General features: G+C 73.8%; 56 protein-coding genes and 1 riboswitch (1 of these 57 running past the window's edge). Of the genes, 54 read left to right on the forward strand and 2 right to left on the reverse strand.

Annotated elements, in window-relative coordinates:
- The 5 genes from KVT14_RS08595 to KVT14_RS08615 form a co-directional block, all read left to right on the forward strand.
- The coding region (locus KVT14_RS08595) for a hypothetical protein (protein ID WP_217615279.1) at positions 1-386 on the forward strand (386 nt) is incomplete at its 5' end.
- A 128-nt stretch (positions 387-514) separates the two neighbouring features.
- Positions 515-3,217: an alanine--tRNA ligase gene (gene alaS, locus KVT14_RS08600; protein ID WP_217615280.1), complete on the forward strand. Its 2,703-nt coding sequence runs from the start codon at positions 515-517 to the stop codon at positions 3,215-3,217.
- Positions 3,218-3,222: 5 nt separating this feature from the next.
- Positions 3,223-3,840 carry a Holliday junction resolvase RuvX gene (gene ruvX / locus KVT14_RS08605; protein ID WP_217615281.1) on the forward strand — a complete coding sequence of 206 codons (618 nt, stop codon included), beginning with the start codon at positions 3,223-3,225 and terminating at the stop codon, positions 3,838-3,840.
- The gene (gene mltG / locus KVT14_RS08610) at positions 3,837-5,003 is read left to right on the forward strand and encodes an endolytic transglycosylase MltG (RefSeq protein WP_308160975.1); all 1,167 of its coding nucleotides are present in this window, start codon (positions 3,837-3,839) and stop codon (positions 5,001-5,003) included. The genes ruvX and mltG overlap by 4 nt, the downstream gene beginning before the upstream one ends.
- Complete coding sequence (locus tag KVT14_RS08615) at positions 5,000-5,965, forward strand: shikimate dehydrogenase (protein ID WP_217615282.1); 966 nt, start codon at positions 5,000-5,002, stop codon at positions 5,963-5,965. Before mltG ends, KVT14_RS08615 begins: the two co-directional genes overlap by 4 nt.
- Here KVT14_RS08615 and KVT14_RS08620 read toward each other — a convergent pair.
- Together KVT14_RS08620 and KVT14_RS08625 are read right to left on the reverse strand one after the other, a co-directional pair.
- Positions 5,962-6,801: a hypothetical protein gene (locus KVT14_RS08620; protein ID WP_217615283.1), complete on the reverse strand. Its 840-nt coding sequence runs from the start codon at positions 6,799-6,801 to the stop codon at positions 5,962-5,964. The genes KVT14_RS08615 and KVT14_RS08620 overlap by 4 nt on opposite strands.
- A gap of 102 nt (positions 6,802-6,903) precedes the next feature.
- Entirely contained in the window at positions 6,904-7,221 is a 318-nt protein-coding gene (locus KVT14_RS08625; protein ID WP_217615284.1) for a hypothetical protein, read from the reverse strand.
- Positions 7,222-7,577: 356 nt separating this feature from the next.
- On the opposite strand from KVT14_RS08625, the gene KVT14_RS08630 reads away from it, so the two are divergent.
- From KVT14_RS08630 to hisG, 49 genes are all read left to right on the forward strand, one after another.
- Positions 7,578-9,257, forward strand: a complete 1,680-nt coding sequence (locus KVT14_RS08630; RefSeq protein ID WP_217615285.1) for a GspE/PulE family protein — start codon at positions 7,578-7,580, stop codon at positions 9,255-9,257.
- 323 nt (positions 9,258-9,580) lie between these two features.
- Entirely contained in the window at positions 9,581-11,254 is a 1,674-nt protein-coding gene (locus KVT14_RS08635) for a type IV pilus twitching motility protein PilT (RefSeq protein WP_308160976.1), read from the forward strand.
- On the forward strand, positions 11,254-12,483 hold the full coding sequence (locus KVT14_RS08640; protein WP_217615286.1) for a type II secretion system F family protein: 1,230 nt from the start codon (positions 11,254-11,256) through the stop codon (positions 12,481-12,483). The genes KVT14_RS08635 and KVT14_RS08640 overlap by 1 nt, the downstream gene beginning before the upstream one ends.
- Before the next feature lie 303 nt (positions 12,484-12,786).
- Positions 12,787-13,206: a type II secretion system protein gene (locus KVT14_RS08645; protein WP_254630626.1), complete on the forward strand. Its 420-nt coding sequence runs from the start codon at positions 12,787-12,789 to the stop codon at positions 13,204-13,206.
- 94 nt (positions 13,207-13,300) lie between these two features.
- A complete protein-coding gene (locus KVT14_RS08650; protein WP_217615288.1) occupies positions 13,301-15,163 on the forward strand; it encodes a hypothetical protein in 1,863 nt (620 codons plus the stop codon).
- A gap of 11 nt (positions 15,164-15,174) precedes the next feature.
- Positions 15,175-15,912, forward strand: a complete 738-nt coding sequence (locus KVT14_RS08655) for a prepilin-type N-terminal cleavage/methylation domain-containing protein (RefSeq protein WP_308160977.1) — start codon at positions 15,175-15,177, stop codon at positions 15,910-15,912.
- Between the two features lie 17 nt (positions 15,913-15,929).
- Positions 15,930-17,840 carry a hypothetical protein gene (locus KVT14_RS08660; protein WP_217615289.1) on the forward strand — a complete coding sequence of 637 codons (1,911 nt, stop codon included), beginning with the start codon at positions 15,930-15,932 and terminating at the stop codon, positions 17,838-17,840.
- 2 nt (positions 17,841-17,842) lie between these two features.
- Positions 17,843-18,640: an A24 family peptidase gene (locus KVT14_RS08665; RefSeq protein WP_217615290.1), complete on the forward strand. Its 798-nt coding sequence runs from the start codon at positions 17,843-17,845 to the stop codon at positions 18,638-18,640.
- Positions 18,641-18,737: 97 nt separating this feature from the next.
- Positions 18,738-19,802 carry a type IV pilus assembly protein PilM gene (pilM, locus tag KVT14_RS08670; protein ID WP_308160978.1) on the forward strand — a complete coding sequence of 355 codons (1,065 nt, stop codon included), beginning with the start codon at positions 18,738-18,740 and terminating at the stop codon, positions 19,800-19,802.
- Positions 19,799-20,485 (forward strand): PilN domain-containing protein, encoded by a 687-nt coding sequence (locus KVT14_RS08675; protein ID WP_217615291.1) that lies wholly within the window; start codon positions 19,799-19,801, stop codon positions 20,483-20,485. Before pilM ends, KVT14_RS08675 begins: the two co-directional genes overlap by 4 nt.
- A complete protein-coding gene (locus KVT14_RS08680) occupies positions 20,485-21,279 on the forward strand; it encodes a type 4a pilus biogenesis protein PilO (RefSeq protein ID WP_217615292.1) in 795 nt (264 codons plus the stop codon). The genes KVT14_RS08675 and KVT14_RS08680 overlap by 1 nt, the downstream gene beginning before the upstream one ends.
- An 89-nt stretch (positions 21,280-21,368) precedes the next feature.
- Entirely contained in the window at positions 21,369-22,559 is a 1,191-nt protein-coding gene (gene aroC / locus KVT14_RS08685; RefSeq protein ID WP_217615293.1) for a chorismate synthase, read from the forward strand.
- Entirely contained in the window at positions 22,556-23,137 is a 582-nt protein-coding gene (locus tag KVT14_RS08690) for a shikimate kinase (protein WP_217615294.1), read from the forward strand. Before aroC ends, KVT14_RS08690 begins: the two co-directional genes overlap by 4 nt.
- Entirely contained in the window at positions 23,134-24,255 is a 1,122-nt protein-coding gene (gene aroB, locus KVT14_RS08695; RefSeq protein WP_217615295.1) for a 3-dehydroquinate synthase, read from the forward strand. The genes KVT14_RS08690 and aroB overlap by 4 nt, the downstream gene beginning before the upstream one ends.
- 82 nt (positions 24,256-24,337) lie before the next feature.
- Positions 24,338-25,033: a SatD family protein gene (locus tag KVT14_RS08700; protein WP_217615296.1), complete on the forward strand. Its 696-nt coding sequence runs from the start codon at positions 24,338-24,340 to the stop codon at positions 25,031-25,033.
- On the forward strand, positions 25,030-25,554 hold the full coding sequence (locus tag KVT14_RS08705; RefSeq protein WP_308160979.1) for a hypothetical protein: 525 nt from the start codon (positions 25,030-25,032) through the stop codon (positions 25,552-25,554). Before KVT14_RS08700 ends, KVT14_RS08705 begins: the two co-directional genes overlap by 4 nt.
- A gap of 153 nt (positions 25,555-25,707) precedes the next feature.
- Positions 25,708-26,667, forward strand: coding sequence for a GGDEF domain-containing protein (locus KVT14_RS08710; protein ID WP_217615297.1), 960 nt, complete (start codon positions 25,708-25,710; stop codon positions 26,665-26,667).
- Between the two features lie 180 nt (positions 26,668-26,847).
- Positions 26,848-27,411: an elongation factor P gene (efp, locus tag KVT14_RS08715; RefSeq protein ID WP_147793617.1), complete on the forward strand. Its 564-nt coding sequence runs from the start codon at positions 26,848-26,850 to the stop codon at positions 27,409-27,411.
- Between the two features lies 1 nt (position 27,412).
- Positions 27,413-27,829 carry a transcription antitermination factor NusB gene (gene nusB, locus KVT14_RS08720; RefSeq protein WP_217615298.1) on the forward strand — a complete coding sequence of 139 codons (417 nt, stop codon included), beginning with the start codon at positions 27,413-27,415 and terminating at the stop codon, positions 27,827-27,829.
- Between the two features lie 184 nt (positions 27,830-28,013).
- Entirely contained in the window at positions 28,014-28,376 is a 363-nt protein-coding gene (locus tag KVT14_RS08725; RefSeq protein ID WP_217615299.1) for a hypothetical protein, read from the forward strand.
- Between the two features lie 40 nt (positions 28,377-28,416).
- Entirely contained in the window at positions 28,417-28,893 is a 477-nt protein-coding gene (locus tag KVT14_RS08730; RefSeq protein WP_217615300.1) for a hypothetical protein, read from the forward strand.
- 214 nt (positions 28,894-29,107) lie between these two features.
- Positions 29,108-30,028, forward strand: coding sequence for a peptidoglycan-binding protein (locus KVT14_RS22955; RefSeq protein WP_217615301.1), 921 nt, complete (start codon positions 29,108-29,110; stop codon positions 30,026-30,028).
- Complete coding sequence (locus tag KVT14_RS08740; protein WP_217615302.1) at positions 30,019-30,651, forward strand: ABC transporter ATP-binding protein; 633 nt, start codon at positions 30,019-30,021, stop codon at positions 30,649-30,651. Before KVT14_RS22955 ends, KVT14_RS08740 begins: the two co-directional genes overlap by 10 nt.
- A 73-nt stretch (positions 30,652-30,724) precedes the next feature.
- Positions 30,725-31,666: a hypothetical protein gene (locus KVT14_RS08745; RefSeq protein WP_217615303.1), complete on the forward strand. Its 942-nt coding sequence runs from the start codon at positions 30,725-30,727 to the stop codon at positions 31,664-31,666.
- 195 nt (positions 31,667-31,861) lie between these two features.
- A complete protein-coding gene (pyrR, locus tag KVT14_RS08750; protein WP_217615304.1) occupies positions 31,862-32,467 on the forward strand; it encodes a bifunctional pyr operon transcriptional regulator/uracil phosphoribosyltransferase PyrR in 606 nt (201 codons plus the stop codon).
- Complete coding sequence (locus KVT14_RS08755) at positions 32,464-33,525, forward strand: aspartate carbamoyltransferase catalytic subunit (protein WP_217615305.1); 1,062 nt, start codon at positions 32,464-32,466, stop codon at positions 33,523-33,525. The genes pyrR and KVT14_RS08755 overlap by 4 nt, the downstream gene beginning before the upstream one ends.
- On the forward strand, positions 33,522-34,874 hold the full coding sequence (locus tag KVT14_RS08760) for a dihydroorotase (protein ID WP_217615306.1): 1,353 nt from the start codon (positions 33,522-33,524) through the stop codon (positions 34,872-34,874). The genes KVT14_RS08755 and KVT14_RS08760 overlap by 4 nt, the downstream gene beginning before the upstream one ends.
- Before the next feature lie 17 nt (positions 34,875-34,891).
- Positions 34,892-35,416, forward strand: a complete 525-nt coding sequence (locus tag KVT14_RS08765) for a hypothetical protein (protein WP_308160980.1) — start codon at positions 34,892-34,894, stop codon at positions 35,414-35,416.
- Positions 35,413-36,639 carry a glutamine-hydrolyzing carbamoyl-phosphate synthase small subunit gene (gene carA, locus KVT14_RS08770; RefSeq protein ID WP_217615307.1) on the forward strand — a complete coding sequence of 409 codons (1,227 nt, stop codon included), beginning with the start codon at positions 35,413-35,415 and terminating at the stop codon, positions 36,637-36,639. Before KVT14_RS08765 ends, carA begins: the two co-directional genes overlap by 4 nt.
- Entirely contained in the window at positions 36,639-39,995 is a 3,357-nt protein-coding gene (gene carB, locus KVT14_RS08775) for a carbamoyl-phosphate synthase large subunit (protein WP_217615308.1), read from the forward strand. The genes carA and carB overlap by 1 nt, the downstream gene beginning before the upstream one ends.
- Positions 39,996-40,024: 29 nt before the next feature.
- The gene (gene pyrF, locus KVT14_RS08780; protein WP_217615332.1) at positions 40,025-40,861 is read left to right on the forward strand and encodes an orotidine-5'-phosphate decarboxylase; all 837 of its coding nucleotides are present in this window, start codon (positions 40,025-40,027) and stop codon (positions 40,859-40,861) included.
- Positions 40,862-41,070: 209 nt separating this feature from the next.
- Positions 41,071-41,382, forward strand: coding sequence for an integration host factor, actinobacterial type (mihF, locus tag KVT14_RS08785; RefSeq protein ID WP_166937670.1), 312 nt, complete (start codon positions 41,071-41,073; stop codon positions 41,380-41,382).
- A 58-nt stretch (positions 41,383-41,440) separates the two neighbouring features.
- Positions 41,441-42,016: a guanylate kinase gene (gene gmk / locus KVT14_RS08790; protein ID WP_166937672.1), complete on the forward strand. Its 576-nt coding sequence runs from the start codon at positions 41,441-41,443 to the stop codon at positions 42,014-42,016.
- Between the two features lie 37 nt (positions 42,017-42,053).
- Positions 42,054-42,317 carry a DNA-directed RNA polymerase subunit omega gene (rpoZ, locus tag KVT14_RS08795; protein WP_147793607.1) on the forward strand — a complete coding sequence of 88 codons (264 nt, stop codon included), beginning with the start codon at positions 42,054-42,056 and terminating at the stop codon, positions 42,315-42,317.
- A 15-nt stretch (positions 42,318-42,332) separates the two neighbouring features.
- A complete protein-coding gene (coaBC, locus tag KVT14_RS08800; protein WP_217615309.1) occupies positions 42,333-43,556 on the forward strand; it encodes a bifunctional phosphopantothenoylcysteine decarboxylase/phosphopantothenate--cysteine ligase CoaBC in 1,224 nt (407 codons plus the stop codon).
- Positions 43,557-43,591: 35 nt separating this feature from the next.
- Entirely contained in the window at positions 43,592-44,800 is a 1,209-nt protein-coding gene (metK, locus tag KVT14_RS08805; protein ID WP_217615310.1) for a methionine adenosyltransferase, read from the forward strand.
- A 41-nt stretch (positions 44,801-44,841) separates the two neighbouring features.
- On the forward strand, positions 44,842-47,136 hold the full coding sequence (locus KVT14_RS08810; protein WP_308160981.1) for a primosomal protein N': 2,295 nt from the start codon (positions 44,842-44,844) through the stop codon (positions 47,134-47,136).
- Positions 47,133-47,744, forward strand: a complete 612-nt coding sequence (locus KVT14_RS08815) for an HAD family phosphatase (RefSeq protein ID WP_217615311.1) — start codon at positions 47,133-47,135, stop codon at positions 47,742-47,744. The genes KVT14_RS08810 and KVT14_RS08815 overlap by 4 nt, the downstream gene beginning before the upstream one ends.
- A gap of 57 nt (positions 47,745-47,801) precedes the next feature.
- Positions 47,802-48,503, forward strand: a complete 702-nt coding sequence (locus KVT14_RS08820; protein ID WP_217615312.1) for a DUF1345 domain-containing protein — start codon at positions 47,802-47,804, stop codon at positions 48,501-48,503.
- Positions 48,504-48,529: 26 nt separating this feature from the next.
- Entirely contained in the window at positions 48,530-49,492 is a 963-nt protein-coding gene (gene fmt / locus KVT14_RS08825) for a methionyl-tRNA formyltransferase (protein WP_217615313.1), read from the forward strand.
- Positions 49,489-51,111, forward strand: a complete 1,623-nt coding sequence (locus KVT14_RS08830) for an RsmB/NOP family class I SAM-dependent RNA methyltransferase (RefSeq protein WP_217615314.1) — start codon at positions 49,489-49,491, stop codon at positions 51,109-51,111. Before fmt ends, KVT14_RS08830 begins: the two co-directional genes overlap by 4 nt.
- A 55-nt stretch (positions 51,112-51,166) precedes the next feature.
- The gene (gene rpe, locus KVT14_RS08835; RefSeq protein WP_217615315.1) at positions 51,167-51,835 is read left to right on the forward strand and encodes a ribulose-phosphate 3-epimerase; all 669 of its coding nucleotides are present in this window, start codon (positions 51,167-51,169) and stop codon (positions 51,833-51,835) included.
- Between the two features lie 131 nt (positions 51,836-51,966).
- A riboswitch (FMN riboswitch) is annotated at positions 51,967-52,100 on the forward strand.
- 140 nt (positions 52,101-52,240) lie between these two features.
- Entirely contained in the window at positions 52,241-53,245 is a 1,005-nt protein-coding gene (ribD, locus tag KVT14_RS08840; RefSeq protein ID WP_217615334.1) for a bifunctional diaminohydroxyphosphoribosylaminopyrimidine deaminase/5-amino-6-(5-phosphoribosylamino)uracil reductase RibD, read from the forward strand.
- Positions 53,245-53,922, forward strand: coding sequence for a riboflavin synthase (locus tag KVT14_RS08845; protein WP_217615316.1), 678 nt, complete (start codon positions 53,245-53,247; stop codon positions 53,920-53,922). The genes ribD and KVT14_RS08845 overlap by 1 nt, the downstream gene beginning before the upstream one ends.
- A complete protein-coding gene (ribB, locus tag KVT14_RS08850) occupies positions 53,919-55,340 on the forward strand; it encodes a 3,4-dihydroxy-2-butanone-4-phosphate synthase (RefSeq protein WP_308160982.1) in 1,422 nt (473 codons plus the stop codon). Before KVT14_RS08845 ends, ribB begins: the two co-directional genes overlap by 4 nt.
- A complete protein-coding gene (ribH, locus tag KVT14_RS08855; protein WP_217615317.1) occupies positions 55,337-55,807 on the forward strand; it encodes a 6,7-dimethyl-8-ribityllumazine synthase in 471 nt (156 codons plus the stop codon). The genes ribB and ribH overlap by 4 nt, the downstream gene beginning before the upstream one ends.
- Positions 55,804-56,502, forward strand: a complete 699-nt coding sequence (pnuC, locus tag KVT14_RS08860; RefSeq protein WP_217615318.1) for a nicotinamide riboside transporter PnuC — start codon at positions 55,804-55,806, stop codon at positions 56,500-56,502. Before ribH ends, pnuC begins: the two co-directional genes overlap by 4 nt.
- Before the next feature lie 59 nt (positions 56,503-56,561).
- Positions 56,562-56,825 carry a phosphoribosyl-ATP diphosphatase gene (locus KVT14_RS08865; RefSeq protein ID WP_166943152.1) on the forward strand — a complete coding sequence of 88 codons (264 nt, stop codon included), beginning with the start codon at positions 56,562-56,564 and terminating at the stop codon, positions 56,823-56,825.
- 63 nt (positions 56,826-56,888) lie between these two features.
- Positions 56,889-57,671, forward strand: partial view of an ATP phosphoribosyltransferase gene (gene hisG, locus KVT14_RS08870; RefSeq protein ID WP_217615319.1) — the 5' portion only. The gene runs 66 nt beyond the window's last position; the window shows 783 of its 849 coding nt (coding positions 1-783); it begins with the start codon at positions 56,889-56,891; the stop codon falls past the right edge of the window.

Genomic DNA, 57,671 nt, shown 5'->3' on the forward strand with positions numbered 1-57,671 from the left:
TCGGTGCCCGCCCGGGGGCCACTGCCACGGCCGCGCGCGCCGCGCGCACCGCGTTCCGCGCGGGCGCCACCACGGCCGGCGCCGTCCGGTCGCTGTCCGACGCCCGCCGCGAGTTCCGCACCGGCATGGCCGAGCGGGAGGCGCAGCTGCGGCACGACCTCGTCGGCGACGTCGACGTGGACGCGATCCGCGCCGAGCGCGCCGGTCGCCGTGCCGCGGCCCGCGAGGCCGAGCACGACGCGCACGGCGCCGTCCCGCCCGCCTGGCACCGGGACCCCGAGGCCCGGGACGCGGCCCGCGCCGCGCGCGCCCGCAAGGGCTGGGCCGACGAGCCGACGGACGACCCTGCGGACGACGACGGCGACCTGCCGTACTCGTTCTACTGACCTGCACCTCGCGGCCCCTAGGCTGCACCCGGTCGCCCGCGCGGGAACACACCCGACGCCGGCGGCGCTGAACCACGAGAACGGGCGAGGGCCCGCGACCCCCGCCACCCGACCCAGACGAGGACACCATGCGCACCGCCGAGATCCGCCAGCGTTGGCTCGACTTCTTCGAGGCCCGCGGCCACGCCGTGGTGCCCTCCGCCCCGCTGATCTCGCCCGACCCGTCGACGCTGTTCGTCATCGCGGGCATGGTGCCGTTCATCCCGTACATGCTCGGCGAGCAGACGGCCCCGTGGCCGCGCGCGACGAGCGTGCAGAAGTGCGTGCGCACCCTCGACATCGAGGAGGTCGGCAAGACCACGCGGCACGGCACGTTCTTCCAGATGAACGGCAACTTCTCCTTCGGCGACTACTTCAAGGAGGGGGCGATCACCCACGCGTGGGAGCTGATCACCACTCCGCAGGACCAGGGCGGCTACGGCTTCCCCGAGGACAAGATCTGGGTCACGGTCTACGAGACCGACGACGAGGCGGCCGAACTCTGGAAGAAGATCGCCGGCCTGCCGGACGAGCGCATCCAGCGCCGCGGCATGAAGGACAACTACTGGTCGACCGGCGCGCGCGGCCCCGCGGGCCCGTGCTCGGAGATCTACGTCGACCGCGGACCGGAGTACGGCGCCGAGGGCGGCCCGGTCGTCGACGAGGACCGGTACATCGAGATCTGGAACCTCGTCTTCATGCAGTACGAGCGCGGCGACGGGGGCGGCAAGGAGAACTTCCCGATCCTCGGCGAGCTCAAGCAGAAGAACATCGACACCGGCATGGGCCTGGAGCGCGTCGCGTTCCTGCTGCAGGGCGTCGACAACATGTACGAGATCGACGAGGTCTTCCCGGTCATCGAGGCCGCGCAGCAGCTGTCCGGCCGCCGCTACGGCGCGGACCACGAGGACGACGTCCGGATGCGCGTCGTCGCCGACCACGTGCGCTCGGGCCTCATGCTCATGGGCGACGGCGTCGTGCCGTCGAACGAGGGCCGCGGCTACGTGCTGCGCCGCCTGCTGCGTCGCGCGGTCCGCGCGATGCGCCTCCTCGGCGTCGAGACGCCCGCGCTGCCGACGCTGCTGCCGGTGTCCCGCGACGCGATGTCGCCGTCGTACCCCGAGCTGGCGCGCGACTTCGACCGGATCGCCAAGGTCGCGTACGCGGAGGAGGAGGCGTTCCTGCGCACCCTCACCGCGGGCACCTCGATCCTCGACCTCGCCGTCTCCGAGGCGAAGTCCACCGGCACCGGGACGCCGAGCGCGGCCCCGCTGCTGTCGGGCGAGAAGGCGTTCCAGCTGCACGACACCTACGGCTTCCCGATCGACCTCACGCTCGAGATGGCGGCCGAGCAGGGCGTCTCCGTCGACGAGAAGGCGTTCCGGACGCTCATGCAGGCGCAGCGCGACCGCGCCCGGGCGGACGCCCTGGCCAAGCGCGCGGGCCGCACGGACACCGCGGCGTACCAGGACCTGCACGCGACGCTGAGCGGGTCCGGGGCGAAGCCGGTCGAGTTCGTCGGCTACGACCGCAGCACCTCCCGCTCGCGCGTCGTCGGCCTGCTGGTCGACGGGCAGCCGTCGCCCGCGGCCACCGCGCCGGCCGAGGTCGAGGTCGTCCTCGACGTGACGCCGTTCTACGCCGAGATGGGCGGCCAGCTGGCCGACCACGGCACGATCGTGCTCGACGGCGGCGCGACCATCGAGGTCGACGACGTCCAGGCCCCGGTCAAGGGCCTGCCGGTCCACCGCGGCCGCCTGGTCGAGGGCACCGTCACGCTGGACGAGCCGGGCGTCGCCTCGATCGACACCGCCCGCCGCATCGCCATCAGCCGCGCGCACACCGCGACGCACATGGTGCACAAGGCCATCCAGGAGTCCCTCGGCCCGTCGGCCACGCAGGCGGGCTCCGAGAACGCGCCCAGCCGCGTGCGGTTCGACTTCCGCGCCGGCCAGGCCGTGCCGCAGGGCGTGCTGTCCGAGGTCGAGGAGCGGGTCAACACCCGGCTCCAGGAGAACCTCGAGGTCACCGACGCGGTCATGCCGATCGCCGAGGCGCGCGCGCTCGGCGCGATGGCGCTGTTCGGCGAGAAGTACGGCGACCAGGTGCGCGTCGTGTCGATCGGCGGCGACTGGTCCCGCGAGCTCTGCGGCGGCACGCACGTGCGGCAGTCGGGCGAGCTCGGCCTGGTCACCCTGCTCGGCGAGGCCTCGATCGGCTCCGGCGTCCGCCGGGTCGACGCGCTCGTCGGCGACGGGGCGTACGGCTTCCACGCCAAGGAGCGCGCGCTCGTCGGCCAGATCTCCGGGCTGCTCGGGGCGCGCCCCGACGAGCTCGCCGACCGGGTGTCCTCGCTGATGACCCGGCTCAAGGAGTCCGAGAAGGAGCTTGCGGGGCTGCGCGCGGCGCAGGTGCTCGCGGTCGCCGGCTCGCTGGCGTCCTCGGCAGCGGAGATCGCCGGCACCCGCGTGGTCACCCACGACGCGGGCGAGGTCGCCGCGGACGACCTGCGCACGCTGGTGCTCGACGTCCGCTCCCGCCTCGGCGAGTCCGCGCCGGCCGTCGTCGCGGTCGGCGGCGTGGCCAAGGGCCGACCGGTGGTCGTCGTCGCGACGAACGCCGCGGCGCGGGAGAAGGGCATCCGCGCGGGCGCCCTGGTCAAGACCGCGTCCGGGCTGCTCGGCGGCGGTGGCGGCGGCAAGGACGACCTGGCGCAGGGCGGTGGAGCCGACGCCGCCCGGCTGCCCGAGGCGCTGGCAGGCATCCGCGAGGCGATCGGGGCGGGGGCCTGAGCCCGGTGGCCGGCACCCCGGACGCGGCCGACGCGCCCGGCGCGGCGGACCCCGACGCCGTCGTGCGCGGGGCCCGGCTCGCCGTGGACGTCGGCTCCGTCCGGGTCGGCCTCGCGGCCAGCGACCCGGACGGCCTCGTGGCCACGCCGGTCGACACGCTGCCCCGCGACACCCGCACTCCGGCCCCGGGCGCGCTGCCGTCGGACGTCGCCACGATCGTCGCCGAGGTGGCCGAGCGGTTCGCCGCGGCGGTGTACGTGGGCCTCCCGAAGCACCTCTCCGGGACCGAGGGCTCGGCAGCACAGGCCGCACGCGCGTACGCTGGTGCGCTGGCGCAGGCCGTCGCACCGGTTCCGGTGCGGTTGGTCGACGAGCGGATGAGCACGGTGTCCGCCCATCAGGCGCTGCACGCGTCCGGCCGGTCCGGGCGTCGTCACCGGGCGGTCGTCGACCAGGCGGCCGCGGTGGTGATCCTGCAGACCGCGCTCGACGCGGAGCGCTCCTCGGGCCGCCGGCCCGGTGAGCGGGTCACGGCGACCCGCCCGGAGCCTCCCGCCGAGGAGCGCCCGGGGGGTCGGCAGGACGCTGGACGAGCAGGACACACCGAAGGGACGACCGAGTGAGCGACCTGTTCCTCGGTGCTCCGCAGCAGGAGCACCACGAGGCACCCCCGCCCTCGCGCCGCTCGCGCCGCGACTCGCAGGAGCAGCGCGCGAAGCAGAAGAAGCACCGGCGGCGCCGCAGCGTCGTCGTGCTCCTGCTCGCGCTGGTCCTCGTCGGCGGCGCCGGCTTCGTCGTGTGGAGCGTGTTCGGCGACCTGTTCTCCGGCGGCGGCAGCGCCGACGAGACCGTCCAGGACTACCCGGGCCCGGGAAGCGGCGAGGTCCAGGTGACCGTCGCGTCCGGCGACAGCGGCGGCGCCATCGGGCAGACGCTGGTCGACGCCGGCGTCGTCGCGACCGTGAACGCGTTCACCAGCGCGTACGCCGCGAACCCCGCCGCCACCGGCATCCAGCCCGGCACCTACGGCCTGCAGCTCGAGATGAAGGCCAGCGACGCCGTCGCCGCCCTCCTCGACCCCGCCAACCGCGTGTCGAACCGGGTGACGATCCCCGAGGGCTACACGGCGAAGCAGATCTACCAGCGCGTCTACGAGGTCACCGGTATCACCGTCGAGGACCTCGAGGCCGCCGCGGCCGACCCCGCCGAGATCGGGCTGCCCGCCGAGGCCGGCGGCAACGTCGAGGGCTGGCTGTTCCCCGCCACGTATGAGGTCGAGCCGGGCTCGTCCGCGGCCAGCGTGCTGACACAGATGGTCGGGCGCACCACCGCGCTGCTGACGTCCAAGGGCGTCGCCCAGGACCAGTGGGAGACCGTCCTCAACAAGGCGTCGATCGTCGAGCGCGAGGGCAAGCTCGACGAGGACCGGGCGAAGATGGCGCGCGCCATCCAGAACCGGCTCGACATCGAGATGCCGCTGCAGATCGACGCGATCAACGCGTACGGCCTGGGGATCTCGGGCACCGAGCTGACCTACGCGGACACCAGCCAGGCCCAGCCGCCGTACAACCCGTACAACTCGTACAAGGTCCCCGGCCTGCCGCCGACCCCGATCGCCAACCCGGGCGAGGTGTCGATCGACGCCGTGCTCAACCCCGCGGACGGGCCGTGGCTGTTCTGGGTGACGGTCAACCTCGACACCGGTGAGACCAAGTTCGCCGAGACCTACGACGAGCACAAGGTGAACGAGGCCGAGCTGCGGGAGTGGCAGGCGGCGAACCAGTGACCGGTGCCGCGCGCCGCGCCGCGGTGCTCGGCCACCCGATCGCGCACTCGCTGTCCCCGGTCCTGCACCGGGCCGCGTACCGGGCCCTCGGGCTCGACGGCTGGGCGTACGACCCGGTCGACGTCACCGAGGAGCAGCTGTCGGCGTTCGTCGGCGATCTCGACGCCGGCTGGGCCGGGCTCAGCCTGACCATGCCGCTCAAGCAGACCGTGCTGCCGCTGCTCGACCACGTCGAGCCGCTGGCAGCCGTCGTCGGGGCGGTGAACACCGTGCTGGTGCAGGCGGGCGGGTCGGGGCGGCCGGTGCTCACCGGGGCGAACACGGACGTGCACGGGATCGTCGCGGCGCTGTCCGAGGGGTTGGCGGCGGCCGCGGAGCGCGGTGCCGGTGCCCCCGGCGCTGCGCCGCAGGGCGCGAGCGCGTCGACCGCGGCCGTGGACCCCGCGTCGGGGCACGAGCGCCCGGTCCGCACCGCTGTCGTCCTCGGCGCGGGCGCGACCGCCGCGTCCGCCCTCGCCGCGCTCGCCGAGCTCGGCTGCACGACGCCGGTCGTGCTCGCGCGGTCGCTGGGCCGCACGGGCGCGCTCGCCCGCGCCGCGCACCGCATGGGCGTCGAGCCGGCGTTCCGGACGCTCGACGGCGCGCCCGCCGCGCTGGCCGGCGCCGACCTCGTCGTCTCGACCCTGCCGCCGCACGCCGCCGACGACCTGGCGGCCGAGCTCGCCGCTGCGGGCCCCGCGCCCGGGCTCCGACCGAGGGCGGTGCTGCTCGACGTCGCCTACGACCCGCGCCCTACCGCCCTGCACTCCGCCTGGCTCGGCGCCGGCGGGGTCGCAGTGCCCGGAGAGCGGATGCTGCTGCACCAGGCGGTCGAGCAGGTACGCCTCATGACCGGCCGGCCCGGCCCGCTCGCCGCGATGGACGCAGCGCTCAATCGTGCGCTGGGCCTCGTCGAGAGCTAGGACCCAGCGAGCTGCTGGGAAGCGAGTTCGAGCCGCTGGGCGTTGACCTCGCGGTAAGCCTCCAGCTCGCTCGCGTGCTCGGCGACCAGGCGAGACTCCTGCCGATACAGCGCGGTGATGTAGATGGACACCAGTTGTGCATCTGCTTTGCAGTTCACGTCGGAGATGGCCTGTCGTCGGCTCTCCGGGGTGGGTGCGGTTATCAGCTCGGGCAGCGTCGGCGTCTCCAGGTCGTACCCGTACTCGAGCATGCACGTCCGCCACCCCTGGAGCGCGCGCTCGACCGCAGGGTCGGCGCGCGCCGATGTGGTCGCCTCCAAGTACAGCCGCGCATTCACTTCGAGGTCGGCCGTCGGGTCATCCGCGGCGATCGCGTCGAGCGCGGTATCGGTGCACCCGCCCGGTGCCGACAGCGCCTGGGTCAGCTCGTCCGACGACGCGTCCGCTATAGCGGGCTCGGCGGCCGCGCGGCGGAGTGCGTCGAGTTCGTCCACGTCGGGAGACTGGTAGCCAACGGCCTGGGCGCGCTCGATGTCGACGAGGCCCAGGAAGTCGTACCAGTGATAGGCGTTGGACCACACGTCGGGCGGCTGCGCCTCGTACGTGATTCCTCGGTCCTGGAGGCAGCGCGTGAGAACCTCGTTGTAGGCGTCTCGCACGATGCGCTTGTCTTCCGGTGACCATTCGTAGGCGTCGAGCGGCGCGGGCCCGTACCTCTCGAGAAGCGCGGAGTCGGTCGTCGCCAGCGCACGGGGTTCGACGACGTGCGGCCGCCGCTGGCTGCGCACGACGATGACGACCGTGACGATCAGCGCGCAGGCCAGGAATGCGGCCACGAGGCGTCGCGTTCGGGTTCTGGTCGTGGTCAACGGTGCTGTCCTCTGCTGCGTTGCGCGGCGGCCTCGCCGTGCGAGGCCGCCGCGCCGCCGATGGGTCGGTCAGTGGAAGAGCATGAAGGCGCTGAAGCCGGTCACGCCCGTCGAGACGTTGGTGTGGTAGAGCCACTGATTGGATGTCCCGGACTGCCCGTCGAGAGACCAGCTGTAGGTCCCCCCGGCCGAGACCGGCTGCGGGGCGGTGATCTGGATGACCTGCCCGGGGTAGCCGCGACCCAGGATCGTCGCGGAAGTGCTCTTCGCATTGCGGATGGCGACGCCGCCGACCCCGTACGAGAGCGCGGACGCCGGGATCGCCAGTCCGATCGCGGCGGCCAGGGTCACGGCGACGGTCGCCAGGGCTCGCTTGTGCAGCTTCATCAGTTCCCCTTCGTTGTGGTGCTTGCGCGGACATCTGCGACGCTAGCGGCAGTCAGAGGTGCCATTTCGCCGAGTCAGATGTGACATAACACCAGGTGTGATTCATCCTTCCGGCGGTGTGAAACTTTCCGCAGGGACTTCCGTCACCCCGAAGCGCTCCGCACTGGGCCAGCGACCTGGCCGCGTCCTTCTTGCGAGTCGCTTCGATCGCGGCCACCTGACGCGCTGATTGACCCACCCCGCGACCGCCACCGCGGTGGCTCGGACGCTTCCGGGTCCTCATCTCCCCGCACCCGCGTGCCGATGGGTCCTACGGGGCCGGTGCACCTGCCTGCCCCGGACGAAAGGGCAACGGGGTGAAGCAGCTCGGCGAGATCCTGCTGGACGAGGGCCTGGTCAGCGAGGCGCAGCTTATGGCCGCGCTGGACGAGCAGATGGCCCGGGGGCAGTCCCTCGGCCGCACGCTGGTGGAGATCGGGGTCCTCACCGAGGGGCAGCTCGTGGCCGCGCTGGCGCGGCAGGTCGGGATGGCGTTCGTCGACCTCGACGAGTACCAGGTGGACCGGTCCGCGGTCTCGATGGTGCCCGCCGCGCTGTGCCGCCGGTACACCGTGCTGCCCGTGGGGTTCCAGGACGGCGCGCTCGTCCTCGCCACGGCCGACCCCGGCAACGTGGTCGCCGTCGACGACGTGCGCACCGTGTCCGGCATGGCGGTCCTGCCGATCGTCGCGACCTACGAGAACCTCAGCCGCGCGATCGAGCGGTTCTGCCGCGCCGACGGCGAGATGGAGGACCTGTCCTCCGCGTTCGAGGAGGAGCAGCAGTCCCAGCAGGCGCAGGTCGACCTGTCGAGCATCGGGAACGCCGTCGAGGACGACGCCCCGATCGTCCGGTACGTGAACCTGCTGGTGACCCAGGCGATCTCCGACCGGGCCTCTGACATCCACATCGAGCCCACCGAGCACGACCTGCGCGTGCGGTACCGCATCGACGGCGTGCTGCACGAGATGCAGCGCTCGCCCAAGCAGATCCAGGGCGGCGTCATCTCGCGCGTCAAGATCATGTCGGACATCGACATCGCGGAGCGCCGCAAGCCCCAGGACGGCCGCATGTCCGTCACCCACAACGGCCGCAAGATCGACCTTCGTGTCGCCACCCTGCCGACGGTGTGGGGCGAGAAGATCGTCATGCGAATCCTGGACAACTCGACCGCCTCGCTCGACCTGCGCGACCTCGCGTTCCTCGAGCACAACTACGAGTCGTACAAGGACGCGTACACCAAGCCGTACGGGATGATCCTGGTCACCGGGCCCACGGGTTCCGGCAAGTCGACCACCCTGTACGCGACGCTGAACGCGGTCTCCAAGCCGGAGATCAACGTCATCACGGTCGAGGACCCGGTCGAGTACCGCCTCGCCGGCATCAACCAGGTCCAGGTGAACCCGAAAGCCGGCCTGACGTTCGCGGGCGCGCTGCGCTCCATCCTGCGGTCCGACCCCGACGTCGTCCTGCTCGGTGAGATCCGCGACCACGAGACCGCGCAGATCGCCATCGAGGCGGCGCTCACCGGCCACCTCGTGCTCTCGACCCTGCACACCAACGACGCCCCGTCCGCGATCACCCGGCTCACCGAGATGGGCATCGAGCCGTTCCTCGTCGGCTCCGCGCTCGACGCGGTGGTCGCCCAGCGGCTCGCCCGGCGGCTGTGCGCCAAGTGCTGCGAGCCGTACGTCCCGACCGAGACCGAGCTCATCGGCGCGCGGTTCCCGTGGGTGCCGGGGGAGCCGCTGCCCGAGCTGTTCCGGCCCGTCGGCTGCGTCGCGTGCTCGCGCACCGGGTACCGCGGGCGCGTCGCGCTGCACGAGGTCATGCGGGTGACCGAGGACATCGAACGTTTGGCCGTGGCGCGGGCGTCGGCCGCCGAGATCGGCGCCACCGCGCGGCAGCAGGGCATGATCACGCTCCGCGACGACGGCTGGCAGAAGGTCGCGCTGGGGCAGACGTCGGTCGAGGAGATCCTGCGCGTCGTCGCGTGAGGCGCTGACGGGCTCCGGGCCCGGCCGGGAGGTCGTGCGCAGGGGGAGCCCTGGCCTCTGCTGGCGCGCCTCTCCGGGCCCGCGCGGTGCGCCGAGGGGGTAGCCGACGCGTCGAGCGAGCAGTCGAGGACTACTCGCTCGACGCGTCGGCTACTCGGTCGTGCTCCCGCCCGGGCGGTCGCCGGGCGCGCCGGCCGGGTGGTCCGTGCGGGCGGGGGAGTGGAAGCGCGCCGGAACCCTCAAGAGGGCGGGGCACTGCGCCGATCAGGGGATGCGTAGCACGGCCCGGTGTGCCGCCGGGTGGGCGAGGAAGGGGAACGACGGTGAGCGAGTCCTACACGGGCGACCCGGCGGAGACGCGGGCCCTCCCGCCGTACCTGCCGCCGACGGGGCAGGCCGCGGCCGGCCAGGCGCCGGCTGCCCAGGCCCCCGCGGGTGCACCCGGCGGCGTGCCGTCGGTGCTGCCCCCGCAGGGCGTCCCGGCCGGCTACGGGTCCACGCTGCCCACCGCCGGGTACGGCGGCCCCGTGCCCGCCCCGCTGACCCCGCCGGCGGGCGCGCCCGGTGGCGCCGCGCCGACCCGGGCGTCGCTGCGTCAGGCGCAGCAGGCCGAGCCGGCGTTCGCCGGGGCGCCCGCCGCGCAGGGCCAGCCCGCCCAGACCCAGGCCGCCGGCTACCCGCCGCCGCCCCCGGGGTACGCCGCTCCGCAGGCGCCCACTCAGACCCTCCCGGCGGCCCCGCCGGCCGCGGCGCCGGCGCCGTCCCTCGCGCAGCAGCCGCCGCAGCCCCCGGCGCCCCAGACCTCCGCACGCCCGCACCAGCGCGCCGGCATGGGCCAGGCCGCCACCGAGGGCGACCTCCGGCTGGACGACGTGCTCGCCCGCATGGTCGAGCTCGGCGCGTCCGACCTGCACCTCACCAGCGGCGCCCCGCCCGTGATCCGCTCGTCGGGCTCCCTCGTGCCGCTCGACGGCTTCCCGGTGCTCGCCGCCGAGCCGCTGCGCCGGGTGTTGTTCTCGATCCTCACCCAGAAGCAGCGCGAGCAGTTCGAGTCCGAGCTCGAGCTGGACTTCGCGTACGCCCTGCGCGGCCACGCCCGGTTCCGCGTCAACCTGTACCAGCAGCGCGAGTCGATCGGCGCGGCCTTCCGCGTGATCCCCTACGAGATCAAGCCGCTGGAGGAGCTCGGCGTCCCGCCGGTCGTCGGCTCGTTCGCCGGCCTCCCGCGCGGCCTGGTCCTGGTGACCGGCCCGACCGGCTCGGGCAAGTCGACCACCCTCGCCTCGATCATCGACATGGCCAACCGCACCCGCGCGGACCACATCATGACCGTCGAGGACCCGATCGAGTTCCTGCACCGGCACAAGAAGTCGATCATCAACCAGCGCGAGGTCGGCGCGGACACGCACTCGTTCGCGAACGCGCTGAAGCACGTGCTGCGGCAGGACCCGGACATCATCCTCGTCGGCGAGCTCCGCGACCTCGAGACCATGTCCGTCGCGCTCACCGCGGCCGAGACCGGCCACCTCGTGTTCGCCACCCTGCACACCCAGGACGCCGCGCAGACGATCGACCGCATCATCGACGTCTTCCCGTCCTACCAGCAGGAGCAGGTGCGCACGCAGCTCGCGTCCGCGCTCCAGGGCGTCGTCTGCCAGACCCTCTGCAAGCGGTCGCACGGCACCGGCCGGATCGTCGCCACCGAGGTCATGATCGCGACGCCGGCCATCCGGAACCTGATCCGCGAGGGCAAGACCCACCAGATCTACTCCGCCATGCAGGCGGGCGCCCAGCAGGGCATGCACACCCTCGACCAGCACCTCGCCGACCTCGTGCGCGCGCACAAGATCACCTACGAGGTCGGCCTCGAGAAGTGCCACAACACCGAGGACTACAACCGGCTCACCGGCCGGTCGACGTCCATCAACCAGGGCGCCGCGTCCCTGCAGTCCGCCACGCCGGGCACGCAGGGCTACGGGCAGATGGGACAGCGCTGATGGCCACGATGGAGCTGCGGACGTTCGAGTACCAGGCGCTCGACTCCGGCGGCAAGATCCACAAGGGCCGGATCGAGGCGCCGCACCAGGGGGCGGTCGCCGGCCGGCTCAAGACGATGGGGATCGCGCCGGTCGCGATCAACGAGGTGTCGACGTCCGGTCTCAACAAGGAGATCCGGATCGGCGGCGGCTCCGGGGTGAAGACCAAGGACCTCGCGGTCATGGCGCGGCAGCTCGCCACCATGGTCGCCGCGGGCCTCAGCATCCTGCGCGCGCTGTCCATCCTCGCGGACCAGACCGAGAACAAGGCGCTCGCCAAGGTGCTCGGTCAGGTGCGGGGTGACGTCGAGACCGGGCAGTCGCTGTCGTCCGCCATGGAGCGACACAAGGACGTGTTCCCGCCGCTGATGCTCAACATGGTCCGCGCGGGCGAGGTCGGTGGTTTCCTCGAGGAAGTGCTGCTGTCGATCGCGAACAACTTTGAGGCCGAGGTCAAGCTGCGCGGCAAGGTGAAGTCCGCGATGACCTACCCCGTCGTCGTGTTCTGCATCGCGATCCTGGCCGTGATCGGCATGCTCATGTTCATCGTGCCCGTGTTCAGCAACATGTTCGAGGAGCTCGGGGCGGAGCTGCCTGCCCCGACCAAGGTGCTGGTGTGGCTCTCCGAGTTCCTCAAGTGGACCGCGCTCCCGCTCGCTGTCGCGGGTGGAGTGTTCGCCTTCTGGTGGAGCAAGCACAAGAACGATCTCGCGGTGCGCGAGAAGTTCGACCCTTTCAAGCTCAAGATCCCGGTTTTCGGATCGTTGTTCAAGAAGGTCGCCATCGCGCGGTTCACCCGCAACTTCGGGACGATGATCCGGTCGGGTGTCCCGCTGCTCCAGGCGCTGGACATCGTGGGTGACACGAGCGGGAACATCGTCATCAGCCACGCGGTCAAGGACGTCCGTGACTCCGTCCGCACGGGGCAGTCCCTCACCGGGCCGCTGGCGCAGCACAAGGTGTTCCCCCCGATGGTGGTGCAGATGATGGCGGTCGGCGAGGACACCGGTGCCCTCGACACCATGCTCGACAAGGTCGCCGACTTCTACGACCAGGAGGTCGAGGCGACCACCGAGCAGCTCACGTCGCTGATCGAGCCGATCATGATCGTCGTCATCGGCGCGATCATCGGCGGCATGATCGTCGCGCTCTACATGCCGATCTTCAGCATCTACGGCGCCATCCAGTGAGCTAGAGGCGCGATGTCACACGCAAGGGCCGGGCTCCCGTTCGGGAGCCCGGCCCTTGCGTGTGGTGCACCTGCGGCACGGCGGGTGCTGTTCGTCAGCACACGAACGGGTGGCGCGTCCGGTTTGTCGTACGGCGCTCGGGTGAATCGCTCAGGACGGCTCAAGGCCCGCGGGGTGCCCACCGATGAAGCCTGTGCAGTGACATCCGCCGGGTTTCTCACCCGGCACTGGAATTGAAGCTGAACTTTCCTGATCCGCACAGTCGAAGGGGAGCCTGACGTGCTCGCTCGAATTCGTAAGTCCATGGACGAGAAGGACAAGGGTTTCACCCTCGTCGAGCTCCTCGTCGTCATGATCATCATCGGCATCCTCGCTGCGATCGCCATCCCGGTGTTCATGAACCAGCGCAAGAAGGCCGTGGACACCGCGGCGCGCTCGGACGTCTCCACCATCGGCAAGGAGATCGCGACCTACTACGTGGACGCGACCACCCCGCTGACCGAGGTCACGGTGAACGGCACGACGAAGAACTACGTCGTCGCGGGCAACGACATCGGCCGCGTGTCCAACGGCGTCGGCTCGCCGTCCCTCACGCCGGGGAGCACCACGGACGTCAACACCGCGGCGCAGAACTGGTGCGTCCAGGTCACGGTGACTGGTGGGACCAAGACCAACGTCTCGTACTCGGCCAAGAACGGCCTGCAGGACACGGCCTGCAGCTGATGCCATGACGGGGCGGGCCCCGGGGGACATCCCCGGGGCCCGCCCTCGTCGATGCAGGGCCCTGGACGGACGAGCAGCAGGAGAGGAGCGGATGGTGGTGGAGCGACCTCGCCCCACGCGTGACAGCGGTGCCAGCCTCATCGAGGTCGTGATCGCGTGCGTCCTGCTCGGCATCCTGTCCGCGGCCGTGCTGTCGATCGTGCTGCAGACCCAGGCCGCGGGCGTGAACAACCGCAACCGCGTCGCCGCCTCGAACCTCGCCTCGCGCGAGGTGGACCTGGTCCGCGCGGAGTTCCGCGCGTCCAAGGAGGCCCCGCTCGCCATCGCCTCGGCGGGCCTCAAGACCAACTCGCACCCGCTCGACGGGGGAACGGCGGGCCAGCCGCTCGTGGTTGACGGCACGCCGTACACCGTCACGATGTCGGCGCAGTGGAACATCACGGGGAACGGTCAGTCTGCCTGCGAGGGCGGGGCGCTCGTCATCTACCCGACGCTCGGCATCACCGTGACGGTGACCTGGCCGGACATGGGCAACGTCGAGCCGATCGTGTCGACGGCGGCGCTGGCGCCCCCGAAGGGCAGCGGCATCCCGTCCACCGACTCGTTCGTCGCCGTCAAGGTCACGGACTCGACCGGTGCGCCGAACGCGGGCCGGGCCGTCGCCGTGTCCGGGGGCGGTTCGACCAGGACCGGGGCGACGGACACGCAGGGCTGCGCCGTCGTCCAGGTGAGCCCCGCGGCCGGCCTCGGCACCGACTACACCGCGCAGGTCACCGACCCCGGGTACGTCGACATCTCGAGCACAGCCAACACCTCCAAGGCCGTCGGCAAGGTGAGCCGAGGCCAGCTCAACAACAACGTGCAGTTCCAGATCGACAAGGCCGCGACCGCGTCGATCCGGCTGGTCGACGAGTCGGGGAACCTGCTGGACGCCTCGGCTGCGACCGGCGTCCCGATCACGTTGGCGGCCTCCGAGTCGTCCGGGAGCACGAACACACGTGCGGTGACCACGACCGGTCAGGTCACCACCGTGACGGGCCTGTGGCCGACCACGTACGGCGCGTACCACGGCACCACCCCGCCGGCGACGGGTCTCGCGACCGCGAAGGTCGCGCCGGGTGGCACCGTCACCCTCGACGTCGTGTTCGCGGCCGCGCGGCTGCGGCTGACGGGGCTGCCGGACGGTTCGACGACCGTCTACGCCGCACCGGCCGGGACCACCACCTGCACCGGCGCGGGGGTCCGGCAGGTCGACCCGAACGCGGTCTCGCTGCTGCCAGGCACCTGGAGCTTCTTCGCCAGCGGACCGGCGTTCGACTGCTCGCCGGGCGACTCGGGTGTCACGCTGACCGGCGGGGACAACGGGGAGCGGCCGTGGGGGATCACCACCCTGAGCGTGACCAACGCGCCCGAGGGGACGCTGTGGGCCGTCAACCGCGGGCGCCTCGGTACCACCGTGACGTCCTGCCCCGGCCCTGGCGCGGCCTCGATCGCGATGAACGTCGACGGCGCGCGTACCGCTCCCCTCGTGATCCCGGCCGGGGACTGGTACGTCTACGTCACCGACGGCGCCGCCGCGGGTGCGTGCCGCAGCGTGCCCGACGGACAGTACTCCCGGGTTCTGACCTATGACGTGGAGAACACGATCGCGTGGATCGGGTCCCCGTCCAAGGTCACCGTGAACGGCGCGAGCACCACCGCCTCGCGGTACGTGTACGCGTGGACCTCGGGGAACACGATGACCTGCCGCACCTCCGGAGGAGCTGCCGGCTCGACGGCGCTCACGCTCTCCGGCGGGAGCTGGGTGGCGAACTCGTTGGCGCCCGGCACCTGGTACTTCTTCCAGAAGAACGCGACGGGCAGCGGCTGCACGTACGGCGGGTACGTCGTGGTGAGCGGGAGCGGTCAGGCCTACACGCTCCCGTTCAGCACCAGTAAGCCGGGAGTCGGACAGTGAGGCGGGGAGACGTGCGGGCGGTTCTGCGCCGGGACAGCGGGACCACGCTCACCGAGATGTTGGTCGTCATGCTGATCTTCGGGATCGTGGTGGCGGCGACAGCGTCGGTGACGATCTCCATGACGCGGACGAACGGCCAGAACATCGCCCGTCAGGACCTCGTGGACCAGGCGCGCACCGCGGTGGAACGCATGTCGAAGACCGCGCGCACGGCGATCAAGCCGAGCCAGCTGTTCACGCAGGGCTGCAACACGGCGTGCGCGGACGCGGACGCCTTCCTCCAGGGCACCGCGACCTCGATGCAGTTCTACGCCAACCTGGACAACGCCGGGAACGTGGTGGGGCCGAGCCGGATCACCTACACGATCGAGGCGTCCGGTGCCGGTACAGGCGTGCTCGTGGAGAAGGTGCAGCGGCCGGACCCGGGCGGGACGAGCGGGTACACCTACTGCAACCCGGACGCGGCGGGCGCCACGGCCCTGTGCAAGTCCCGCCAGACCGTCCGACGGCTGGTGGCCGGCGTCGACACGAGCGGGCCCGCGGTGTTCCAGTACTTCAAGGGCGACGGCGCGAAGCTCACCCCGTCGGCCTCGGGCTTGTCACCCACCGACCTCGAGAAGGTGCTCGGCATCGAGATCACGCTCACGGTGCGGAGCGCGAGCACGACGGCGCCTCAGCCGGTGACGTACATCCAGCACGTGACCCTGCCGAACGCGCAGGCGGTCATGCAGACGGGGAAGGACACCTGATGCGGGGATCTGCTCGGATGCCCAGGGGCGTGCTCCGCCGGCTCGGCGGGCGCGACCGGGAGGAGGGTGCCGCCCTGGTGGTGGTCGTGGGGTCGATGCTCATCCTGGCGATGCTCGCCATGACCGGGCTCGCCTACTCGCTCAACAGCCAGCGGTTCGCGCGTTACGACCAGGACTACTCCGCGGCGATGGTCGCCGCGCAGTCGGGCATCGAGGACTTCATCAGCCGGATGGACCGGGAGCCGACCTACGGCGTGACGCCGGACTGCTCCAACGCGGCCTGGCGCGGACCGTCGACCACCGCGAACTCCTGCGGCTGGACCGCCACCACGCCGGTCGGCTGGGCCCCGGTGACCGCAGGTGCGACATCCACCAAGGACGCCTTCTACCACTACGCGGTGAACGCCACCGACAAGCTGACCCAGGGCACGGTCCTCCTCACGGTGACCGGCAGGGTCAACGGCGTGTACCGGACGGTCCAGGCGACCGTCGGCAAGGGTGGGTCCACCGATTACGTCTACTACACCGACTTCGAGTCCGCGGACCCTTCGAACGTGCAGGCCTACGGGGCGGGCGGCACCGCGACGACGGCCTGCGGCGCGGGCGGCTACGCGAACGCCAAGTACTGGTACAACGGCCGCAAGTCCGCGAACTGCCAGGAAATCACGTTCATCACGGGAGACACGCTCGACGGAGCGGTGTTCAGCAACGACACCGTGCTGTCGGCCGGCGCTACGTTCAAGCAGACCTTCGAGACCGCGCACCCGCTGTGTGCGTCCGCGGGGAGCACGGCCGCGTCCTGGAACACCAGCTGCCTCCGGCAGGACGGCCAGAACAGCAAGGCGAACTTCAGCTACAAGCCGCAGTACGCGCAGCCCAAGTACCTGGACGACAACTCGGCCGCGTTCGCGACGAACCCGGGCTGCCACTACTTCGGGTCGACGCGTGTGATCTTCAGCGCCGACGGCAAGATGACCGTCTGGAACAAGAAGTCGGTCAACGGAGGCAAGGCTCCGGTGGCGATCGCGGCCCCCGGTGGCAGCACACCGAGCTGCGGCACTCTCGACGCCCTTGATTCGACGAACGGCGCCACGGTGCCGGTCCCAGACGAGATGGTGATCTACGCCGCCAACTCGGGGACCGCGAACCGGCAGTGCTACGCGGAGGAGATCGGTGGCAAGTCGGGCGCCACGCTCCCGGTCGGCACCTACGCCGAGACGCACACCTCGGCGCCCACGGCGAGCGGGCAGTCCTACACGTACGACACCAACATGAAGGAGACGACCAAGTTCTGCGGGCAGGGCAACCTGTACGCCGAGGGCGTCCTCAACGGGCGGGTCACGATCTCCGCCGAGCAGTCGGTCGTCGTCACGGGCGACCTCGTCCTCGCGGGCGGCACCGAGAGCGGCGACGACATGCTCGGTCTCGTCGCGACGAACTCGGTCGAGGTGTTCAACCCGCGGCAGGTCACGGTGTCCGCGCAGCAGAAGGACTGCAAGCAGTACTCCGGTAGCGGGTGGAACAAGACCTGCGTCGCCTACAACTACGCGTGGAGCGGTCCCTCGGCCGAGAGCGAGGTCGCGGCGTGGCCGAAGCGCTACGCCGACCCCGGCGTGGGAGCGAACTACCCGGCCAACGGCATCCAGATCGCGGGATCGATCCAGACGCTGCAGCACTCGTTCCTCGTGCAGAAGTACAACGTCGGCGGGAACGCCGGAACCCTGTTCGTCAAGGGCTCGATCGCGCAGCGCTGGCGCGGGATCGTCGGCCAGGGCAGCGGTGCGAGCATGAACGGCTACACGAAGCTCTACATGTACGACAAGCGGCTGCAGTTCAGTCGTCCCCCGTACTTCCCGACGTGGGCCAACTCGCAGTGGTCGCTCCGGTACAGCGGCGAGATCAACACGCCCGCGTCCGTGCGGGGCTGACGGTGCTCGCTCCCGTCGTCGTCCTGTCGGCCCTCGTCGGCCTCGCCGTCGGCTCCTTCCTCAACGTCGTCGTCTGGCGCGTGCCGCGCGGTGAGTCCGTCGCGCACCCGCCCAGCGCCTGCCCGCGGTGCGGCCACGCGATCCGTGCGCGGGACAACGTCCCGGTGCTCTCCTGGCTGCTGCTCCGCGGGCGGTGCCGGGACTGCGGCGAGCCCATCTCGCCGCGGTACCCACTGGTGGAGGCGGCGACGGGGCTCGCGTTCGCGCTCGTCGCGTGGCTCTGCTGGGCGCGGGACGTGCCGTGGCTGCTGCCCGCGCTCGCGTACTTGGCCGCCGTGTCGATCGCGCTCGCGCTGATCGACCTCGACGTCCACCGGCTGCCGGACGCGATCGTGCTGCCGTCGTACCCGGTGGCCCTGGCTCTGCTCGCGCTGGCGAGCTGGAACCCCGGGAGCGAGGCCGACTGGAGCCCGCTGATCCGCGCGCTGATCGCCGGCGCCGCGTTGTTCGTGTTCTACCTGCTGGCGTTCGTCGTCTACCCGCCCGGCATGGGGTTGGGCGACGTCAAGCTCGCCGGCGTGCTCGGCCTCTACCTGGGCTGGCTCGGGTGGGGCCCCGTGCTGATCGGCTGGTTCGCCACCTTCCTGCTGGCGGGCATCTACGCCATCGGGCTGATCCTGGCCGGCCGCGCGAAGCGGGGCTCCGGCATCCCGCTCGGGCCGTGGATGCTCCTCGGCGCCTGGGTCGGCGTCGCCGCCGGCGAATCGCTCTGGGACGCCTATCTGGGTGTCTTCGCCTGAGACACCCGTACCCGGCCTCAAGAAGCGCCGGGCCCGACCGATGTACCACTCAGCGTGCCCCCGGCACGGACGCACCACCTGACGAGGAGACGGCCACGTGGCAAAGACCCGGGTGATCGGGCTCGACATCGGCACCACCGGTGTCCGGGCGGTCGAGGTCGAGTTCGACAACGGCGGCGCCGCCAAGGGCGCGCCGGGCCGCGTGGTGCGCGCCGGCTTCGTGCCGCTGCCCTGGGGCGCGGTGCACGACGGCGAGGTCGCCGAGCCGGCGACGGTGTCCAGCGCGATCAAGCGGCTCTGGGCGGAGCAGAAGTTCTCCTCCAAGGAGGTCGTGGTCGGCGTCGGCAACCAGCGGGTGCTCGTCCGCGAGCTCGACATGCCGGCGCTCCCGCCGGCCCAGCTGCGTGCCGCGCTGCCGTTCCAGGTCGAGGGCCTGATCCCGGTCGCCGTCGGGGACGCCCTGCTCGACTTCTACCCGGTGAGCACGAGCGCCGGTGCCGACGGGCAGCAGCTCCACGGCCTCCTCGTCGCGGCGACCGCCGAGACCGTGCTGGCGAACACGCGTGCCGTCGAGGCGGCGGGCCTGCGTCCGACGATGGTCGACCTGAACGCGTTCGCGGTCGCACGCGTCCAGACGCGGTCGGGCTTCGGTACCGGCGTGGTCGCGTTCGTCGACATCGGCGCGCGGGTCACGAACGTGTCCATCGTCGTCGACGGCCACCCGCGGTTCGTCCGCATCCTGCCGTCCGGCGGTCACGACATCACCGAGGCGCTGTCCAGCACCCTCGACATCCCGCAGCAGGAGGCCGAGCAGGTCAAGCGGGAGATCGGCATCGGCCTCGCCACCGCGCCCGAGGGCCTGCCGGCCAAGCAGATCATCGCGGAGGTGGCGACCGGCCTGGTCGACGCCGTCCGCAACACCCTCGTGTACTACGCGAGCAGCAACCCCGGAGGAGCCGTGCAGCAGATCGTCCTGTCGGGCGGGGGAGCCTTCCTCCCCGGCCTGGGGCAGTACCTGGCGAGCGCCGCCCGTGTGCAGGTCGTCGTCGGCGAGCCGCTGTCGTCGCTGCCGCTAGCCAAGGGCGTCGACCCGCGCTCACTCGGTGCCGACCCCGCCACGTACGTCGTGCCGCTCGGGCTCGCGATGGGGGTGGCGGCATGAGCGTCGTCAGCCCGGCCCGGCGCGCGGACGCGACGCCGGTGACGACCTGGCCCCAGGTCAATCTGCTCCCGTCGGAGGTGACGGCGGGGCGCCGCCTCCAGTCCATCAAGAAGCTGCTCGTGCTCGCGCTGGCGATCGTCGTGCTGCTGGCCGCGTCCGGGTACGCCGGGTCGCTCTGGCTGGCCCGGGCGGCCGCCGCGCAGCTAGACGAGGCCCAGGCGGAGAACGTCACGCTGCAGGCGGAGAAGGCGACCTACGCCGAGGTGCCGCAGACGCTGTCGGCCATCAGCCAGGCCGAGAGCGCCCGCCAGCAGGCGATGGCACCCGAGATCCTCTGGCCGTCGTTCCTCGAGTCGCTGCGTGCGGTCACGCCGACGGGGGTCTCGTACGACGTTCTCACCGTCAACGTCGGAACCCTCGCGCAGCCGTGGACCGGCAGCGGAGACCCGCTCGCGTCGGCGACGAGCATCGGGCAGGTCGCGTTCACCGCGCGGTCGACGACGATCCCGGACACCGCCGCGTGGATCGACGCCATCAACACCGTGAAGGGCATGGACAACCCCTGGTTCTCCAGCGCGACGCTCACGGAGCGCGACGGCAACGTGTTCTACGAGGTGTCGGCGACCGTCGACCTCCTCCCGTCGGCCCTCGCCGGCCGCTTCGAGCCGGAGGCCCAGCAGTGATGCGACAGGTGAGCGCCAAGGCGTGGGTGGGGGGCACGGTCGTCCTGTCGGTCCTGCTCCTCGTGGCCGCGTGGTTCCTGATGATCGACCCGGTCGTCGCCCGCGCGTCCGAGGACTCCGTGGCGGCGGACTCCCAGCGGCAGCAGAACGACCTCCTCGTGCAGGAGATCGCCAAGCTCAAGGAGCAGGCGACGCACCTGGACGAGTTCAAGGCGGAGCTGGCCGTGCTGCGGGCCGAGATGCCGGTGGACACCGATCCCTCGGGTCTCACGCGCGAGCTCAACGACCTCGCGTCCACGGCCGGCGTCACGATCACCGCGCTCCAGCCGAGCGTGGCCGAGGCATTCGTGCCGGCGGTGGCCGCTGACGCGTCCGCAGCCACCACCGACGCCGGCACTGCGACGGAAGGGACGGAGCCCGAGGCCTCGGCCGACGGCTCCACTGACACGACCGCGGCCGCCCCGGCTGCACAGCTGCCCGCAGCGATCGAGGGGTTCTACCAGATCCCGATCGCGATCACGTCGATCGGGTCGTACGAGGGCTCGGTCGCGTTCCTGCAGTCGCTCCAGGAGGGCGCGAGCCGGCTCTACCTGGTCTCGTCCATCTCGGCGACCACCCAGGAGGACCAGGGCGCGGAGAGCGGCCGTCCGGCGACGGTCAAGGGCGACATCGAGCTCTCCATCACGGGCTACGCGTTCGTGCTGCTCGACCCCGCGCTGGTGGCCCCGGACGACAGCGGCGCCACGCTCCCGGTCCCCGACGGGCAGGTCAACCCCTTCCAGCCCGGCCGCTGACCCCGCCCGCACCGCACCACCCCCGCGCCCCGGCCCACGACGTGGACCGGGGCGCGGTCGTGTCCCGGCGACGTGGGAAGATCCCGTCCATGCTCCGTTGGTTGACGTCCGGTGAGTCGCACGGCCCCGCCCTGGTGGGCGTCCTCGAGGGCCTGCCCGCGGGTGTGCAGGTCGAGTCGGCCCACATCCGCGACGCCCTGGCGCGGCGCCGGCTCGGCTACGGCCGCGGCGCGCGCATGAAGTTCGAGCAGGACGAGGTCCGGATCCTCGGCGGCGTGCGGCTGGGCGAGTCGCAGGGCGGCCCGGTCGCGATCGAGATCGGCAACACCGAGTGGCCGAAGTGGGTGGACGTCATGTCGTCCGACCCGGTGGACGACCCCGAGAAGCTGAACCGCGCGCGCAACGCGCCGCTCACGCGCCCCCGCCCCGGGCACGCCGACCTGGTCGGCATGCGGAAGTACGCGTTCGACGACGCCCGCCCGGTGCTGGAGCGCGCCTCGGCGCGGGAGACCGCCGCCCGCGTGGCGCTCGGCACGGTCGCGGCGCGGTTCCTCGAGCAGGCCGCCGGCATCCGGCTCGTGTCGCACGTGGTCGGCATCGGCCCGGTCGCGACCCCGGACGGCGCCGCCCTGCCGACCCCGGACGACGTGGCGGCGCTGGACGCCGACCCGGTGCGCTGCTTCGACGCGCCGACCTCGGCGGCGATGGTCGCGGAGATCGACGAGTGCCACAAGGACGGCGACACGCTCGGCGGCGTCGTCGAGGTGCTGGTCTACGGCCTGCCGTCCGGGCTCGGCTCGTACGTGCACGCGGACCGGCGGCTGGACGCCCGCCTCGCGGGCGCGCTGATGGGCATCCAGGCGATCAAGGGCGTCGAGGTCGGCGACGGCTTCCGCACCGCGACCCGGCGCGGCTCGCAGGCGCACGACGAGATGGAGCGGGACGCCGACGGCGTCATCCGCCGGCGCAGCAACCGCGCGGGCGGCCTCGAGGGCGGCATGACGAACGGCGAGATCCTGCGCGTGCGCGCGGCGATGAAGCCGATCTCCACCGTGCCGCGCGCGCTGGACACGGTCGACACGTCGAGCGCCGAGCCCGCGAAGGCGCAGCACCAGCGCTCCGACGTGTGCGCGGTGCCGCCGGCGGCGGTCGTGGCGGAGGCGATGGTGGCGCTCGTCGTCGCCGACGCGCTGCTGGAGAAGACCGGCGGCGACTCGGTGGGTGAGGTGCGCCGGAACCTCGACGCGTACGTCACGTCCGTCCCCGACCTGCTGCGATGACCGCCCGCCCGCGGGTCGTCCTGGTCGGCCCGCCCGGGTCGGGCAAGTCGACGGTCGCGCACGCGCTGGCCGGCCGCTGGCAGCTCGCGGAGCGGGACACCGACAGCGACGTCGAGGCGGTCGCCGGCAAGCCGGTGACGGACATCTTCGTCGAGGACGGCGAGCCGCGGTTCCGCGAGCTCGAGCACGAGGCGGTCCGGGTCGCGCTGGGCGAGCACGACGGCGTGCTGGCGCTCGGCGGCGGCGCGGTGCTGCACCCGGCGACCCAGGAGGCGCTGGCGGCCTACCGGGAGGCCGGCGGCGTGGTGGTGTTCCTCGACGTCAGCCTGCGGCACGCGGCGCCGCGCGTCGGGTTCAACCAGTCGCGCCCGCTGCTGCTCGGCAACCCCCGGGCGAAGTGGCAGGCGCTGATGACGGAGCGGCGGCCGGTGTACGAGGCGGTCGCGACCGTGGTCGTGTCCACGGACGGCATCACGCCGGCGGCCGTGGCGGAGCGGATCGAGGCGGCGCTGGCCGACCTGCGGGCGGGCGAGCCCGGGGACGACGGCGCGACGGGCGAGGACGGGAGCGGGGCATGAGCACGCGCACGGTGCAGGTCACGGGCGACCAGCCGTACGAGGTGGTGATCGGGCGCAACCTGCTGGGCGAGCTGCCTCGGCTGCTGGGCGACGGCGTGCGCAAGGTGCTGGTCATCCACCCGACGGCGCTGGCGGCGACCGCCGACGCGGTGCGCGAGGACCTGACGGCGCAGGGCTACGAGGCGCTGCTCGCCGAGGTGCCGGACGCCGAGCCGGCCAAGTCGGCGCAGGTCGCGTCGTTCTGCTGGCAGGTGCTCGGGCAGGCCGACTTCACGCGCAGCGACGCGGTGATCGGTCTGGGCGGCGGGGCGACCACCGACCTGGCGGGCTTCGTCGCGTCGACGTGGCTGCGCGGCGTCAAGGTCGTGCACGTCCCGACGACGCTGCTGGCGATGGTCGACGCGGCCGTCGGCGGCAAGACCGGGATCAACACGGTCGAGGGCAAGAACCTGGTCGGCACGTTCTACCCGCCGGCCGGCGTGCTGTGCGACCTCGCGGCGCTGGCGAGCATGCCGAAGCACGACTACGTCGCCGGGCTGGGCGAGGTGGTGAAGTGCGGCTTCATCGCCGACCCGCGGATCCTCGAGCTCGTCGAGGCGCACGGGCCCGAGATCACCGACCCGGAGCGCGCGGCGTCGTCCGAGGTCCTCGCGGAGCTGGTCGAGCGGTCGGTCGCCGTGAAGGCCCGCGTCGTGGGGGAGGACCTCAAGGAGGCCGGCCTGCGCGAGATCCTCAACTACGGACACACGCTGGGCCACGCGATCGAGCACGTCGAGCGGTACTCCTGGCGGCACGGCGCGGCCGTGTCGGTCGGCATGGTGTACGCCGCCGAGCTGGCGCGGCTCGCGGGCCGGCTGGACGAGGCGGTCGTCGCCCGGCACCGGTCGATCCTCACGGGTCTCGGCCTGCCGACGGCGTACCGCGGGGACCGGTGGGACCAGCTGCACGCCGCCATGCGCCGGGACAAGAAGACCCGCGGCGACCTGCTGCGGTTCGTGGTGCTCGACGACGTGGCGCGGCCGTCCCGGCTGGAGGGGCCCGACCCGTCGCTGCTGGTGGCCGCCTACGCGGAGATCTCCGAGGGCGTCGCCCCCGTGCGGGGCATCTCGCTGGGGTAACTGCTACAACCCCTCAGGCTTGTTGCTTCCAGTACAACCCCCAGAGGTTGTACCGGGCCGTACCAGGTCCTAGCCTGGACCCATGTGGACCCTGACGGTGGACCAGGAGGGCAGCCGACGGGTCGGTGACCGCGTCGAGGCGCTGCTCGCCGGGCTGGCCGATGCCTCGCCGCTCGTCGACGCGGCGCCCGGGGCGGTCGTGCTGCCGTTCGAGCGCACGGTCGGCGACGAGGTCCAGGCGGTCCTCGCCGACGCCGACCTCGTCGTCGCGCTGGCCCTGCACCTGGTGCGCACCGGCGGGTGGAGCGTCGGCATCGGCGCGGGCGTCGTGGACACCCCGCTCCCGACGTCGTCCCGCGCCGGGTCCGGCACCGCGTTCATCCACGCGCGCGAGGCCGTCGAGGCGGCGAAGTCGCGGCTGCGCGCCGTGCCGCTGGCCGTGCGCGGCCCGGACCCGGACCTCGCGGCCGAGGCGGAGGGCGTGCTGACGCTCCTGGGCTCCGTCGTCGCGCGGCGCACCGCCGCGGGGTGGTCGGTTGTCGACCTCGTCGCGCGCGGGGCGGGGGAGCCGCCGGCCCGGCAGGAGGACGTCGCCGCCGCGCTCGGCATCAGCCAGCAGGCGGTGAGCGCCCGGCTGCGGGCCGCGCTGTGGGCCGAGGAGGTCGCGGCCCGGCCCGCGGCGGCGCGCCTGCTGCGGCTCGCGGGCGGGTCCGGCCACGATGGGTCCGCCGACGGGGCGCACGACCCCGTCGCCGACGACCCGGAGGAGCGCGCGTGACGACGCTGTGGGGGACCGTGCTGGTCGTGGGCGCGCTGGCGGTCAGCGTCGGCCTCGGCTGGGTCGCCGCGGCGGGCGTGCTGCGGTTGGCGGACCGGGGCGGGCGGCGCTCGCCCGGTGCCGCGCGGCCGACAGTCGCGGCGGACGGGCCGGGTCCCGCGGCGGGTCCGGTCAACGACCACCCGCGCGACTACCGCAAGGGTCGGGTCAACCCGGGCGCGGACGGCGACGCGAACGCCCGCGCGCTCGGCGACGGGCCCGACAGCGACCGCGCCCGCGCGAAGCTGCGCGGCGGCACCTGGATCGGGGTGCTGGAGCGCCTGGCGATCACGGGCACGCTGCTGGCGGGCGAGCCCGGCGGGGTCGCGGTCGTCGTCGCGGTCAAGGGCCTCGGCCGGTACCCGGAGCTGCGCGCGGGCGACGACCCGGCGGTGTCGGAGCGGTTCGTGATCGGCACGCTGGCGTCGCTCGTGTGGGCGGCGGGCATCGGGGTGCTCGGCCGCTGGCTGCTGACGCGCTGACGCGCCGCGTCCTCCTGACACGCCGCCCCTCCTGACGCGGCGCTCCTCCGGGCCCGCCGCGCCGGCGACACGCGGGAGTCACCGCGCCCTGTGCACCCGTCTTCACCCGATCCAGCGGTCCAGTCACGGGCAGCGCTTCCCGATGGGGCACGCATGCGCGGTGACCAGGAGCGGCCGGGGGAGGACCGTGACGTCGCCGCGCGCGACCACCTGGCGATCGGCCTGTTCGTCATGGCGGTCGTCACGGCGCTCGGCGGCATCTGGCCCGCCGACCCGTTCTCGCCGGCCCAGTGGTGGCTCGTGGTGTCGGCCGTCGACGTCGTCCTGTGTGGCCTCCTGCTCGCGCTGCCCGTGCACCAGCGCAGCACACAGGCGGTGGTGATCGTGGGTGTCGTCGTGTCCGCGGTCCTCGTGACCTCCTGCCACACCGCGCAGGGCGTCGTGGTGTTCGCGCTCGGGTTCGTCGTCGCGGGGCAGTTCGCGGCCTACGCCCTCGAGCGGCGGCGCGCGGCGGTGGTCGCCGGGTTCGTGGTCGCCGCGATCGCGCTGTCCGCGACGTTCGCGCCCGCCTCCGTGCACCCGGTGATCGTGGTGGCCGCGAGCACGATGGCGCTGCTGTCGTGCTGGCTGATGGCGCAGCAGTCCGAGCGGCTGCGGCGCCAGGCCCGCACCGACCACCTCACCGGGGCGCTGAACCGCGGCGCGTTCTACGAGCGCGTGGCCGACCTGGTCCCGCGCGCCCTGCGGAGCGGCGCACCGCTGAGCGTGGTGGCGTTCGACATCGACGACTTCAAGGTGGTGAACGCCCGGCACGGCCACCTCGGCGCCGACGACCTCATGGCGGCCCTGTCCGCGGCGTGGCGCGGGGCCCTCCCGCCCCGGGCGATCCTCGGGCGCGTCGGCGGGGACGAGTTCCTCGCGGTGCTCCCGGGGGTCGGCGAGGCCGAGGCCCGGCGCTGGGCATCGTCGGCGGCGAGCGGGCAGGCGCTGTCGTCGAGCGCGGGCGTCGCGACGCTCCGGCCCGAGGACGGCGTGCGCAGCCTGCTCGACCGTGCCGACGCCGACCTGTTCGCCGCGAAGGACGCGCGCCGGACGCTCGCCGGGAACCTCTGACGCCGGGCGCGCGGCTCGGCCGGGCGACGCCCGCGGAGGACCCGGTGCACCGCGCGCCGGAGCCGCGCGGTTGCCGGGCGGTCCCGCGCGCTAGGATGGTCGGCGGCCCAGCCCCGCCCGCGACCCGCGGGAGCGCGTGGCGGCCCCGGCAGACGCACCCAGAACAGGAAGCAGCGACACGTGGCGACGACGAACGACCTGAAGAACGGCACCGTGCTGAGGATCGACGGCCAGCTCTGGACGGTCATCGAGTTCCAGCACGTGAAGCCCGGCAAGGGCGGCGCGTTCGTCCGCACCAAGCTGAAGAACGTCCTCTCGGGCAAGGTCGTCGACCGCACGTTCAACGCCGGCACCAAGGTCGAGACGGCGAACGTCGACAAGCGCGACATGCAGTACCTGTACAAGGACGGCGAGGACTTCGTGTTCATGGACACGGACACCTACGACCAGATCACCGTCCCGGCCGCGACGGTCGGCGACGCCGCGAACTTCATGCTCGAGAGCACCAGCGCGATGGTCGCGACGAACGACGGCGTGCCGCTGTACGTCGAGCTCCCGCCGTCGGTGACCCTCATGGTCACGTACACCGAGCCCGGCCTGCAGGGCGACCGCTCCTCGGCCGGCACCAAGCCCGCGACGCTGGAGACCGGCTACCAGATCCAGGTCCCGCTGTTCCTGGAGTCGGACACCAAGGTCAAGGTCGACACCCGCGACGGCAGCTACCTGGGTCGCGTGAACGACTGAGGTGGGAGCTCGCAACAAGGCCCGCAAGCGGGCCCTCGACGTCCTCTTCGAGGCGGAGCAGCGCCGGCTCGACCCGCTGACCGTGCTCGCGGACCGCATCGCGCAGCCCGGCACCGAGGCGGCCCTGCCGCAGTACTCGGTGGAGCTGGTCGAGGGCGTGCAGGCGCAGCGCGCCCGGATCGACGAGGTCATCGCGACCCACTCGCACGGCTGGACGATCGAGCGGATGCCCGCGGTCGACCGCGAGCTCCTGCGGATCGGCACGTGGGAGATCCTGTTCAACGACGACGTGCCCGACGCGGTCGCCGTGGACGAGGCGGTCGAGCTGGCCCGCAGCCTTTCGACCGACGAGTCCCCGGGCTTCGTCAACGGCCTCCTGGGCCGCCTGGTCGACCTGAAGCCGACCCTGCTGGCCTGACCCGCCGCACCGAAGCCCTCACCCCTCGGGGTGGGGGCTTTGCTGCTTTGTGATCATTTGCACCGTTTGCTTGGAATGTGCCCGCTGTCCGCTACGTCGATGAGTGTTGACGGCGGCCCTCAGGCGTGGTTTGCTCATTCTCAGGAGCGGCGACGCTGGCGCTTCCCGGTGAAAGGTGATCAAAATGAGGTCGAAGGTCGCGTCCGGACTTCTTGCTACTATGCTGGCACTCTCCGGATCTGTTCTCTTCTCGGCTCCGGCTCTCGCGCTCGGTACTGTCAACACGAAATGCACGCACTACGACACCTCCACCGGATTCAGCAGTTCCGGTGCGGGAGGGTTCACCACCAATGCCGGCGTGTGCGGTGAGTCCAAGGTTCGTTTGATGTACCGGACGTACCAGACGTCTCCGCTGTACTACACGGGGTGGACCTATTCCTCCAGCACGGCACTGAGGAACCACCCCGGCAACATCGTGATCGGAGGGAACCACGGTGTCGCGAACCCTGCTGCCGCCTACTCGTCCGCGAAGAACTACAACAGCTGACGGTGCAGGTCCGCAGGCGAGGCATGCGTCTGCAGCTCCCGTGCTCGTGCTGGCGGCGACGCTGGTCGCGTCATGCGCGACGTCGTCACCTCGACCTCACCCGGACCAAGATCTCGGGGGCTCCGTCCACGTGGCCGTCGAAGAGAGCAGTGAGCTGCGTCAAGCCATGGAATCAGAGGTGGACTACGACTCTTACCTCGCAGGGTTCCAGCGCTACGCCTCCTGTCTCGAAGCGGAAGGGCACCGCCCGATCGTGCACGACGCCGATCCGCCGATGATCGACTATTCCGTCCCCGAGTCGGCCGTGTCCTCGGGTGTCGACGAGCGCTGCTACATCCGCGAGTTCGCGCCGCTGGACGCTGCCTGGCAGATCGCCAACGAGGATGGATCGGAATGGGCGGACATGCTCCGCCGGTGCCTCGCTGAAAGTGGTGTGAACCCGGCAGACACGCTTGCCGGAATGGAGGAGCAGCGAGCCGCAGCGGGCATCTCTCCGGAGAGGTGCCTGATTGACTGAGGACCACGGGGAAGCGCGAAAGCGGCGACCGGGACCTGTGGCGGACCACCTGCGCGCATGGGCACCCGTGGTCGCCCTCTGGATCACAGGCGCCGCGGCGCTATGGGGGTTCGCGGCAGCAGCCGCTCAGGGCGAACGACACGCAGTTCTCGAGCCGGGGCCTGAGACGGTCGCGGTCGGCTCACGTCTGGACGACGGGGCGAGAGCGGTCGTCGTGAAGATCGACCGGGCACCGGACTTCGCCGTGCGCGCTCCGATCGACGGGAGACTGACCTGGCGCGGACTCGACGTCGGGGATGCCGTCGAGAACGGCAAGGTGATCGCCGCGATCGACGGCGTGCCCCTCGTCGCGTTCCGATCCGAGGTCGTGCCGTACCGGGACCTCACGCGAGGCGACCGCGGCCCGGACGTGGAGGCGGTGAGTGAGTTCCTGGTGGAGCTCGGCATGCTGGAGCGCGAGCACGCGTCCGATAGCTTCGGGCGATCGCTCGAACGAGCTGTGCGGGCTCACCAGCGAGAACTCGGGGTGGCGGTCGACGGTGTGTTCCGCTCGACCTCGGTCGCCTACGTGTCCCCGGACGCGACAGTGGTCCGTGAGCTCGTGAAAGGGGTAGGCGAGCACGTCGCGGTCGGGGAGTCGTTGGTTGGGCTCGTGAGCCCGGCATCGTCGGTCGACGTCCAGGCGGCTCTCGACGGTGACTCGCTCGCGGCACTGCGCAACTCCGCAGTCACACTGGTCGCAGGGGCCGCTTCCCTCGACCTGGCCGCACTGCCGGTCGCTGCGGCCGAGGTGGAACTGGTGGATCGTTTCGTGACCGACCTGGTCAACCTCGGGGTCCTGGCGCCCACGGACGAAGGTGCGTCCTCCTACGTCGGTGGCGAGCTGCGGCTCACCCAGGCGCGAGCACGGGGAACGGTGCCGACACGTGCCCTCTTCGGAGCGCGGTCCGGAGCGGTGTGCGTGTTCGTCGCACCTGAGAAGGCTGGCGCCGAGCCCCGAGCGCATGTCCTTCCGGACGCGCCCGCAGCGGTGGGAGAAGTCGGGACGACACTCGTCCCCGAGCAGCTGATCGGGGCGGAGGTGGTCGGCGACCCGTACCGCCTGCCGGCGAGAGTGCGCGACGCATGCGAGTAGAAGCTCACGACGTCGAGATCTCGTTTCCCGGGCGCGCGCTCGTCCAGCATCTCGATCTCGTCGTGCCCTCCGGTCAGATCGCGGTGCTGATCGGGCCGTCCGGCAGTGGGAAGTCCACGCTCCTCGCGGCCCTCGCCGGCTTCAGGCCGGTGCAGGCGGGGACCGTCACGTTTCGAGCGGCCGGCCAGGAACCGGTGGCGCCCCAGCCCGACGACGTGGCGTGGGTGCCGCAGGGAATCGGCTGTCTCGCAGCCAGGACAACCCTGGACAACGTCGCCATCTCGGCCCTGAGCCGCGGGCTGCGTCCGGCCGAGTCGAGGCGGATCGCGCGTCGCTGGCTGCACGAGGTCGGACTGGGCGCTCATGCCGAAGAGCCGTGCGGCCGGCTGTCGGGCGGTGAACGCCAGCGCGTCGCTCTCGCGAGAGCGCTCGCCACCGGCAGACCCCTTGTATTCGCGGACGAGCCGACGTCACATCTCGACGCAGAGAACACCGCTGACGTCGTCCGGACTATCCGGGGACTGCAAGGCAGGGCGACGGTGGTCGTCGCGACGCACGATCCACTCGTGATGGAAGTGTCGCCACTGATCTACGACTTGAGAGCGCACACCCGTGAGAGGTGAGAAGTGGGCGAGCGGGGCGCTGTGCCGGGAAGCGCGCCGCAACTGCGCTTCCCGGGGTAGTCGCCTGCGTGCGGTGCCGTGGCTTGCGACATGTGCGGCACTCCTGCTCTGCGCCTACGCTCAGCTCGAGAGCCAGCGGTTCTCGAGCGCCCTCGACGACCGGACGTCCGGCGGTCACTACGTGCTGACCGTCCACTCGGTGGATGCCGACGAACCTGCCGAGATCCGAGTCAGCTCCTGCGAGGCTCTGGTATCCGACCCACGCGTCGAACGGGCAGGGATCCTCCGGGACGGAAGGCTCGTGGCGGTCCCGCAGCTGGGTGCCGATCAGCGGCTCATCGAAGCGAGTACAGGGCTGTTCCCTCAGCTGCTGGAAGCGGACGCGCTCGTCGGTCCGAGGCTGCCCGCTGTGAGCGGCGCACTCATCGTCGACGGCAGGCCGCTCCGCCCGCTCAGACTTGAGGAGCAGCCTCGCGGCGTCGACGTGAACAGCTCTGTGGTCCTTCCCGTCCGCGCGTTTCAGCAGGTGCACTCGGACTGTGTCGTCGTCCTGCGCCCTCTGGTCCGTGTGGATCAGGCGGCTGCTGACCTGATCGCGGGTCTCGATGCGCGTGGCGCTCTGACGGCATCCGGTCCAGGACTGGGAGCGGCAGACCTCGGCGCGCTCTACGTCGAGCGGGGGGAGCGATGGCTCGGCATCGCCGTCGGGGTGCTCGGTGGTCTCGTCTCTGCTCTCATCAACCGGTTCCGAGCGCCGGAGCTCGCGGTCTACCGGCTGTCGGGAACCTCGCGGGTCGACGCTGCCCGCCTCGTCGCGTACGAACAGCTCGTCGCGGCCGGCTTCTTCGTCGCGACCATCAGCGCGTCCGCGTGCCTGCTCGGGCAACGTCTCACCGCTCCGACGGCCCTGCTCTGGTGGGCGTTCGCCGGGGCGGCCGCGTGGTTCATCACCTCCGTCGCGGTTTCACTCCCCGTCGTTCTGCGCAACCCGGTGACGGCAGTACGTGACGACTGAGAGGCACCCCGTCGATTGTCGCCTCGGGACGACACGCGCAACAGCGCCTGGGCCGCGCTGTTCCACGGCGCGTGGTGCGCCTCACGCCGCCCTCGGCGTGGACGCGCAAGGCCGACCCGGGCAGCCGTGTGTAAGGTGCCTGGGAACGAGCATTCCTTTAACACCGTCCCGTGAGGCGGGGAAGGAGCGGCCCGGATGACCTCCGGTACCCCCGTGCCCGACGACTCGAGCGTCGCGGACACAGTCGCAACAGTTGTACTAGGCGAGCAGGACGTGGCCCGCGCGCTGACGCGCATCGCCCACGAGATCCTCGAGCGCAACAAGGGCGGCGACGACCTCGTCGTCCTCGGCATCCCGACCCGCGGCGTCCCGCTGGCGCACCGCCTGGCGGCGCGGCTCGCGGCCGTGGAGCCCGGCCTGGTCGCCGAGGACCTGGTCGGCAGCCTGGACGTCACGATGTACCGCGACGACCTGGCGCAGCACCCCACCCGCAGCATCGGGGCCACGACGGTCCCGGGCGGCGGCATCGACGGCAAGGTCGTCGTGCTGGTGGACGACGTGCTGTACTCCGGCCGCACGATCCGCGCGGCGCTGGACGCCCTCAACGACCTGGGCCGCCCGCGCGCGGTGCAGCTGGCCGCCCTGGTGGACCGCGGGCACCGCGAGCTGCCGATCCGGGCGGACTTCGTCGGCAAGAACCTCCCGACGTCGACGGCGGAGCGCGTGCGCGTGCTGCTCGCCGAGACGGACGGCCGCACCGAGGTCGTCATCGAGAGCGGCACGGACGGGGGCGCCCGATGAGGCACCTGCTGTCCACGGCCGACCTCGACCGCGCCGCCGCGATCCGCGTCCTCGACACGGCCGCCCAGATGGCCGCGACGCAGGGCCGGCAGATCAAGAAGCTGCCGACGCTGCGCGGCCGCACGGTGGTCAACCTGTTCTTCGAGGACTCGACCCGCACGCGCATCTCGTTCGAGACGGCCGCCAAGCGGCTGAGCGCGGACGTCATCAACTTCTCGGCCAAGGGGTCGAGCGTGTCCAAGGGCGAGTCGCTCAAGGACACCGCGCTGACCCTGCAGGCGATGGGCGCGGACGCGATCGTCATCCGGCACCAGGCCAGCGGCGCGCCGCACACGCTCGCGCACGCCGGCTGGACCGAGGCCGCGGTGGTCAACGCCGGCGACGGGATGCACCAGCACCCGACGCAGGCGCTGCTCGACGCGTTCACGATCCGCCGGCACCTGACGGGCAGCGCCACCAACCCCGACGGCGTCGGCCACGACCTCGCCGGCCTGCACGTGGCGGTCGTCGGCGACGTCCTGCACAGCCGGGTCGCCCGGTCGAACGTCGACCTGCTGCACACCCTCGGGGCCAGGGTCACGCTCGTGGCCCCGCCCACGCTGCTGCCCGTCGGCGTCGGCCCCTGGCCGGCCGAGGTGTCCTACCGGCTGGACGACGTCCTCGCCCAGGGCCCCGACGCGGTGATGATGCTGCGCGTGCAGCGCGAGCGGATGTCGACGGCGGGCGGCGGGTTCTTCCCGAGCCCGCTGGAGTACACCCGGCTGTACGGCCTGGACGCGCGCCGCCTCGCCACGCTGCCGGACCGCAGCATCGTGCTGCACCCCGGGCCGATGAACCGCGGGCTGGAGATCTCCGCGGACGCGGCGGACTCCCCGCGGGCCGTGATCGTCGAGCAGGTCGCGAACGGCGTGGCCGTGCGCATGGCGGTGCTCTACCTGCTGCTCGCGGGCGACGGCGACACCGCCGGCGCGGCCCCCGCGACCGGCGCCGTCCCCGCCCTGACCAGCACCCCCGCCGCCACCGCCGCGCCCACCACCACCGCCGGAGCCACCGCATGACCGCGCAGTACCTGCTCAAGGACGTCCGCATCCTCGGCGGCGACCCCACCGACGTCCTGGTCGCCGGCGGCCTGGTCGCGGCGATCGGCCCCGAGGCCGGCGACGCGGCCGAGAACGCGCCCGACGACCTCGACGTCATCGACGCGACCGGCATGGTGCTGCTGCCCGGCCTGGTCGACCTGCACACCCACCTGCGCGAGCCCGGCCGGGAGGACGCCGAGACGATCGCGTCCGGCACCCGCGCCGCAGCGGCCGGTGGCTTCACCGCGGTGCACGCGATGGCCAACACCACGCCGACGCAGGACACCGCGGGCGTCGTCGAGCAGGTCTGGCGCCTCGGCGCCCAGGCCGGCTGGACCGACGTGCACCCGGTCGGCGCGGTCAGCGTGGGCCTGGCGGGGGAGCACCTCGCCGAGCTCGGCGCCATGGCCGACTCCGCGGCGCGCGTCCGGGTGTTCAGCGACGACGGCAAGTGCGTGCACGACCCGGTGCTGATGCGCCGCGCGCTGGAGTACGTGAAGGCGTTCGACGGCGTGATCGCCCAGCACGCGCAGGAGCCGCGGCTCACCGAGGGCGCCCAGATGCACGAGGGCGTCGTCTCCGCCGAGATCGGCCTCGCCGGCTGGCCCGCCGTCGCGGAGGAGGCGATCATCGCCCGCGACGTGCTGCTGGCCGAGCACGTCGGGTCCCGGCTGCACGTGTGCCACCTGTCGACGGCGGGTTCGGTGGAGATCATCCGCTGGGCCAAGTCGCGGGGGATCGACGTCACCGCCGAGGTCACCCCGCACCACCTGGTCCTGACGGACGAGGAGGCCCGCGGCTACGACCCGGTGTTCAAGGTGAACCCGCCGCTGCGCACGCAGGCCGACGTCGACGCGGTCCGGGAGGGCCTGGCCGACGGCACGATCGACATCGTGGCCACGGACCACGCCCCGCACACCCGCGAGGACAAGGACTGCGAGTGGGCGGCGGCCGCGTTCGGCATGACCGGCCTGGAGACCGCGCTGTCGGTGGTCCAGCAGACGATGGTCGACACCGGCCGGATGACCTGGGCCGACGTGGCGCGGGTGCTGTCGACCAACCCGGCGCGGATCGGCCGGGTCGAGGGCCACGGCCGCCCGATCGCCGTGGGGGAGCCGGCCAACCTCGTGCTGGTCGACCCCGAGCAGCGCCGGGTGGTCGAGCCCGAGCGGCAGGCCACCGCGTCGGCGAACTCGCCGCTGCGCGGCCGGGAGCTGCCGGGCCGGGTCGTGGCGACGTTCCTGCGCGGCCGGGCCACGGTGCTCGACGGCGTGCCGCAGGACGACCCCGCCGACCCGCGGTTCGCCGCCGGGCGGGTGACGCCCTGATGCCACCCTGGCTGTCCGTGACGATCCTTGTCGTGCTCGGAGCGGCGCTGCTGCTCGGCATGGCGAAGGGCTGGCGCCGGCTGCGGCGCGGCCCGAGCGAGGTCCCCGCGCCCCCGGCGGTCCCCGCCGACGAGGCCCTCGGCGACGCGCGCACCGAGCCGCTCGACGCCACCTACGTCTCCACCACCCGCGCCGGCGACTGGCTGGACCGCGTCGGGGCGCACGGCCTCGGCGTCCGCTCGGCCGCCACCGTGCGGGTCCACGACCACGGCGTGGTGGTGCGACGACGAGGGGCGCCGGACGTGTTCGTCCCGCGCGCGGCGCTGCGTGCGGTGGGCACCTCCGGCGGCATGGCCGGCAAGGTCGTCGGCGGCGAGGGGCTGGTCGTGCTGACCTGGGTCCCCAGCCCGGACGACGACCCCCGCGGCCTCGACACCGGCCTGCGCCTGCGGCACCGCCAGGAGGCGGACACCCTGCGCGCGGCCACCCAGACACTCATCGGATCGACACCCGCCGCAGGCGGGTCCAAGGAGAGCTCATGACGGACGCACTGCTGGTCCTCGAGGACGGGCGGACGTTCGCCGGCGAGGCCTACGGGGCCACCGGCACCACCTGGGGCGAGATCGTCTTCAACACCGGCATGACCGGGTACCAGGAGACGCTGACCGACCCCAGCTACCACCGCCAGATCGTCGTGATGACCGCGCCGCACATCGGCAACACCGGCGTCAACGACGAGGACCCCGAGTCGGGCCGGATCTGGGTCTCCGGCTACGTCGTGCGGGACCCCGCGCGCCGCGCGTCCAACTGGCGCAGCGACCGCAGCCTGGACGAGGAGCTGGCGGCGCAGGGCGTCGTCGGCATCTCCGGCATCGACACCCGCGCCCTGACCCGGCACCTGCGCGAGCGCGGCGTGATGCGCGCCGCGATCGTGTCCGGCGACGCGCTGCTGGACGCCGCCGGCCGCCGGCGCGCGGCCGAGGACCTGGTCGCCGAGGTGCAGGACCGCCCGCAGATGGCGGGCGCCGACCTGGCCGGCGAGGTCTCCACCGACACCGCCTACGTGGTCAGGGCCCTCGGCCCCGACGGCGCGCCCCTCGCGGAGCCCGTCGCCCGCGTCGCCGCCGTCGACCTCGGCATCAAGTCGATGACCCCGAACCGGATGGCGGAGCGCGGCATCGAGGTGCACGTGCTCCCGGCGCAGTCGACCATCGACGACGTCCTCGCCACGGCGCCCGACGGCGTGTTCTTCTCCAACGGCCCCGGCGACCCGTCCGCCGCGACCCACGAGGTCGAGCTGCTCCGCGAGGTGCTGGACCGCAAGATCCCGTTCTTCGGCATCTGCTACGGCAACCAGCTGCTCGGGCGGGCGCTCGGCTACGGCACCTACAAGCTCGGCTACGGGCACCGCGGCGTGAACCAGCCGGTGCTCGACCGCGCCACGGGCCGCGTCGAGATCACCGCGCACAACCACGGCTTCGCGGTCGACGCGCCGCTGGACGAGGTGTCCGTCGCCCCGCACGACGGCGGGCGGTACGGCCGCGTGACCGTCTCGCACGTCGACCTCAACGACGACGTCGTCGAGGGCCTGGCCGCCCTCGACCTGCCGGCGTTCTCGGTGCAGTACCACCCCGAGGCCGCCGCGGGTCCGCACGACGCCGCCTACCTGTTCGACCGGTTCCTGGACCTCATGCGCGACCCGTCCGCGGGCGCCGCTGCAGCCGGCCAGGCCACCGACGTCACCGACTCCCCGAAGGGCGCCTGATGCCTCGCCGCACCGACATCCACTCCGTCCTCGTCATCGGCTCCGGCCCGATCGTCATCGGCCAGGCCGCGGAGTTCGACTACTCCGGCACCCAGGCCTGCCGCGTGCTGAAGGAGGAGGGCCTGCGGGTCGTCCTCGTGAACTCCAACCCCGCCACGATCATGACCGACCCGGAGTTCGCCGACGCGACCTACGTCGAGCCGATCACCACCGAGGTGCTCACCTCGATCATCGCCAAGGAGCGCCCGGACGCGATCCTGCCGACGCTGGGCGGCCAGACCGCGCTCAACGCGGCGATCGCGCTGGACGAGGCCGGCGTGCTCGAGGAGTACGGCGTCGAGCTGATCGGCGCCAACATCCCCGCCATCCAGAAGGGCGAGGACCGCGAGCAGTTCAAGCAGGTCGTCGAGGTCTGCGGCGGCGAGTCCGCGCGCTCGGCGATCATCCACACGATCGACGAGGCGCTGGTCGCGGTCGAGGACCTCGGCTACCCGGTCGTCGTCCGCCCGTCGTTCACCATGGGCGGCCTGGGCTCCGGCATCGCCTACGACGAGGCCGACCTGCGCCGGATCGTCGGCCAGGGCCTGCACTACTCGCCGACCACCGAGGTGCTCCTGGAGGAGTCGATCCTCGGCTGGAAGGAGTACGAGCTCGAGCTCATGCGCGACAAGGCGGACAACGTCGTGGTCGTCTGCTCGATCGAGAACGTCGACCCGGTCGGCGTGCACACCGGCGACTCGGTCACGGTCGCCCCGGCGCTCACGCTGACCGACCGGGAGTACCAGCGGCTGCGGGACATCGGCATCGCGGTCATCCGCGAGGTCGGCGTCGACACGGGCGGCTGCAACATCCAGTTCGCGGTGAACCCCGACACCGGCCGGATCATCGTCATCGAGATGAACCCGCGGGTGTCCCGGTCCTCGGCGCTGGCGTCGAAGGCCACCGGCTTCCCGATCGCGAAGATCGCGGCGCGCCTGGCCGTCGGCTACACGCTGGACGAGATCCCCAACGACATCACCGGCTCCACCCCGGCGTCCTTCGAGCCCACGCTCGACTACGTCGTCGTCAAGGTGCCGCGGTTCGCGTTCGAGAAGTTCCCGGCCGCCGACCCGACGCTGACCACCACGATGAAGTCCGTCGGCGAGGCCATGGCGCTCGGCCGCAACTTCACCGAGGCGCTCGGCAAGGCCATGCGGTCCATCGACCGCAAGGGCACGACGTTCCACTGGGACGGCGAGGCGCTCACCGGCGAGGCGCTGGACGCCCTGGTCGCGACCATCTCCCGCCCGACCGAGCACCGCCTGGTCGACGTGCAGCAGGTGCTCCGCGCCGGCGTGTCCGTGGACGAGGTGTACGCCCGCACCGGCATCGACCCGTGGTTCCTCGACCAGCTGCAGCTGATCAACGAGGTCGCCGCGGAGACCGCCGCCGCGCCGGAGCTGACCGCCGCGGTCCTGCGCCGCGCCAAGCGGCACGGCCTGTCCGACGTCCAGGTCGCGTCGGTGCGGGGCGTGAGCGAGGACGTGGCCCGCGAGGTGCGGCAGGCGCTCGGCGTCCGCCCGGTCTACAAGACCGTCGACACGTGCGCCGCCGAGTTCGCGGCCCGCACGCCGTACCACTACTCGTCCTACGACGAGGAGACCGAGGTCGCCCCGCGCGAGCGCCCCGCGGTGCTCATCCTCGGCTCGGGCCCGAACCGCATCGGCCAGGGCATCGAGTTCGACTACTCGTGCGTGCACGCGACGCTGGCGCTCAAGGGCGAGTTCGAGACCGTCATGGTCAACTGCAACCCCGAGACCGTGTCGACCGACTACGACACCGCGGACCGGCTGTACTTCGAGCCGCTGACCTTCGAGGACGTCCTCGAGGTCTACGAGGCGGAGAAGGCGGCCGGCCCGGTCGCCGGCATCATCGTGCAGCTCGGCGGCCAGACCCCGCTGTCGCTCGCGCAGCGCCTGGAGGACGCGGGCCTGCCGATCCTCGGCACCCCGCCGGCCGCCATCGACGCCGCCGAGGACCGCGGCGCGTTCGGCGCCGTGCTCGCCGCCGCGGGCCTGCCCGCGCCGGCGTTCGGCACCGCCACCACGCTGCCGGTCGCGCGGGAGACCGCCGCCCGGATCGGCTACCCGGTGCTCGTGCGCCCGTCGTACGTGCTCGGCGGCCGCGGCATGGAGATCGTCTACTCCGACGAGCAGCTGACCGAGTACGTCGAGCGCGCGCTGGCCGAGGCCACCGCCCGCGGCGGCGCGCTGCCCCCGCTGCTGATCGACCGGTTCCTGGACGACGCCATCGAGATCGACGTCGACGCGCTGTACGACGGCACCGAGCTGTTCCTCGGCGGCGTCATGGAGCACATCGAGGAGGCCGGCATCCACTCCGGCGACTCGGCCTGCGTGCTGCCGCCGGTGTCGCTCTCGGAGTCCGAGCTGCAGCGGATCAAGGTGTCGACCGAGGCCATCGCGGCCGGCGTCGGGGTCCGCGGCCTGCTCAACATCCAGTTCGCGCTGGTGTCCGACGTGCTCTACGTCCTGGAGGCGAACCCGCGCGCGTCCCGCACCGTTCCGTTCGTGTCCAAGGCGACCGGCGTCCCGCTGGCCAAGGCCGCCGCGCTGGTGATGACCGGCAAGTCGATCGCGGACCTGCGCGCCACGGGCGTGCTGCCGGCCGACGACGCGGGCGTCATCGACCTGGACGCGCCGATCGCCGTCAAGGAGGCCGTGCTGCCGTTCAAGCGGTTCCGCACCGGCGACGGCACCGTGGTCGACACGGTGCTCGGCCCGGAGATGCGGTCCACCGGCGAGGTCATGGGCTTCGACACCGACTTCCCGACGGCGTTCGCCAAGTCGCAGTCGGCGGCGTTCGGCGGCCTGCCGACGTCCGGCCGGGCGTTCATCTCGGTCGCCGACCGGGACAAGCGCTCGATCGTGTTCCCGGTGAAGCGGCTGCAGGAGCTCGGCTTCGAGATCCTGGCGACCGACGGGACGGCCGCGGTGCTCAAGCGCAACGGCATCGCCTCGACCGTCGTGCGGAAGTTCTCCTCCGGCCGCGGCCCGGCGGGGGAGCCGACGATCGTCGACCTCATCTCGGCCGGCGAGGTCGACATCGTCGTGAACACCCCCTCGGGCCAGGGCGCGCGCGCCGACGGCTACGAGATCCGCGCGGCCACCACCGCGGCGGACAAGGCGATCGTCACGACCGTGCAGCAGCTCGGCGCCGCGGTGCAGGGCATCGAGGCGGCGCTGGCGGGGCCGTTCGGCGTGGCGAGCCTGCAGGAGCACGACGCGGCGACGGCTGCCCGGCGCGCCGCCGTGGCCGCGGGCGCGTCGGTCGCGGGTGGCGCCGGGGTCGTCGCGTGAGGCCGTTCGGCGCGCGCCTCGCGGCCGCGATGACCGAGCACGGCCCGCTCTGCGTGGGCATCGACCCGCACGCGTCCCTGCTGGACGCGTGGGGGCTGCCGGACAGCGCCGAGGGCGTGCGCCGGTTCGCGCTGACCGTCATGGAGGCGGTGGGCGGCCGCGTCGCGGCCGTCAAGCCGCAGGCCGCGTTCTTCGAGCGGCACGGCTCCGCGGGCGTCGCGGCGCTCGAGGAGGTCGTGGCCGCGGGCCGGGACACCGGGACGCTGGTCGTGGTCGACGCCAAGCGCGGCGACATCGGCTCGACGATGGGTGCCTACGCGGACGCGTTCCTCCGGGACGGCTCCCCGCTGGCGGGCGACGCGCTGACCGTGTCGCCGTACCTGGGCTTCGGCTCGCTCGCACCCGCCGTGGACCTGGCGCTGGCCACCGGTCGGGGGCTGTTCGTGCTCGCGCTCACCTCGAACCCCGAGGGGCCGGAGGTGCAGCACGCGCGGGGCGCCGACGGCGTGGCCGTGGCGGACCGGGTGGCCCGCTCGGCCGCGGCGTCGAACGCGGCGGAGCTCGCGGACGGCGGCGTGGCGGCGGGGGAGGCGCTGGGCTCGATCGGCCTGGTCGTCGGCGCCACCGTCGGCGACGCGGCCGCACGGCTGGGCGTCGACCTGGCCGCCGTGCGCGGGCCGCTGCTGGCCCCCGGCGTGGGGGCGCAGGGCGCGGGTCCCGCGGAGCTCGCCGCGGTGTTCGGCGACGCGCGGTCGGCCGTGCTCGCGTCGTCCTCGCGCGGCGTGCTGGCCGCCGGACCGGGTGTCGGCGCCCTGCGGGACGCCGCCCGCGCGGCCGCCGACGCGGCGGGAGCCGCCCTGCGCTGACGCGCGCGCCCGCGCCCCGGACCCGTTGCCCCGAGCGACGGGTCCGGGGCGTCTTCGACGCGACACGCTGCCGGGACGTGCCGGTTCGCCCTTCCCGTGCCATCCTCGGGAGATGGACCCCAGGGCCGGGTGCGACGTCGCACCGGGTACCCCGGGGATCACGCACGATCCATGTCCTGCCTCCTGACAGTGATGAGAAGGTGACTCACGTGGCACTTCCGACTCTCACCCCCGAGCAGCGCGCAGCGGCGCTCGAGAAGGCGGCCGCAGCCCGCCAGGCCCGCGCGGAGGTCAAGAACCGGCTGAAGTACTCGCAGGGCTCGCTGTCCGAGGTGATCGCCCAGGGCCAGAAGGACGAGACCATCGGCAAGCTCAAGGTGCTCGCCCTGCTCGAGTCCCTCCCGGGAGTGGGTAAGGTCAAGGCACGCCAGATCATCTCCGAGATCGGGATCTCGGAGACGCGCCGCGTGCGTGGCCTCGGCCCGCACCAGGTGAAGGCGCTCGTCGACCGGTTCGGGTGACCGGCGGCGCCGCAGACGCCGGCCCCCGGGCCGCACAACTCCAGGAGCACCAGACCGTATGACGACGCCGCGCGCCCGGCTGACCGTCCTCGCCGGACCGACCGCCGTCGGCAAGGGCACCGTGTCCGCCGACCTCCGGGCCCGGTACCCGCAGGTCTGGCTCTCCGTGTCGGCCACGACCCGGTCCCCGCGGCCGGGCGAGGTCGACGGCCTGCACTACCACTTCGTGTCGCCCGAGGAGTTCGACCGGATGGTCGCCGAGGGCGAGCTCCTCGAGTGGGCGGTCGTGCACGGCCGGAACCGCTACGGCACCCCCCGGCGGCCCGTCGAGGAGCGGCTGGCCGCCGGGGAGCCCGCGCTGCTCGAGATCGACCTGCAGGGCGCACGACAGGTCCGGACGACGATGCCCGAGGCCCAGTTCGTGTTCCTCGCCCCGCCGTCGATGGAGGAGCTGGTGCGCCGGCTCGTCGGCCGCGGCACGGAGGACGAGGAGGAGCGGGCGCGTCGGCTCGCGACCGCCGAGGTCGAGATGGCGGCCGAGCCCGAGTTCGACCACGTGGTGGTCAACGACGACGTCCGGCGCGCCACGGACGAGCTGGTCGCGCTGATGGGCCTGCCCGCGGCTGTAGACTGACCGGCAGTCCCCACCCCCTTCGACTACGGGAGCCACCGTGTCCGGAACCGTCGCCGAGCCCATCGGCATCACCGACCCGCCGATCGACCGCCTCCTCGAGCGCGCCGACTCCAAGTACGCGCTGGTCATCTACTCGGCCAAGCGCGCGCGTCAGATCAACGCGTACTACTCGCAGCTGAACGAGGGCCTGCTCGAGTACGTCGGCCCGCTGGTGGAGACGCGCCCGCAGGAGAAGCCGCTGTCCATCGCGATGCGCGAGATCGACGCGGGCCTGCTGACGGTCGCCCCGAACGAGGCCTGAGCCTCCCGCGCTGACGTGCGCATCGTCCTCGGCGTCGCCGGCGGCATCGCCGCGTACAAGGCCGCCCACGTGCTCCGGACGTTCACCGAGGCGGGTCACGACGTCCGCGTCGTGCCCACCCGGGCGGCCCTGGAGTTCGTGGGGCGCGCCACCTGGGAGGCGCTGTCCGGGCACCCGGTGACGTCCGAGGTCTTCGAGGACGTGCCCGAGGTCGCCCACGTGCGCCTCGGGCGCCAGGCCGACCTGGTCGTCGTCGTGCCCGCCACCGCGGACCTGCTGGCCCGCGCGGCCTCGGGGCGCGCCGACGACCTGCTCGCGGCCACGCTGCTCACCGCGACCTGCCCGGTGCTCATGGCCCCGGCCATGCACACCGAGATGTGGCAGCACCCGGCGACCCGCGCCAACGTCGCGACGCTGCGCGAGCGCGGCGTGCACGTGCTCGACCCCGACTCCGGCCGGCTGACCGGCGCCGACAGCGGCCCCGGCCGGCTGCCCGAGCCGGACGCCATCGCCGCGGCCGCGCTCGCGCTGGTCGACCCCGAGGGCAAGCCCCGGCCTCAGGACCTCGCCGGGCGCACCGTCGTCGTGTCGGCGGGCGGGACCCGCGAGCCGCTGGACCCCGTGCGGTTCCTCGGCAACCGGTCCTCCGGGAAGCAGGGCGTCGCCCTCGCGCGGACCGCCCAGGCGCGCGGTGCCCGGGTGACGCTGGTCGCCGCGAACCTCGGCGTCCGCCCGCCGGCGGGCGTGCGTGTCGTCGAGGTCGAGACCACCGCCGAGCTGCAGGACGCCGTGCGCGCCGCCGCCGCGGAGGCCGACGTGGTCGTCATGGCCGCGGCCGTGGCGGACTTCCGGCCCGCCACCGGGTCCGCGCACAAGATCAAGAAGCAGGCGGACGGCTCCGTGCCGCCGCTGGAGCTGGTGCAGAACCCCGACGTGCTCGCCGGGCTGGTCGCCGACCCGCCCCGGGCCGACGGGCGTCGCCAGGTGGTCGTCGGGTTCGCCGCCGAGACGGGCGACGACACGGGCGGCGTGCTCGACCACGGCCGGGCCAAGGCCCGGCGCAAAGGGGCGGACCTGCTCGCGGTGAACGCGGTCGGCGGCGGCCTCGGGTTCGGCGCCGAGCGCAACGCCGTGACGGTCCTGGACGCCCGCGGCGAGGTGGTCGCGACGGCCGAGGGCAGCAAGGACGCGGTCGCCGACGGGCTCTGGGACGCCGTGGTCCGCGTGCTGCCCGCGTGACTCCGGTTGTCCCCGCGCCCCGCTAGCCTGTGCGCATGACCATCGCCGACATGCGCCTCTTCACGTCCGAGTCCGTCACGGAGGGGCACCCGGACAAGGTCTGCGACCAGATCTCCGACTCCATCCTCGACGCGATCCTCGAGCAGGACCCCACCGCCCGCGTGGCGGTCGAGACGATGGTGACCACGGGCCTGGTGCACGTCGCGGGCGAGGTCACGACCACGGCGTACGTCGAGATCCCGCAGATCATCCGGCAGGTCGTCCGGGGCATCGGCTACACGTCCTCCGACATCGGCTTCGACGGTGACTCGTGCGGCGTGTCCGTGTCGATCGGCCAGCAGTCGCCCGACATCGCCCAGGGCGTCGACAAGGCGTGGGAGTCCCGGCAGGACGCGTCCGACCACGACCCGCTCGACCTGCAGGGCGCGGGCGACCAGGGCCTGATGTTCGGCTACGCCTCGGACGACACCGAGAGCCTGCTCCCGCTGCCGATCTGGCTGTCGCACCGGCTCGCGGAGCGCCTCGCGCTCGTCCGCAAGGAGGGCGTGGTCCCGAACCTGCGCCCCGACGGCAAGACCCAGGTCACCGTGGGCTACGACGGCGACCGCGCCGTACGGCTCGACACCGTCGTGCTGTCGACCCAGCACGGCCCGGGCGTGCACCTGGAGACCGAGCTCGCGCCGGCCATCGCCGAGCACGTGGTGGCTCCGGTGCTCGAGGCCGCCGGCCTGGACCTCGACGTCAGCGACTACCGGCTGCTCGTGAACCCGACCGGCCAGTTCGTGGTCGGCGGCCCCCAGGGCGACGCGGGCCTCACCGGCCGCAAGATCATCGTCGACACCTACGGCGGCATGGCCCGGCACGGCGGCGGCGCGTTCTCCGGCAAGGACCCGTCGAAGGTCGACCGCTCTGCCGCGTACGCGATGCGCTGGGTCGCCAAGAACGTCGTCGCCGCGGGGCTGGCCCGCCGCTGCGAGGTCCAGGTCGCGTACGCGATCGGCAAGGCGCACCCCGTCGGCCTGTACGTCGAGACCTTCGGCACCGAGACCGTGCCGGTCGACCGGCTGACCGCGGCGATCCGCGAGGTGTTCGACCTCCGCCCCGCCGCGATCATCCGGGACCTCGACCTGCTGCGGCCGATCTACCGGAAGACCGCCGCGTACGGCCACTTCGGTCGCGACCTGCCCGAGTTCACCTGGGAGCGCACCGACCGCGTGGACGCCCTGCGCTCCGCCCTGTCCTGAGCGACCGCGTGGCGGACGGACCCGACCCGGCGGGGGCCCCCGTGTCCGAGCAGCCGACGCTGCTCGGGCTCGACGCGGTCGGCGCGGCGGGGTCGGCCGGCGGCGCGCGGGGCGCGGGTGCGCGCGGAGCCGGCGCTGCCGCCCGGCCGCGGCGGCGCGCCCGCGCGCGGGACGTCGACGTCGAGCCCGCCACCGACCTGCCCGTGGCGCGGGTCGCCGTCGAGCTCGCGCCCGCGCACCTGGACCGGCCGTTCGAGTACCTCGTGCCGGCGACGCTCGCCGACGCCGCGGTGCCGGGGACGCGGGTCAAGGTGCGGTTCGGGTCGCAGGACGTCGACGGGTACGTGCTCGACCGGACCGCCGAGCCGGAGCACGACGGCGCCCTCGTGCCGCTGCGGCGGGTGGTGTCGCCCGAGGCCGTGCTGACCCCGGCCGTCGGGCGGCTGGCCCGGGCCGTGGCGGACCGGTACGCCGGGACGCTCGCCGACGTGCTCCGGCTCGCGGTGCCGCCCCGGCACGCGCGGACCGAGGGGGAGGTGCCGCCGGCCGGGGCGCCGGGGGGCGGTGCCGCGTCTGCGCCCGGCGGTGCCGTGCCTGCGCCCGGCGGTGCCGTGCCTGCGCCCGGCGGTGCCGTGCCTGCGCCCGGCGGTGCCGCGTCAGCGCCCGATGGTGCCGTGCCTGCGCCTGGCGGTGTTGCGCCTGCGGCCGGCGGCCCCGTCCCCGCGTGGGCGCCCTACCGGGGTGGCCCCGCGTTCCTCGCCCACCTCGCCGCAGGCGGCTCCCCGCGAGCCGCCTGGTCCGCCCTGCCCGGCCCGGCGGGGGAGCGCTGGCCCGACGGCGTCGCCGAGGCCGCCCGGGCCACGCTGGCGAGCGGCCGCGGTGCCCTCGTCGTCGTGCCGGACGCCCGGGACGTCGACCGGGTGTGCGCCGCGCTGGTCGCCGCCGGCGTCCCCGCGTGGACCCCGGACGGCACCGACGCGAGCCACGTGCGGCTCATGGCCGACGACGGCCCGGCCCGCCGGTACCGCGCGTTCCTCGCGGTGCTCCGCGGGCACGCCCGCGTGGTCGTGGGCACCCGGGCCGCGGCGTTCGCCCCCGTCCGTGACCTGGGGCTCGCGGTGTGCTGGGACGACGGCGACGACCTGCACGCCGAGCCGCGCGCGCCGTACCCGCACGTCCGTGAGGTCCTGGGCCTGCGCGCCGAGCTCGAGGGCTGCGGCCTGCTGCTCGCCGCGCACGCCCGCTCCACCGAGGTGCAGGCGCTCGTCGCGTCCGGCTGGGTCCGGCCCGTCGCGGCCGACCGGGACGTCGTGCGCGCCCGGACCCCGCGCGTGCGGGCGCTCACCAGCGTCGAGCTCGCCCGCGAGGGCGCGGCGGCGGCCGCGCGGCTCCCCGGCGAGGCGTGGCGCACGATCCGGGACCGGCTCGCCGACGGGCCGGTGCTCGTCCAGGTGCCGCGGGCGGGCTACCTCCCGGCGGTCGCCTGCGCCCGGTGCCGGGAGGTCGCCCGGTGCGCGCACTGCCACGGGCCGCTGGCGCTGACGTCCGGCGACGGCACGGCGCAGTGCCGGTGGTGCGGCCGCCTGGCGATCGGGTGGCGGTGCGAGGCGTGCGGCAACGGCACGTTCCGGTCCGTCGCCGTCGGCTCCGACCGGACCGCGGAGGAGCTCGGTCGCGCCTTCCCCGGGGTGACGGTGCGGCACTCGGGCGCGCGCTCCGGCGTGCTCGCGGAGGTGCCGGACCGGCCCGCGCTGGTCGTGTCGACCATCGGCGCCGAGCCCGTCGCACCCGGCGGCTACGCCGCGGCGGTGCTGCTGGACGCCGCGGTCACGACGGGGTCCACCTCGCTGCGCGCCACGGAGGACGCGCTGCGCCGCTGGCTCGCCGCGGCCGCGCTCGTCCGGTCGTCCCGGGACGGCGGCGTCGTGCTGCTCGTCGGCGACGGCGCGGAGCGGCCCACGCAGGCGCTCGTGCGCTGGGACCCGGTGGGCCTCGCCGAGCGCGAGCTCGCCGAGCGGGCGGAGGTGCGGCTGCCCCCGGTCGTCCGGGTCGCCGAGCTGGTCGGGACCCGGGAGGTCGTCGCCGCGGTGCTCGCGCGCGTCGAGCTGCCGGAGGGCTCCGACGTGCTCGGTCCGGTGCCGCAGCCCGAACCCCTCGCGCCCGGCACCGCCGCCGTGCAGGAGTCGCTCGACCCGCCCGTCCGCACGCTCGTCCGGGTGCCGGTGGCGCAGGGGCGGGCCCTCGCGCGGTCGCTGGCCGCGTCCCTCGCCGTCCGCAGCGCCCGCCGGGAGGGCGGGACCGTGCGCGTGCGGCTCGACCCGGAGGAGATGCTGTGACCGCCGTCGACGCCGTCGTGTTCGACCTGGGGAACGTCCTGGTGCGCTGGGAGGCCGAGCGGGCCTTCGACGGCGTGCTCGCCGACGCGGAGGTCGAGCGGTTCCTCGCCGACGTCGACTTCCCGGCGCTCAACCTCCGGCAGGACGCCGGCCGGTCCTGGCGGGAGGCCCGCGACGAGGTCGCGCGCACGCACCCGGAGCACGCCGCGACCGTCGACCTGTACGTCGAGCGGTTCGCGCACGCCCTGCCGGGACCGGTGCCGGGCAGCGCCGAGGTCGTCGACGACCTGCGGGCGGCGGGCGTCCGGGTGCTCGGGCTCACGAACTGGTCCGCCGAGACGTACCACCACGGCGAGGCGGTCGCGCCCGTCATCGGACGGCTCGAGGCCGTCGTCGTGTCGGGCCGGGAGGGCGTGGTGAAGCCGGACCCGCGGATCTTCGCGGTGCTCGCCGAACGGCACGGGCTGGAGCCGGCGCGGACGGTGTTCGTCGACGACAGCCCTGCGAACGTCGCGGGCGCCGCGGCGCTGGGGTACCAGGCCGTGCTGTTCACGGGTGCGGCGGCGCTGCGGGGGGACCTCGTCGCGCGCGGGGCGCTGCCGGGCTGACGCGGTGGGCGGCACACCGGCCCGCGGGCGCCGCGGCGCTCTGCTTGGATCGGGGCCATGGCCAGCCGCTACGTGAGCGACAACGTCCGCGCCAACGTCAGCTTCGTCGTCGCCCTCGCGACCGCCGTCGGGGTGCTGGCGATCCGCGGGGACCGGCTCGGGGTCGGCCCCGGCGCGGCGGCGATCACGTTCTACCTCGCCATGTGGCCCGTCTTCACGGGTGTGTACCTGGTGTGGACGCACGTCACCTACGCCCGGCGCGGACCGCGGGGCCTGGTGGCGAGCGCGTGGCGCGAGCGCACCCTCGGGCGGCGGTGGTGGAACCGGCTGCTCGGGTACGGCGGGGCGACGAGCTGGACCATGGCCGCCGCCGTGGTCGCCGTCGCGGTCACGATCCTCATCGCGCAGGACCCCCGCTACCGCGACGACTGGACGTACATCGCGCTCGGGCTGGTCAACGTCGCGTGCTCCTGGGCGCAGATGGTCTACGCGTTCACCCTGCAGTACCTCCGGCTCGACCAGGGGCGGCGCGACGACGGGGAACGGCACCTGACGGTCGACGTCGAGGGGGACCCGCGGTTCGGCGACTACCTCACGCTCGCCGTGCTGCTGTCCGCCATGGCGGCGACGGTGTCGGGGCACATGCGGTCGCGGGCCGCGTGGACGCTGGCGCGCACGCACGTGCTGCTCGCGTTCGCCTTCAACTCCGTGGTCGTGGCGATGATGGTGTCGCTGCTGTTCGGCGGGCTCGGGTCCTGACCCGCGCGGCACTAGGATCGGTGCCCATGCGCCTGCTCTTCGCCGGGACGCCCGCGGTGGCGCTGCCCTCCCTGGACGCCCTGCTCGCCTCCCGCCACGAGGTCGTCGCCGTCCTGACCCGCCCCGACGCCCGCGCGGGCCGCGGCCGGACGCTCACGCCGAGCCCGGTCAAGGAGCGCGCGCTCGAGGCGGGCATCGAGGTGCTGACGCCGGCCACGCTCAAGGACCCCGAGGCGCAGGCGCGGATCGCCGCGATCGCCCCGGACGCCGCGCCCGTCGTGGCGTACGGCAACCTGGTCCCGCCCGCCGTGCTCGGCCTGCCGCGGCTCGGCTGGGTCAACCTGCACTTCTCCGTCCTGCCGGCCTGGCGCGGCGCGGCGCCGGTGCAGCACGCGATCATCGCCGGCGACGAGGTGACCGGGGCGTCGACGTTCCTGCTGGAGGCCGGGCTGGACACCGGGCCCGTGCTCGGCACGCTCACCGAGACCATCCGGCCGCTCGACACCTCGGGCGACCTGCTCGGGCGGCTCGCCGACGCCGGGTCCGACCTGCTGGTGAAGACCCTCGACGCGCTCGAGGACGGCGTCCTCACGCCCGTGCCGCAGCCCGCCGACGGCATCAGCCTCGCGCCGCGGCTCACGACCGACGACGCCCGCGTGCGGTGGCAGCACCCCGCCATGGCCGTCGACCGCCGGGTCCGAGGCTGCACGCCCGCGCCCGGCGCGTGGACCACCCTGCCCGACGGCGCGCGCCTCGGACTCGGCCCGGTGCGTCTCGTGCCCGAGGTGACCGACCTCGCCCCCGGCGCGGTGCGCGTCGGGCGCGGCGAGGTGCTGGTCGGCACCGGCACGCACGCCGTCCGCCTGGGGGAGGTGCGGCCCGCGGGCAAGCGCGCGATGGCCGCGGCCGACTGGGCGCGGGGCGCCCGGCTCGACGAGGGCACCGTGCTCGGCCGGGACGACGCGGCCGGCCAGGGGGTGCAGGCGTGAGCGAGCGGAGCGATCAGGGCGGCGGGGGTCGCCCGGGCGGTCGAGGCGGCCAGGGTGGTCGGCCGGGACCGTCGGGCCAGGGCGGCGAGCGGCGCCGCTCCGAGGAGCAGGGCCAGGGTGGCCGGCACCGCGACGCCGCCGGGCGCCAGCGCCCCGCGTCCCGCCTGGGCCCCCGCGACCGCACCGCCGCCGCGCCGTCCGCGCGCCGCCGGTCGTCCGACCCGGCCCGCACCGCGGCGTTCGACGTCCTGCGCACCGTGGCGGACTCCGACGCCTACGCGAACCTCGTGCTGCCCCCGCTGCTGCGCGAGCGCGGCATCCGGGGCCGCGACGCGGGCTTCGCCACCGAGCTGGCGTACGGCACCCTCCGGCTCCAGGGCCGGTACGACGCGGTCCTGGCCCAGTGCACCGGACGCTCGCTCGACCAGGTCGACCCGCCGGTGCTCGACGCGCTGCGGCTCGGCGCGCACCAGCTGCTCGGCATGCGGGTGCCGCCGCACGCCGCGGTGTCCGAGACCGTCGGGCTCGTGCGCGAGCAGGTCGGCGCGGGGCCCGCGCAGTTCGTGAACGCGGTGCTGCGGGCCGTGTCCCGCGAGCCGCTCGACGTCTGGCTCGAGCGGATCGGGGACGCGGCCGACCCGGCGGGCACCGAGGCCGTGGCCCGGCTGTCGGCCGTCGACAGCCACCCCGCCTGGGTCACCCGCGCGCTGCGCGAGGCCCTGGTCGGCCACGGGCGGCAGGCCGACGAGCTCGGCGCGCTGCTCGCGGCGGACAACGAGGCGCCGCGGGTGTCGCTGGTCGCGCGGCCGGGGCTCGCCGACCGCGACGACCTGCTCGCCGCCGCCGGCCCCGACGCCGCCCCGGGCCGGTGGTCGCCGACCGCGGTCACGCTCGCGGGCGGCGGCGACCCGGCCGGCCTGTCCGCCGTGCGCGCCGGGACCGCGGGCGTGCAGGACGAGGGCAGCCAGCTGGTCGCGCTCGCGCTGGCGGACGCGCCGCTCGACGGCCCCGACGCGCGCTGGCTCGACCTGTGCGCCGGCCCCGGCGGCAAGGCCGCCCTGCTGGCCGCGCTCGCGGGGGAGCGCGGCGCGCGGCTCGTGGCCAACGAGGTGCAGCCGCACCGCGCCCGGCTCGTGCGGCAGGCGGTGTCCGCCGCGCCCGAGGGCGCCGTGGAGGACGTGCGGGTCGGCGACGGCCGCGAGGTCGGCGAGGCCGAGCCCGGCGGCTACGACCGCGTGCTGCTCGACGCCCCGTGCACGGGGCTGGGTGCGCTGCGGCGCCGCCCGGAGTCGCGCTGGCGGCGCACGCCGTCGGACCTGGCCCAGCTCACGGTCCTGCAGCGGGACCTGCTCGGGTCGGCCCTGCGCGCGGTGCGGGTCGGCGGGGTCGTCGCCTACGTCACGTGCTCGCCGGTGCTGGCCGAGACCCGGCTCGCAGTGCTCGACGCCACGCGCGCCGCGCGCAAGGCCGGGCTGGAGGTCGAGGTGCTCGACGCGCCGGCCGTGCTGCACGGCATCGCGCCCGGCCTCGACCTGCCCGAGCGGGAGGACGCGCAGCTCTGGCCGCACGCGCACGGCACCGACGCCATGCACCTCACGCTGCTGCGCCGGACTGCCTGACCACCCCGGTGCCGGGCGACCGGCGGGTCGCGGCGGGCGCCGATACCCTGGGCGGGTGCACGCGCAGATCAGCCCCAGCATCCTGTCCGCCGACTTCACCAACCTCGAGCGCGACCTGCACCGGATCAGCCGGGCCGACTGGGCGCACGTGGACGTCATGGACAACCACTTCGTGCCCAACCTCACGCTCGGGCTGCCGGTCGTGCGGCGGATCATCGAGGTGTCGCCGGTGCCGATCGACGTGCACCTCATGATCGAGGCCGCCGACCGGTGGGCCGTCGACTACGCGCACGCCGGCGCCGCCTCCGTCACTTTCCACGCCGAGGCCGCGCAGGCCGCCGTCCGGCTGGCCCGGGAGATCCGCGCGGCCGGCGCCCGGGCGAGCATCGCGCTGCGGCCGGCGTCGCCCGTCGAGCCGCTGCTGGACCTGCTGCCGGAGTTCGACATGGTGCTCGTCATGACCGTCGAGCCCGGGTTCGGCGGCCAGGCGTTCATCGAGGGCACGCTGCCGAAGATCCGCCGGCTGCGCGCCGCGATCGACGAGCAGGGCGCCGACACGTGGATCCAGGTCGACGGCGGGGTGTCCCGCGACACCGTCGAGACCGTGGCCGCCGCCGGGGCGAACGTCTTCGTCGCCGGGTCCGCGGTCTACGGGGCCGACGACCCGAACGCGGAGATCGACGCGCTGCGCGGCCTGGCGGACGGCGCGCTGGCGCGGCGCTGACGGGCGCAGACCACGACCGGCCATCCGCGGAGGGCGCGATCGGCGCCCTCGCACCGGGCGCCCCGCCGCTGACCCCCGGCCCCGCGCAGGCGGGAATGCCGCGTGTGGCATCATCGTTCGGTAGAACACACACACGTGCTCCGGGGTCGGTGAAAGTCCGAGCCGGCGGTGACAGTCCGCGACCCGCAGACGCCTCACGGCGCGAGCGGTTGACCTGGTGGAACTCCAGGACCGACGGTGAAAGTCCGGATGGGAGGAGTCGTGGCGGCGTGCTCGGCGTGAGCCGGGTGCGCCGTGGACGTCGTGCACCCGTGCGCCGCCCGCACCCCGGAGACCTGTCGGTCGGAGGGAGCGGGAGTGGGCACGCGGACGGCGGTCGAGCCGGCTGAGGTCGAGCGGGACGCGATGGCGCGCGCCCTGGACCTCGCCCGCCGCGGGCCCGCGCACGGGCCGAACCCGCGCGTCGGCTGCGTGCTGCTCGGCCCCGGTGCCCGCGTCCTGGGCGAGGGCTGGCACCGCGGCGCGGGGACCCCGCACGCCGAGGTCGCCGCGCTCGCCGACGCCCGGGCTCGCGGGCACGACGTCCGCGGCGCCACCGCCGTCGTCACGCTCGAACCCTGCGACCACACGGGACGCACCGGACCGTGCTCGGTCGCGCTGCTGGAGGCCGGCGTCGCGCGCGTCGTCGTCGCCGTCCCCGACCCCAACCCGGCCGCCGCCGGGGGAGCCGCGCGGCTGCGCGCCGCCGGCGTCGAGGTGGTGCTCGGCGTCGAGGAGACCGCCGGCCGGGAGCTGCTCGGCCCGTGGCTGCGTGCCGTCGAGCGGGGGCGTCCGCACGTGACGCTCAAGCTCGCCGCCACGCTCGACGGCCGCGTCGCCGCCGCGGACGGGTCGAGCCGGTGGATCACCTCGCCCGAGGCCCGTGCGCACGCGCACGCCCTGCGCGCGGAGGTGGACGCCCTGGTCGTCGGCACCGGCACCGCGCTGACGGACGACCCCGCGCTCACCGCGCGCGCCGCCGACGGGACCCTGGCCGCGCACCAGCCCCTGCGGGTCGTCGTCGGCGAGCGGGACCTGCCGGCCGGCGGGCGGCTCGCCGGCCCGGGCGGCGAGGTGCTGCACCTGCGGACCCGCGAGCCGCGCGCGGCGCTGGCCGCGCTGCACGAGCGCGAGGTCCGCCGGGTGCTCGTCGAGGGCGGGCCCACGCTCGCGGCGGCGTTCCTGCGCGCCGGGGTCGTGGACGAGGTGCACGCGTACCTGGCCCCGGTGCTGCTGGGCGCTGGTCGTCCCGCTGTGGCCGACCTGGGCATCGGGACGATCGGGGACGCGCTGCGGCTGCGGACCCGCGAGGTGCGACAGCTGGGGCCCGACGTGCTCGTCGTGGCCGACGTCGAGGAGGAGGAGCGCTGATGTTCACCGGCATCGTCGAGGAGGTCGGCACCGTGGTGCAGCTGGACCTGGCCCCGGGCGGGACGGGCGGGGCGTGCGGCGACGCCGCCGCCGGGGACGACCGCGACGCGCGGCTCGTGCTGCGCGGCCCGCTGGTCACCTCGGACGCCCGGCACGGCGACTCGATCGCGGTGTCCGGGGTCTGCCTCACCGTCACCGACCTCCCCGGTGACGGCACCTTCGTCGTCGACGTCATGCCGGAGTCGCTGCGGCGCACCGCGCTCGCCGACCTGGCGCCCGGCTCGCCGGTCAACCTCGAGCGCGCCGTGCGCGCCGACGCCCGCCTCGGCGGCCACGTCGTCCAGGGCCACGTCGACGGCGTGGGCACCGTCCGGCGGCGGACGCCGGGCCCACGGTGGGACGAGGTGGAGATCGCGCTCGACCCGGCGCTCGCCCGGTACGTCGCCGAGAAGGGCTCCGTCGCGGTCGCCGGCGTCTCGCTCACCGTGACAGCGGTCGGGCCGGACTGGTTCGGGGTGTCGCTCATCCCGACCACGCTCGCCGAGACGACGCTCGGGGACGCCGCCGTCGGGACCCGGGTGAACCTCGAGGTCGACGTGCTCGCCAAGTACGTCGAGCGGCTGCTGTCCGCCGGCGCGGTCGCCGGGGCCGGCACGACCGCGGGGGTGGCGCGGTGACCGCCGTCGAGCCGATCGCGCTCGGCACCGTCGAGCAGGCCCTCGACGAGCTCCGCGCGGGGCGCCCGGTGCTCGTCGCCGACTCCGAGGACCGCGAGAACGAGGCCGACGTCATCCTGGCCGCCGCGCTCGCCACGCCGGAGTGGGTCGCCTGGACCATCCGGCACTCGTCGGGCTACCTGTGCGCGCCCATGACCGGGGCCCGCGCGGACGCCCTCGACCTGCCGCTGATGGTCCCGCAGAGCCAGGACCCCCGGCGGACCGCGTACACCGTGACCGTCGACGCCGCGCACGGCGTGGCGACCGGCATCTCCGCCGCCGACCGCACGCGCACCCTGCACGTCCTCGCGGACCCCGCGTCGGGCACCGAGGACCTCATCCGTCCCGGGCACGTCCTGCCCCTGCGGGCCGTGCCGGGCGGCGTGCTGCACCGCGCGGGGCACACCGAGGCCGCCGTCGACCTGTGCCGGCTCGCCGGGGTCGAGCCGGTCGCCGCGATCGCCGAGCTCGTGCACGACGACGGCACGATGATGCGGCTGCCCGCCACCGCGGCCCTGGCGCGCGAGCACGGCCTGGTCGTGCTCACCATCGCCGACCTGATCGCGTGGCGCACCGCGCACGACGACCTGCCCGCCGAGCCCGCGCCGGGTGCCGAGGCGGCCGCGGCCGCGCCGGGGCGCCGGGTGCACCGCGCGCACAGCGCCGTCCTGCCGACCCGGCACGGCGACTTCCGGGTGCACGCCTACCGCGACCTGCGGACGGGCGCCGACCACGTCGCGCTGGTCGCCGCGCAGGGCCTCGCCGACCAGCCCGTGGTGCGGGTGCACTCCGAGTGCCTGACCGGGGACGCGTTCGGCTCCGCACGCTGCGACTGCGGCCCGCAGCTCGACGCCGCGCTGGACCTGGCGGCGCGCGAGGGCGGCGCGGTCGTCTACCTGCGCGGGCACGAGGGCCGGGGGATCGGCCTGCTCGCGAAGATCGGCGCCTACTCCCTGCAGGACCAGGGGCGGGACACCGTCGAGGCGAACATCGACCTCGGCTGGCCCGCCGACCGGCGCGAGTACGGCGCCGCCGCGGCGATCCTCGCGGACCTCGGCGCCCGGCGGATCACCCTGCTCACCAACAACCCGGCCAAGGTCGCCGGGCTCACGGCCCACGGCATCGAGGTGGCCGACGTGCGCGGCCTCGAGGTCGGGCGGACCGCGCACAACGAGGCCTACCTGCGCACCAAGGCGCGGGCGATGGGGCACCTGCTGCCCGGCCTCGACGCGCACCCCACCAGCACACCCACCACCCCCACCAGCACACCCACCACCCCCACCAGCACACCCACCACCCCCACCAGCACACCCACCACCCCCACGGGCCCCACCCCCTCGGGCCCGGCCACCACGTCTCGCACGGAGGACGCACGATGAGCGGCAGCGGCGCTCCCACCCTCACCACCGACGGCAGCGGCCTGCGGGTCGCCGTCGTCGCGGCCAGCTGGCACACCACCGTCATGGACGGCCTGCTCGCCGGCTCCCGGCGCGCGCTCGCCGCCGTCGGCGTCACCGACGTCCGCGAGGTGCGCGTGCCCGGCACGTTCGAGCTCCCGGTCGCGGCCGGCCGGCTCGCCCGGTCCGGGGACTACGACGCGGTCGTCGCGCTCGGCGTCGTCATCCGCGGCGGCACCCCGCACTTCGACTACGTCTGCCAGGCCGCGACCTCCGGCCTCACCGACGTCGCCGTGCAGACCGGCGTCCCGGTCGGGTTCGGCGTGCTCACCTGCGACGACGAGGCCCAGGCGCTCGACCGCGCGGGCCTCGAGGGCTCGCACGAGGACAAGGGCGCGGAGGCGGCGGAGGCGGCGGTCGCGACCGTCGTCGCGCTGCGCGGGCTGTGAACGTCCTCGGCTGGCTGTTCGACGCCCAGCTCGTCGTCGCCGGGCACCCCGTCCTCTGGCGGGAGGTGATCGGCAACCTGTTCGGCCTCGCGTCCGCGCTCGGCGGCCTGCGCCGCAAGGTGTGGGCGTGGCCCGTGGGCATCGTCGGCAACGTGCTGCTGTTCACCGTGTTCCTCGGGGGCGTGTTCCACACCCCGCAGGCCCGTGACCTCTACGGTCAGGCGGGCCGGCAGGTGTTCTTCGTCGCCGTCGCGGTCTACGGCTGGGTGCGCTGGTCGCAGGCCCGCCGCGTCGCGCGCGAGCACGGCGACCCCGACGCGCCGGCCGTGGTGCCTCGGTGGGCCGGGCGGTCGGGCTGGATCCAGCTCGGGGTCGTCGGCGTCCTCGGGACCGTCGTGTGCGCCCTGGTCTTCCAGGCCCTCGGGTCGTGGGGGCCGTGGGCGGACGCGTGGATCTTCGTCGGCTCCCTGCTTGCGACCTACGGCATGGCACGCGGCTGGATCGAGTTCTGGCTCATCTGGATCGCCGTCGACGCCGTCGGCGTGCCCCTGCTGCTCAGCGCGGGCTACTACCCGTCGGCGTTCCTGTACCTCGTGTACGCGGGCGTCGTGATCTCGGGCTTCGTCGTCTGGTGGCGGGCACGGCGCGAGTCCGAGCCGCAGCAGGTCACGGCGGCGGCGGGGGTCGAGGGGTGAGCGCCCGGGCGCTGGACGCCGGACCGGGGGAGGGCGTCCGACCGTCTACCCTGGCGGGCGTGAAGACGTTCGACGCGCTGTTCGCTGAGCTCACCGAGAAGGCGGCCACCCGGCCCGCAGGATCGGGCACCGTCAAGGAGCTGGACGCCGGCGTCCATGCGATCGGCAAGAAGATCGTCGAGGAGGCCGCCGAGGTCTGGATGGCCGCCGAGCACGAGGGCGACGCCCGCACCGCCGAGGAGATCTCCCAGCTCCTCTACCACCTGCAGGTGCTCATGGTCGCGAAGGGCCTCACGCTCGAGGACGTGTACGCCCACCTCTGACCGGCCCCGGCCCGCTCGACCCCGCCGCCCCCTGCCACACCTGAACACCCCCGGAGAACCCCCGTGCTGAGGATCGCCGTCCCGAACAAGGGCTCGCTCGCCGAGCCCGCCTCCGACATGCTGCGCGAGGCGGGCTACCGCCAGCGCCGCGACTCCCGCGAGCTCGTCCTGCCCGACGCCGACAACGGCGTCGAGTTCTTCTTCCTGCGCCCCCGCGACATCGCCGTCTACGTCGGCACCGGCACCGTCGACGTCGGCATCACCGGCCGCGACCTGCTGCTCGACTCCGAGTCGCCCGCCACCGAGCACCTGCAGCTCGGCTTCGCCCGGTCGACCTTCCGGTTCGCGACCCAGGCCGGCCAGATGAACGACGTCCGTGAGGTCGCCGGCCGGCGCGTCGCCACGTCGTACCCCGTGCTCGTGGCCGACTACCTGCGCGGCCAGGGCGTCGTGCCGTCCGAGGTCGTCCGGCTGGACGGCGCCGTCGAGACCGCGATCCGGCTCGGCGTGGCCGACGTGATCGCCGACGTCGTCGAGACCGGCACCACCCTGCGCGCGGCCGGCCTCGACGTCTTCGGCGAGCCGATCCTCAGGTCCGAGGCCGTGCTCGTGCGCCGGGCCGACGTCGAGGAGCCCGCCGGTCTCGACGTGCTCACCCGTCGGATCCAGGGCGTGCTGACCGCCCGCGAGTACGTCCTCATGGACTACGACGTGCCGACCGCGCTCGTCGAGCAGGCCGTCGCCATCACCCCCGGCCTCGAGTCTCCGACGGTGTCGCCCCTGCACAACCGCGACTGGTCCGCCGTCCGCGCCATGGTGCGGCGCTCCGAGACCAACCGCGTCATG

This window comes from Cellulomonas sp. GbtcB1 (genome assembly GCF_019091725.1).
Classification (GTDB): domain Bacteria; phylum Actinomycetota; class Actinomycetes; order Actinomycetales; family Cellulomonadaceae; genus Cellulomonas.

What these genes read in the sequence shown, in the direction of transcription:
- alaS (WP_217615280.1), top strand. Translation starts at nt 515, where the DNA reads ATGCGCACCGCCGAGATCCGCCAGCGTTGGCTCGACTTCTTCGAGGCC.
- KVT14_RS08625 (WP_217615284.1), bottom strand. Translation starts at nt 7,221, where the DNA reads ATGAAGCTGCACAAGCGAGCCCTGGCGACCGTCGCCGTGACCCTGGCC.
- KVT14_RS08640 (WP_217615286.1), top strand. Translation starts at nt 11,254, where the DNA reads ATGGCCACGATGGAGCTGCGGACGTTCGAGTACCAGGCGCTCGACTCC.
- KVT14_RS08645 (WP_254630626.1), top strand. Translation starts at nt 12,787, where the DNA reads ATGGACGAGAAGGACAAGGGTTTCACCCTCGTCGAGCTCCTCGTCGTC.
- KVT14_RS08660 (WP_217615289.1), top strand. Translation starts at nt 15,930, where the DNA reads ATGCCCAGGGGCGTGCTCCGCCGGCTCGGCGGGCGCGACCGGGAGGAG.
- KVT14_RS08675 (WP_217615291.1), top strand. Translation starts at nt 19,799, where the DNA reads ATGAGCGTCGTCAGCCCGGCCCGGCGCGCGGACGCGACGCCGGTGACG.
- KVT14_RS08680 (WP_217615292.1), top strand. Translation starts at nt 20,485, where the DNA reads ATGCGACAGGTGAGCGCCAAGGCGTGGGTGGGGGGCACGGTCGTCCTG.
- aroC (WP_217615293.1), top strand. Translation starts at nt 21,369, where the DNA reads ATGCTCCGTTGGTTGACGTCCGGTGAGTCGCACGGCCCCGCCCTGGTG.
- KVT14_RS08690 (WP_217615294.1), top strand. Translation starts at nt 22,556, where the DNA reads ATGACCGCCCGCCCGCGGGTCGTCCTGGTCGGCCCGCCCGGGTCGGGC.
- aroB (WP_217615295.1), top strand. Translation starts at nt 23,134, where the DNA reads ATGAGCACGCGCACGGTGCAGGTCACGGGCGACCAGCCGTACGAGGTG.
- KVT14_RS08700 (WP_217615296.1), top strand. Translation starts at nt 24,338, where the DNA reads ATGTGGACCCTGACGGTGGACCAGGAGGGCAGCCGACGGGTCGGTGAC.
- KVT14_RS08710 (WP_217615297.1), top strand. Translation starts at nt 25,708, where the DNA reads ATGCGCGGTGACCAGGAGCGGCCGGGGGAGGACCGTGACGTCGCCGCG.
- KVT14_RS08725 (WP_217615299.1), top strand. Translation starts at nt 28,014, where the DNA reads ATGAGGTCGAAGGTCGCGTCCGGACTTCTTGCTACTATGCTGGCACTC.
- KVT14_RS08740 (WP_217615302.1), top strand. Translation starts at nt 30,019, where the DNA reads ATGCGAGTAGAAGCTCACGACGTCGAGATCTCGTTTCCCGGGCGCGCG.
- pyrR (WP_217615304.1), top strand. Translation starts at nt 31,862, where the DNA reads ATGACCTCCGGTACCCCCGTGCCCGACGACTCGAGCGTCGCGGACACA.
- KVT14_RS08755 (WP_217615305.1), top strand. Translation starts at nt 32,464, where the DNA reads ATGAGGCACCTGCTGTCCACGGCCGACCTCGACCGCGCCGCCGCGATC.
- KVT14_RS08760 (WP_217615306.1), top strand. Translation starts at nt 33,522, where the DNA reads ATGACCGCGCAGTACCTGCTCAAGGACGTCCGCATCCTCGGCGGCGAC.
- carA (WP_217615307.1), top strand. Translation starts at nt 35,413, where the DNA reads ATGACGGACGCACTGCTGGTCCTCGAGGACGGGCGGACGTTCGCCGGC.
- carB (WP_217615308.1), top strand. Translation starts at nt 36,639, where the DNA reads ATGCCTCGCCGCACCGACATCCACTCCGTCCTCGTCATCGGCTCCGGC.
- pyrF (WP_217615332.1), top strand. Translation starts at nt 40,025, where the DNA reads ATGACCGAGCACGGCCCGCTCTGCGTGGGCATCGACCCGCACGCGTCC.
- gmk (WP_166937672.1), top strand. Translation starts at nt 41,441, where the DNA reads ATGACGACGCCGCGCGCCCGGCTGACCGTCCTCGCCGGACCGACCGCC.
- metK (WP_217615310.1), top strand. Translation starts at nt 43,592, where the DNA reads ATGACCATCGCCGACATGCGCCTCTTCACGTCCGAGTCCGTCACGGAG.
- KVT14_RS08820 (WP_217615312.1), top strand. Translation starts at nt 47,802, where the DNA reads ATGGCCAGCCGCTACGTGAGCGACAACGTCCGCGCCAACGTCAGCTTC.
- fmt (WP_217615313.1), top strand. Translation starts at nt 48,530, where the DNA reads ATGCGCCTGCTCTTCGCCGGGACGCCCGCGGTGGCGCTGCCCTCCCTG.
- ribD (WP_217615334.1), top strand. Translation starts at nt 52,241, where the DNA reads ATGGCGCGCGCCCTGGACCTCGCCCGCCGCGGGCCCGCGCACGGGCCG.
- KVT14_RS08845 (WP_217615316.1), top strand. Translation starts at nt 53,245, where the DNA reads ATGTTCACCGGCATCGTCGAGGAGGTCGGCACCGTGGTGCAGCTGGAC.
- ribH (WP_217615317.1), top strand. Translation starts at nt 55,337, where the DNA reads ATGAGCGGCAGCGGCGCTCCCACCCTCACCACCGACGGCAGCGGCCTG.